This window comes from Chitinophaga japonensis (genome assembly GCF_007830125.1).
GTDB classification, from domain to species: Bacteria; Bacteroidota; Bacteroidia; order Chitinophagales; family Chitinophagaceae; genus Chitinophaga; species Chitinophaga japonensis.
On record NZ_VLLG01000008.1, the window covers coordinates 1 to 57,671 of the forward strand.

General features: G+C 53.6%; 48 protein-coding genes (1 of these 48 running past the window's edge). 26 read left to right on the top strand and 22 right to left on the bottom strand.

The genetic code is table 11. The features are described from left to right. From LX66_RS27010 to LX66_RS27020, 3 genes are all read left to right on the top strand, one after another. The coding region (locus LX66_RS27010) for an RHS repeat-associated core domain-containing protein (RefSeq protein ID WP_244620529.1) at positions 1 to 962 on the top strand (962 nt) is incomplete at its 5' end. 5 nt (positions 963 to 967) lie between these two features. After that, positions 968 to 1,411 (top strand): hypothetical protein, encoded by a 444-nt coding sequence (locus tag LX66_RS27015; protein WP_145719360.1) that lies wholly within the window; start codon positions 968 to 970, stop codon positions 1,409 to 1,411. A gap of 177 nt (positions 1,412 to 1,588) precedes the next feature. Beyond that, the gene (locus LX66_RS27020; RefSeq protein WP_145719362.1) at positions 1,589 to 2,212 is read left to right on the top strand and encodes a hypothetical protein; all 624 of its coding nucleotides are present in this window, start codon (positions 1,589 to 1,591) and stop codon (positions 2,210 to 2,212) included. 620 nt (positions 2,213 to 2,832) lie between these two features. Here the strand turns inward: LX66_RS27020 and LX66_RS27025 are convergent. From LX66_RS27025 to guaA, 8 genes are all read right to left on the bottom strand, one after another. Next, on the bottom strand, positions 2,833 to 3,225 hold the full coding sequence (locus LX66_RS27025; RefSeq protein WP_145719363.1) for an ester cyclase: 393 nt from the start codon (positions 3,223 to 3,225) through the stop codon (positions 2,833 to 2,835). Between the two features lie 10 nt (positions 3,226 to 3,235). Beyond that, on the bottom strand, positions 3,236 to 4,087 hold the full coding sequence (locus LX66_RS27030) for an SMP-30/gluconolactonase/LRE family protein (protein WP_145719365.1): 852 nt from the start codon (positions 4,085 to 4,087) through the stop codon (positions 3,236 to 3,238). 73 nt (positions 4,088 to 4,160) lie between these two features. After that, positions 4,161 to 5,024 carry a helix-turn-helix domain-containing protein gene (locus tag LX66_RS27035; RefSeq protein WP_145719367.1) on the bottom strand — a complete coding sequence of 288 codons (864 nt, stop codon included), beginning with the start codon at positions 5,022 to 5,024 and terminating at the stop codon, positions 4,161 to 4,163. Positions 5,025 to 5,042: 18 nt separating this feature from the next. Beyond that, the gene (locus LX66_RS27040; RefSeq protein WP_145719369.1) at positions 5,043 to 5,513 is read right to left on the bottom strand and encodes an Lrp/AsnC family transcriptional regulator; all 471 of its coding nucleotides are present in this window, start codon (positions 5,511 to 5,513) and stop codon (positions 5,043 to 5,045) included. A gap of 49 nt (positions 5,514 to 5,562) precedes the next feature. Continuing rightward, positions 5,563 to 7,158, bottom strand: a complete 1,596-nt coding sequence (locus LX66_RS27045; protein ID WP_145719371.1) for an ATP-dependent DNA ligase — start codon at positions 7,156 to 7,158, stop codon at positions 5,563 to 5,565. A gap of 75 nt (positions 7,159 to 7,233) precedes the next feature. After that, positions 7,234 to 8,229: a ligase-associated DNA damage response exonuclease gene (locus LX66_RS27050; protein WP_145719373.1), complete on the bottom strand. Its 996-nt coding sequence runs from the start codon at positions 8,227 to 8,229 to the stop codon at positions 7,234 to 7,236. A gap of 86 nt (positions 8,230 to 8,315) precedes the next feature. Further along, positions 8,316 to 9,677 (bottom strand): ABC transporter substrate-binding protein, encoded by a 1,362-nt coding sequence (locus tag LX66_RS27055; protein WP_145719375.1) that lies wholly within the window; start codon positions 9,675 to 9,677, stop codon positions 8,316 to 8,318. 22 nt (positions 9,678 to 9,699) lie between these two features. Continuing rightward, positions 9,700 to 11,238, bottom strand: a complete 1,539-nt coding sequence (gene guaA, locus LX66_RS27060; protein ID WP_145719377.1) for a glutamine-hydrolyzing GMP synthase — start codon at positions 11,236 to 11,238, stop codon at positions 9,700 to 9,702. A 61-nt stretch (positions 11,239 to 11,299) separates the two neighbouring features. Here guaA and LX66_RS27065 point away from each other — a divergent pair, with 61 nt between their 5' ends. The 10 genes from LX66_RS27065 (at position 11,300) to LX66_RS27110 (ending at position 20,752) form a co-directional block, all read left to right on the top strand. Then, positions 11,300 to 12,025 carry a head GIN domain-containing protein gene (locus tag LX66_RS27065; protein WP_158642779.1) on the top strand — a complete coding sequence of 242 codons (726 nt, stop codon included), beginning with the start codon at positions 11,300 to 11,302 and terminating at the stop codon, positions 12,023 to 12,025. 254 nt (positions 12,026 to 12,279) lie between these two features. Then, on the top strand, positions 12,280 to 13,209 hold the full coding sequence (locus tag LX66_RS27070; protein ID WP_145719381.1) for a dialkylrecorsinol condensing enzyme: 930 nt from the start codon (positions 12,280 to 12,282) through the stop codon (positions 13,207 to 13,209). Between the two features lie 152 nt (positions 13,210 to 13,361). Continuing rightward, entirely contained in the window at positions 13,362 to 14,498 is a 1,137-nt protein-coding gene (locus tag LX66_RS27075) for a beta-ketoacyl-ACP synthase III (protein WP_145719383.1), read from the top strand. A gap of 25 nt (positions 14,499 to 14,523) precedes the next feature. Further along, positions 14,524 to 14,922, top strand: a complete 399-nt coding sequence (locus LX66_RS27080) for a hypothetical protein (RefSeq protein ID WP_145719385.1) — start codon at positions 14,524 to 14,526, stop codon at positions 14,920 to 14,922. 147 nt (positions 14,923 to 15,069) lie between these two features. After that, positions 15,070 to 16,068 carry a BtrH N-terminal domain-containing protein gene (locus LX66_RS27085; RefSeq protein ID WP_145719387.1) on the top strand — a complete coding sequence of 333 codons (999 nt, stop codon included), beginning with the start codon at positions 15,070 to 15,072 and terminating at the stop codon, positions 16,066 to 16,068. Beyond that, a complete protein-coding gene (locus LX66_RS27090) occupies positions 16,068 to 16,808 on the top strand; it encodes an ABC transporter ATP-binding protein (RefSeq protein ID WP_170232433.1) in 741 nt (246 codons plus the stop codon). Before LX66_RS27085 ends, LX66_RS27090 begins: the two co-directional genes overlap by 1 nt. 7 nt (positions 16,809 to 16,815) lie before the next feature. Next, positions 16,816 to 18,108, top strand: coding sequence for an ABC transporter permease (locus LX66_RS27095; RefSeq protein ID WP_145719389.1), 1,293 nt, complete (start codon positions 16,816 to 16,818; stop codon positions 18,106 to 18,108). 63 nt (positions 18,109 to 18,171) lie between these two features. Continuing rightward, positions 18,172 to 18,453: a phosphopantetheine-binding protein gene (locus LX66_RS27100; RefSeq protein WP_262713231.1), complete on the top strand. Its 282-nt coding sequence runs from the start codon at positions 18,172 to 18,174 to the stop codon at positions 18,451 to 18,453. A 15-nt stretch (positions 18,454 to 18,468) separates the two neighbouring features. Beyond that, positions 18,469 to 19,683 (top strand): beta-ketoacyl-[acyl-carrier-protein] synthase family protein, encoded by a 1,215-nt coding sequence (locus tag LX66_RS27105; protein ID WP_145719393.1) that lies wholly within the window; start codon positions 18,469 to 18,471, stop codon positions 19,681 to 19,683. Further along, positions 19,673 to 20,752 carry a beta-ketoacyl synthase chain length factor gene (locus LX66_RS27110; protein ID WP_145719395.1) on the top strand — a complete coding sequence of 360 codons (1,080 nt, stop codon included), beginning with the start codon at positions 19,673 to 19,675 and terminating at the stop codon, positions 20,750 to 20,752. The genes LX66_RS27105 and LX66_RS27110 overlap by 11 nt, the downstream gene beginning before the upstream one ends. Here the strand turns inward: LX66_RS27110 and LX66_RS27115 are convergent. From LX66_RS27115 to rpsT, 3 genes are all read right to left on the bottom strand, one after another. After that, positions 20,715 to 21,848, bottom strand: a complete 1,134-nt coding sequence (locus tag LX66_RS27115; RefSeq protein ID WP_145719397.1) for a PDDEXK nuclease domain-containing protein — start codon at positions 21,846 to 21,848, stop codon at positions 20,715 to 20,717. The genes LX66_RS27110 and LX66_RS27115 overlap by 38 nt on opposite strands. Positions 21,849 to 21,981: 133 nt before the next feature. After that, positions 21,982 to 23,709 (bottom strand): M14 family metallopeptidase, encoded by a 1,728-nt coding sequence (locus LX66_RS27120; protein ID WP_145719399.1) that lies wholly within the window; start codon positions 23,707 to 23,709, stop codon positions 21,982 to 21,984. Positions 23,710 to 23,812: 103 nt separating this feature from the next. Continuing rightward, positions 23,813 to 24,067: a 30S ribosomal protein S20 gene (gene rpsT, locus LX66_RS27125; protein ID WP_145719401.1), complete on the bottom strand. Its 255-nt coding sequence runs from the start codon at positions 24,065 to 24,067 to the stop codon at positions 23,813 to 23,815. A 405-nt stretch (positions 24,068 to 24,472) separates the two neighbouring features. Here rpsT and LX66_RS27130 point away from each other — a divergent pair, with 405 nt between their 5' ends. The 3 genes from LX66_RS27130 (at position 24,473) to LX66_RS27140 (ending at position 30,110) form a co-directional block, all read left to right on the top strand. Then, complete coding sequence (locus LX66_RS27130) at positions 24,473 to 27,226, top strand: 2-oxoglutarate dehydrogenase E1 component (RefSeq protein WP_145719402.1); 2,754 nt, start codon at positions 24,473 to 24,475, stop codon at positions 27,224 to 27,226. Between the two features lie 34 nt (positions 27,227 to 27,260). Then, positions 27,261 to 28,823, top strand: coding sequence for a 2-oxoglutarate dehydrogenase complex dihydrolipoyllysine-residue succinyltransferase (odhB, locus tag LX66_RS27135; RefSeq protein ID WP_145719404.1), 1,563 nt, complete (start codon positions 27,261 to 27,263; stop codon positions 28,821 to 28,823). A 114-nt stretch (positions 28,824 to 28,937) separates the two neighbouring features. Continuing rightward, a complete protein-coding gene (locus tag LX66_RS27140) occupies positions 28,938 to 30,110 on the top strand; it encodes an RsmB/NOP family class I SAM-dependent RNA methyltransferase (protein WP_145719407.1) in 1,173 nt (390 codons plus the stop codon). Here the strand turns inward: LX66_RS27140 and LX66_RS27145 are convergent. The 4 genes from LX66_RS27145 to LX66_RS27160 form a co-directional block, all read right to left on the bottom strand. After that, entirely contained in the window at positions 30,107 to 31,789 is a 1,683-nt protein-coding gene (locus tag LX66_RS27145) for a S8 family serine peptidase (protein WP_145719409.1), read from the bottom strand. The two genes, LX66_RS27140 and LX66_RS27145, sit on opposite strands and share 4 nt — an antisense overlap. An 85-nt stretch (positions 31,790 to 31,874) precedes the next feature. Next, complete coding sequence (locus LX66_RS27150; RefSeq protein ID WP_145719411.1) at positions 31,875 to 35,216, bottom strand: glycosyl hydrolase family 18 protein; 3,342 nt, start codon at positions 35,214 to 35,216, stop codon at positions 31,875 to 31,877. A gap of 146 nt (positions 35,217 to 35,362) precedes the next feature. Next, positions 35,363 to 36,457, bottom strand: a complete 1,095-nt coding sequence (gene mnmA, locus LX66_RS27155) for a tRNA 2-thiouridine(34) synthase MnmA (RefSeq protein ID WP_145719412.1) — start codon at positions 36,455 to 36,457, stop codon at positions 35,363 to 35,365. Positions 36,458 to 36,505: 48 nt separating this feature from the next. After that, the gene (locus LX66_RS27160; RefSeq protein WP_145719415.1) at positions 36,506 to 37,654 is read right to left on the bottom strand and encodes a geranylgeranyl reductase family protein; all 1,149 of its coding nucleotides are present in this window, start codon (positions 37,652 to 37,654) and stop codon (positions 36,506 to 36,508) included. 149 nt (positions 37,655 to 37,803) lie between these two features. Between LX66_RS27160 and LX66_RS27165 the strand changes: the two genes are divergently transcribed. From LX66_RS27165 to LX66_RS27185, 5 genes are all read left to right on the top strand, one after another. Next, the gene (locus LX66_RS27165) at positions 37,804 to 39,315 is read left to right on the top strand and encodes a tagaturonate reductase (RefSeq protein ID WP_145719417.1); all 1,512 of its coding nucleotides are present in this window, start codon (positions 37,804 to 37,806) and stop codon (positions 39,313 to 39,315) included. A 6-nt stretch (positions 39,316 to 39,321) separates the two neighbouring features. Then, positions 39,322 to 40,716 carry a glucuronate isomerase gene (gene uxaC / locus LX66_RS27170; protein ID WP_145719419.1) on the top strand — a complete coding sequence of 465 codons (1,395 nt, stop codon included), beginning with the start codon at positions 39,322 to 39,324 and terminating at the stop codon, positions 40,714 to 40,716. A gap of 86 nt (positions 40,717 to 40,802) precedes the next feature. Continuing rightward, the gene (locus LX66_RS27175) at positions 40,803 to 41,798 is read left to right on the top strand and encodes a sugar kinase (protein WP_145719421.1); all 996 of its coding nucleotides are present in this window, start codon (positions 40,803 to 40,805) and stop codon (positions 41,796 to 41,798) included. Between the two features lie 26 nt (positions 41,799 to 41,824). Next, a complete protein-coding gene (locus tag LX66_RS27180; protein ID WP_145719423.1) occupies positions 41,825 to 42,487 on the top strand; it encodes a beta/alpha barrel domain-containing protein in 663 nt (220 codons plus the stop codon). A 32-nt stretch (positions 42,488 to 42,519) separates the two neighbouring features. After that, positions 42,520 to 43,863 carry an MFS transporter gene (locus LX66_RS27185; protein ID WP_145719425.1) on the top strand — a complete coding sequence of 448 codons (1,344 nt, stop codon included), beginning with the start codon at positions 42,520 to 42,522 and terminating at the stop codon, positions 43,861 to 43,863. A gap of 74 nt (positions 43,864 to 43,937) precedes the next feature. Here the strand turns inward: LX66_RS27185 and LX66_RS27190 are convergent, their stop codons facing one another. Further along, positions 43,938 to 45,584, bottom strand: coding sequence for a UxaA family hydrolase (locus LX66_RS27190; RefSeq protein ID WP_145719427.1), 1,647 nt, complete (start codon positions 45,582 to 45,584; stop codon positions 43,938 to 43,940). A 184-nt stretch (positions 45,585 to 45,768) separates the two neighbouring features. Between LX66_RS27190 and kduI the strand changes: the two genes are divergently transcribed. From kduI to LX66_RS27215, 5 genes are all read left to right on the top strand, one after another. Then, positions 45,769 to 46,611 carry a 5-dehydro-4-deoxy-D-glucuronate isomerase gene (kduI, locus tag LX66_RS27195; protein WP_145719429.1) on the top strand — a complete coding sequence of 281 codons (843 nt, stop codon included), beginning with the start codon at positions 45,769 to 45,771 and terminating at the stop codon, positions 46,609 to 46,611. Positions 46,612 to 46,692: 81 nt separating this feature from the next. After that, entirely contained in the window at positions 46,693 to 47,460 is a 768-nt protein-coding gene (locus LX66_RS27200) for an SDR family oxidoreductase (protein ID WP_145719431.1), read from the top strand. 93 nt (positions 47,461 to 47,553) lie between these two features. Continuing rightward, positions 47,554 to 48,627: a LacI family DNA-binding transcriptional regulator gene (locus tag LX66_RS27205; RefSeq protein ID WP_145719432.1), complete on the top strand. Its 1,074-nt coding sequence runs from the start codon at positions 47,554 to 47,556 to the stop codon at positions 48,625 to 48,627. A gap of 10 nt (positions 48,628 to 48,637) precedes the next feature. After that, positions 48,638 to 49,837, top strand: a complete 1,200-nt coding sequence (locus LX66_RS27210; protein ID WP_211366597.1) for a glycoside hydrolase family protein — start codon at positions 48,638 to 48,640, stop codon at positions 49,835 to 49,837. Continuing rightward, positions 49,834 to 51,087 carry a DUF2264 domain-containing protein gene (locus LX66_RS27215; protein WP_145719433.1) on the top strand — a complete coding sequence of 418 codons (1,254 nt, stop codon included), beginning with the start codon at positions 49,834 to 49,836 and terminating at the stop codon, positions 51,085 to 51,087. The genes LX66_RS27210 and LX66_RS27215 overlap by 4 nt, the downstream gene beginning before the upstream one ends. 67 nt (positions 51,088 to 51,154) lie before the next feature. Here the strand turns inward: LX66_RS27215 and LX66_RS27220 are convergent, their stop codons facing one another. From LX66_RS27220 to LX66_RS27245, 6 genes are all read right to left on the bottom strand, one after another. Then, entirely contained in the window at positions 51,155 to 51,829 is a 675-nt protein-coding gene (locus LX66_RS27220) for a response regulator transcription factor (protein ID WP_145719434.1), read from the bottom strand. After that, entirely contained in the window at positions 51,801 to 52,634 is an 834-nt protein-coding gene (locus tag LX66_RS27225; protein WP_145719435.1) for a sensor histidine kinase, read from the bottom strand. Before LX66_RS27225 ends, LX66_RS27220 begins: the two co-directional genes overlap by 29 nt. Next, on the bottom strand, positions 52,601 to 53,143 hold the full coding sequence (locus tag LX66_RS27230; RefSeq protein WP_145719437.1) for a hypothetical protein: 543 nt from the start codon (positions 53,141 to 53,143) through the stop codon (positions 52,601 to 52,603). The genes LX66_RS27225 and LX66_RS27230 overlap by 34 nt, the downstream gene beginning before the upstream one ends. A 259-nt stretch (positions 53,144 to 53,402) precedes the next feature. Beyond that, positions 53,403 to 53,864: a hypothetical protein gene (locus LX66_RS27235; protein ID WP_145719438.1), complete on the bottom strand. Its 462-nt coding sequence runs from the start codon at positions 53,862 to 53,864 to the stop codon at positions 53,403 to 53,405. A gap of 829 nt (positions 53,865 to 54,693) precedes the next feature. Next, the gene (locus tag LX66_RS27240) at positions 54,694 to 55,212 is read right to left on the bottom strand and encodes a hypothetical protein (RefSeq protein WP_145719439.1); all 519 of its coding nucleotides are present in this window, start codon (positions 55,210 to 55,212) and stop codon (positions 54,694 to 54,696) included. Positions 55,213 to 55,337: 125 nt separating this feature from the next. Further along, positions 55,338 to 57,671 carry the 3' portion of a GH92 family glycosyl hydrolase gene (locus tag LX66_RS27245; RefSeq protein WP_145719441.1) on the bottom strand. It continues 18 nt past the right edge of the window, so the window shows 2,334 of its 2,352 coding nt (coding positions 19-2,352); the start codon falls outside the window, past its right edge; it ends in the stop codon at positions 55,338 to 55,340.

A 57,671-nucleotide genomic window follows, 5' to 3' on the forward strand; every position in this document is an offset into this window, starting at 1 on the left:
GTACGAATGCTTTGGTGGGGACGAATTATCCGGAAAATAGGTTGAAGTATAATGGGAAGGAATTGCAGAGTAAGGAGTTTGGGGATGGTAGTGGATTGGAGTGGTATGATTATGGGGCGAGGATGTATGATCAACAGATTGGAAGGTGGCATGTACAAGATCCAATGTCGGATAAATATATTGGTTATACTCCTTACGGTTACGCCAATAATAGCCCCATACTTTTTGTCGACCCTAATGGGAAGGAAATTTGGATATACTACGGCGATAATCAAAAAGTTCGTTATAATAATGGGAGATTGTATAACGAAGATGGGAGTAAATTTAAAAGCAAAGATAAGTTTGTGTCAACGGTAGTAAAGGCTTTGAACCAAATGAGTTCGACAGAGATAGGTAAAGAGGTTTTAACCACACTTTCCAAATCAGAAAACAAATTTGATTTTATTAATCAAACTCCCATAGTAGATGGAAAAGAAGCAAGTGCACTTCAATTTAAGGAAGGTTCGTCAGGAGGGGGCAAAATCCTTGCAGGGGCACTAATGAAGAGTTCTTCTCCCGAGATACAGAAATTGGAAAATGTAGCTCACGAATTATTCCATGGTTATCAGGCGGAGTATAATCAAGGTGGAGGCTCTATTAATAATGAAGTTGGAGCATATCTATATGGTCAAGCTGTAGCTTTCACTGCTGCAATAAATGGAAGTGTATTTGGTGGAATTATGTCTCCTTCAAGGACGGATAATCAAGCCGGATTGATGTATGGCAAAGCGTTTAATTATTTGTTAAATCAGGCTACAGGGGTTAATTATAATACGTATATTAATTATGTAGATGCCATTCTGAATTTCAAAAATGGGAGTTCATCCAATGTACCCGGACTTTATAATGATGTCAAAATCTTTAGGCCAAATCAAGAAGGAGCTGTCATATTTAAGTTTTTTCCATTAATAAGGGTAAAATAGATTTTATGAAAGTATTAATCACATTGATAATGTTCTTTATTGCTTTGGGTTGTGTTCAATCGGGCAAAGATGCCAAAGTTGCAACTAGTTCTGATACTAAAGTTGAAGATTCTATTGTTGACCCTATTGCGCCTTCTCATTTTGAAATAGATTATAATCGGATAGTTAAACTTGGTACAGATTTTTTTCCGGAAGGGTCTACAGGTATCGGATCATTACGTATTTATATAGATACGGCATCACGGATAGAGCGCTTCGAAATAGTTTTTGCCAGAATTGAGAATAAAGGAAACATTATTTATAATTACCTATCTGATAAGGACGACCCTAAGACAGAACAGCTAATTAATGCATTTAAGGGAGTAGTAAATGGCATTAAAGTTAAGAAGCTAGGTAATCCGAAATTACATGGGTTAGAGGCTTATGATCTAGCTATCAAATTTGAGTAGTTAATTATTTAAGTCAATAAACAAAATCCGCAGGTGACACCTGTTGATTTTGTTTATTGACCACTGGTGCGAGGATGGGGAGCGGGCTATGTGGATTTGCCCCCTCGTGCCAAATGAATTCAAGGAAATGCATAGTATGGCAATATCAATAATTCAGAAAGAAGTACGAAGCCGTGTATGGCACGAGGAGGTTTTCACTATGGCCCACGCGCCAATGGGATGGGAAAAATTGAGATGACAATAATGTATAATGGAAAAACAGCAATCTTGAAATCCCTTTTGCCTCTCTTAACCTTGGTAGGTTGCGGCATTAGAACCAAACTATCTCAGGAAGAATTGAAATGGATTAACCCTTACAATGAGGGTGATACAATTATCTTTAGATCAGATAAGGGAAACTTGGATACAAGTATTATTGTGAAAAAGGAGCTGTTTTATCCGCCATATAATCCTATAGAGGTACACGATAAGTATCTACCTCAATGGGGAGTGATTTATTATGTGAATAAACACCTAAAATACCATCCTTCTGGTTATAGAATGGTAACTATTGAGAAAAAACATCCTAATAATGAAACCTCTTTATCAATTGATTACCAATATGGGGGAGACCTTTTTTTGAACATCACAACAGGAAGTATAGAGAAGTACAAACAAGGGAAAGTCTATGAATTTGATACTTATTCTTCTAAAGCGCCTCCGAACCAGCCTAGAACAATTTTCTGGCATGAGGATTATGGTATAATTAAGTATGTGACTCACGGAGGAGCCGTTTGGGAACGGATAAATTCTCAAAGGTAGAGTATGGTTACTTAAAATCGAAGTATTAAAATTGCCATCCTGCCACCTCTTTCGCGAAATTCCTGGCCTACTCCGAGCCTACGAACAGGGCACGGAAAAAAATCTCCACACGCCGCATCCGCCTACCGGCGGATCAAGGTGCCCCTTCGGGGCGGCGCTATTGCGGTCGTATTTTTTCTGCGTACCCTGTTCTCCGGCCTCCGCAGTCCTAGGGCTGGTCGCTAGAGGTGATTGACGGCGCGGTACGGCAGTTTGATATTGAAATTCAACACATATATTGATTTTGGCACTAACTCTAATTTCAATGTAGCCTTTGTAACACAATTCAGCGGCCTGGTTGTTCCGAACAAAATATGCTGTAATCTGCTAGGGACGTGTATTTTGTGTTGTAAAATGTCTAATAAAGTTGTACTTTTGTATTGATAGTCAATCTTGCGTAAAGTTCTTAGCGATAAATGGACCTTATCTGTTTTCGATAGACTAAAAAATAGACTTCCTCTTTAAAATCCGCTACAGTGGCCGATTTTTCTCTCCGTGGTAATTTTAAAAAGTAAAAGTTGGTGGCACTGTATAATGAATACATTCATATTACAGACAGCAGATCCACCAACTTTTACATCTCACTCCACGCTCCGCTGCGCCCAGTGATCGCTATACTGCCCGTTCTTGATCTTCACAATATCTATAATATGCAGTTGGGTGAGCTGTCCCTTGCCCGGCCGGCCCATCATATCCCCGGTTTGCGTACCACTGATGGTTTTGCGGGTCACTACGGTATCGCCTTCTGCGATCTGTTCATGGATATCCACTTTAATATCCGTCATGGCGGCATGCAGTACGTTGACGATAAAATCACGCACGCCTTCGCGGCCGCCGGGCAGGCCCAGGTTGGCGGCGGTATGGTTGATGAAGTCCGGCGCTACCAGCGCTTCAAAAGCCTGCAGATCGCCTTTTTCAATAAACTCCTGGTTGAAGCGGAGCACAATTGCTTTGTTCTGTTCTAATTGGTTCATTGCTTGTTGTTTAAAGATCCTTAATCAATACTTTGCTTTCCAGCATCACAGGGATGTACAGTCGCTTGCGTGCCGCATCATAATAAAAATCCGCCGGGCCGGCTATTACCGGCATCTCCAGTTGGGTAACGGTTTTACTGGGGATATCTATTTTTTGCAGTAAACCGGCCGGGTGGTCCAGCGCGCCCCAGTCGGACACCAGCAAGGTATGATCATCTGTCATCACCAGGCCGTCGAAGCCGCCGTGCGCATCGCTTAACTTTTCGTATACCGCTTGTTGCTGTTCCCAGTGTACTACGCCTATTTCACCGCCCTGGATGTTGTCGAAATGAAAATTACAGGTGTACAGGCGATGGCCTTTCTGATCATAATAAATGCCGTTGGCGCCCGGCAGGTCAGTAACGGCTTTTACCTGCAGGCTTTTCACGTCCGCTTCCAGTATCTTACCGGCATCCGTCAGGGAAACAAAGAGGGTATGATCATCCTTTACCGTAAGATCGTTGGCAAAGGAAGTGTGAAAGTCTGCCAGGCTTATTTCCGCTACTTTCTTCCCGGAGGAGAGCCGGATGCCTACAATACGGTCCAGGTCCGCAACGTACAGCACGCCTTTGATGATGGCCGTGCCTTTGGGGGCGTTCAGCTTTTCGGTAGTGATGCTGGGGGTGATCATATTCCCTCCAAGAGATAGCTTGCTGATGAAGCCGTCGCCATCCCGTGCAGTCGGATCGCCGCTTGTACCGATGTTGGTGGCATACAGGAAATGTCCATCGGAGATCAGGCTTTCAGGATGCACCAGGCCGTCCTGGGCAAAGGAATGGCTGGCCAGCAAAAGGCCGGCAAGGCATAATAGTACTTTTTGCATTGTTTGAAATTTGATGGTCAGGTCTTAATGCAAAGGTACTTTGCCCGGGAGGGGCGATGGTAACGCTAAAAGCTCAAACAATTGCTTTTTTGGCTCGGTCGGCATTGGGAGTAATGCCGTATTCCTGTTTGAAGATGCGGATAAAGTGGGGAATGTTCTCAAATCCGCATTCCAGCGCTATTTCAGCCACCTGCTTGTCCGTATGCTGCAGCAGCATGCGGGCATGGGCCAGGCGCTGCTCGTTGATCCACTTCTTGGGCGGGCACCGGAACTGCTGCTGGAAATCGCGTTTGAAAGAGGCCAGGCTGCGGCCGGATAGTTTCGCCAGTTCTTCCAATGTAAGCGGCTGGAACAGGTGGGTCTTTACAATATAGCCTACATCCAGCGGCTGCCCGAAAACAATACCCTGCAGGAACGCCAGCACTTCCTGCCGCTGTGGGCCGGACAGCAGCAGCAACAACAGCTCCTGCTGCTTCAACTGAAGAATGCTTTCCAGCCCGTCTATCCGCTTCCCGAAATATTCCATGAACTGCGTTTTAAAACTGTCCAGCAGCTCATTGGATGGCAGCACCAGGTGGGTAGCTGCCGTCACGGTTTTCGTAGTGGCAAAGCCATAGTTGTGCAGGAATTTTTTCAGGAGATCGTCTGTAAAGAACAGCAGCAGCACCTGGTAGTCCAGCCCGCCCGGCACAAATTCAGAGAGGGTGTAAATGCCGCGTTTCATGAATAGCAGGTGTCCGGCTTCCGCCGTGTAGGTCTGGTCGCCGATGTGCAGCAACTTGTGCCCCTGCAGTACAAACAGCAGCGTATGCTCCGTAATAAAGCTGGTGCGCCGGCCTGCCGCGGTGGCCTGCCGGTAGCGGGCAATGGGCACGGTGGCGGACTGCAGCACATCTTCGTCACATTTGTCTATGGATTGCGGGAACCTTAATAGCATACTGCAAAGTAAAGACGATTACACGATTTTATGCGTGGCCTTGATCACGGACATGACGAACACGCTTTCCATATGGCCGATGTTGTCCAGCTCTCCCAGCTTGTTCACGTTAAACTCCGAATAGGCGTTCATGTCCTTTACCTGCACCTTCAGCATAAAATCAAACTGCCCGGAAATATTCAGGCATTCCGTTACTTCCGGGAAGCCGGTCACCTCGCGGATAAAGCGGCCGCCGGCCTTTTTGCCGTGCTCTTTCAGGGAGATGTAACATAGCACGGTCAGGCCCTTGTCTATTTTCTGCGGGTCGATGATGGCGGCATACTGGCGGATCACGCCGGCCTGCTCCATTTTGCGGATGCGCTCGTACACCGGTGTGGCGCTCAGGTTCATGCGGGAAGCAATATCGCGGATGGTCATTTTGGCATCCTCCTGCAGGAGCTTCAGGATACCGAGGTCTTTTTCATCCAATACTATATCGTTGGCGTCCATTAGAATATTATACTGTTTTAGGGATGATATACTGGTACAATATACTGAATTATCCCTTGTATTGCTGCAGCAGTTGCTGCAGGTCCGCCAGGGTGTTGATCTCCTGCGCGGTTTTGTCCCTGCGCCAGCGGTGCATGCGGGGAAAGCGGAGCGCCACGCCGGATTTGTGGCGCTTGCTGGCGGCAATGCCTTCAAAAGCGATCTCGAACACCAGCCCGGGCTTAACGGTCCTGACCGGGCCGAATTTTTCCAGGGAGTTCCTTTTCACCCAGGCGTCCACCTCGCTGATCTCCTTGTCCGTAAGGCCGGAGTAGGCTTTGGTGAAGGGCACCAACTGCTCGCCGTCCCGCACGGCAAAGGTATAGTCCGTATACAGGTCGGCGCGGCGGCCGTGGCCTTTCTGGGCGTAGATCATCACGGCGTCTATGGTAAAGGGATCTATTTTCCATTTCCACCAGTCGCCGCGTTTGCGGCCCACCTGGTAGGCGGAGCTTCGTTTCTTCAGCATCAGCCCTTCGCTGCCTTTTTCGCGGGACTGCTGCCGCAGTTGGGCAAGCTGCTCCCAGTTGTCGAAAGTAACGAGGGGCGACAGGCGCAGGGCGGGGTTTTGCGCCTGCTCCACCAGTTGTTCCAGCAGTTGCCGGCGCTGCTCCAGGGGCGTATCGCGGATGTCCCTGCCCTGCCACTCCAGCAGGTCATAGGATAGGAACACCACCGGAGCTTCCTGCAACTGCTTGCGGGTAACGTTCTTGCGGCCGATGCGGGTTTGCAGGGCCTGGAAGGGCAGGGGGAAATCATTGGCCCAGGTCAGTATCTCCCCGTCTATCACGGTGCCGTCCGGCAGCGCGTCGCGCAGGGGCGCATATTCCGGGAACTTTTCGGTGATCAGCTCCTCCCCGCGTGACCATACAAAGAGCTGTCCTTCGCGCTTCACCAGTTGTCCGCGGATGCCGTCCCATTTCCATTCCGCCGCCCAGTCCCCCGGCGGGCCCAGGGTGGCGGGCTCCCCTTCCAGGGCATAGGCCAGGTAAAAAGGGTAGGGTTTGGAGATGTCGGCGCTGCCGTGGTTTTCATGCAGCAGGGTTTCCAGGCTGGTGTGGCGCGGGTCCCAATTGCCGCTGATCATATGGGAGAGGGTGGCCGGGGGAATGCCATAGGCCTGGGCCAGGGCGTTCACCATCATCTGCTGGGATACGCCGATGCGGAAGCCGCCGGTGATCAGCTTGTTGAATACAAAGCGCTCGCCGGTGTCCAGCTCCTGCCAGGCCGCCTGTATGAACTGCTGTTTCTCCGCTTCGGTGGCCTTTTCCAGCGCCATAAGCTTTTCCAGCCAGTAGTGCAGGGGATGGGAGGAGAGGCGGGCAGGCGTTTCCGGCAGCAGCAGGGCAATGGTCTCTGCCAGGTCGCCTACGGTATGGTAACATTCCTCAAACAGCCATTCGGGCAGGCCGGCCGCCTGTATGCACCAGCTTTTGAGCTGGGCGCTGTTCACGGTGCGGCGGGGCCGCCGTCCGCTGAACAGCGCCAGCACCCAGGGCTTGTCCCGCTCGGCGGCAGTGGCAAAGTACTGCCGCAGCGCCTCCAGCTTCTCGTTGGTCTTGGTGCTGTTGCTTAATATTTTTACCAGTTGTGTAAACTGTTGCATAGTGATGATATGAAGTGGGAAGTAAGATGTATGAAGTATGATGCCTGCCCTATTTCCTATTTCTGATTTCTTTCTTCATACTTCTTCCTCCTCTTGTCCGAACGCTGTCCTGACCTCCTCCGCGGCTATCCCGTTTTCCTGCAGGTAACGGGCAAATGCACTGCTGAAACCGTGCGTGGTATATACCTGTTCCGCACCGGTGGCCTTAACAGCCTGCAATAACCCCGGCCAGTCCGCATGGTCCGAAAGGGCAAAGCCTGCGTCGGCGTTGCGGCGGCGCATGTGGCCGCGCACCTGCATCCACCCGCTGCATACGCCCAGCGCATAGGGCAGGAAGCGCCGCATCCAGGCCGTGCCGGCGGCCGAGGGCGGCGCTATGATCAGGCCGTCCTTCAGGTCTGCTTTCGGCGTGTCCGGCGTAATGTAGTGCACCGGCGGCAGGGGGTGGCCGTTGGCCAGCAGCACCTGGTGGGCGGCATTAATGGCCCCGTGCACATAAAAGCGCGGCACGGCATCCGCCAGGTTGTACAGCAGGCGCTGGGCCTTGCCCAGGCTGTAGGCCAGCAGTATGCTGTGCTTGCCGGCCCGCTGGTTCTCCTGTATCCATTCCCGTATGCTGCTGAAAATAATACCCTGGGGCTGCCAGTTGTAAATGGGCAGGCCAAAGGTGCATTCCGTTATAAATACCTGGCAGGGCAGGGGCTCAAACTGGCCGGAGAGGCCGTCGTTTTCCACCTTGTAGTCGCCGCTCACCACCCATATTTCGCTGCCTTGCTGCACGCGCACCTGCGCGCTGCCGACCATGTGCCCGGCCGGGTGCAGGGAAATGCGCACGCCATTGTAATACACCGCTTCGCCAAACGGGATGCCCTGTACGCTGATGTCTGCGCCTAAGCGCAACTGCAGCAAAGGCACGCTGTCCTGCTGGCAGAGATAATGCCGGTGGCCCCAGCGTGCATGGTCGGAGTGCGCATGGGTGACCACGGCGCGCTGCACCGGCTGCCAGGGATCAATGTAAAAATCCCCGGCCGCGCAGTAAATGCCTTTGTCGGTGAACTGGAGTACGGGCATATGGCTAAGCTACGAATAAGCTGCCCAAAAAAAATGCCGGAAGATCAGGGCATCTTCCGGCATCATCAGCTACACAGCTAACGAAACTAACGGCTAAGCGCTGAAGTTACCGCGCTCATCTTTATGTCAGTAGTGTCGCTGCTGCCTTTCTGTATAATGTAGATATTCTTGTTCTCGAAATAGTCCGGCTGTTGTTCGCCATCGCCCAGGTATACCGGCTGGTAGTTGAAGTCGGTAAATACTTTCTTGGCGGTAGTATCGTTTACGGCCGTATTAAAATACACCCCGTTATCCTTCAGTTGCTTTACAAAGTAGTAGGTCAGCTCAAAACCTTTGAAGGCCATGTCGGAGGGGCGCATCTTGTATACCCGCTTGAAATAATCCGTGATATAGCGGCTGAACGCATTGGTTTTGTCATTGAAGTAAGGAGAGGAGTAGTACACCTGCACACCCTGCAGTTCCGGATCATCAAACTTCATCACGTCCCAGGTGGGCATGCCGAATACGTGCACGGGATAGTTGGCCGCCTGTACGCTCAGCTTCTGGAGAATGGCTTTGGCGCCGGCTTCGTCCAGGGCCGTTACAATGCATACATTGGGCCGGTCCGCCAGCAGGTGGGTAGACAGTTCCATGTCGCTGGTGGCGTTGCTCCATATCACTTCATGTATGATCGATTTCTTCGGGCTTTGCATCTGCTCGTAAGACGCCTTGATATCGGCGGCTATACGGGCTTCTACCGGCGTATTGCGGCGCAGCAGCACAATGTTCTTGGTGGCGAAGGCTTCCTGTACATAACGTTGCAGGGCGTCGCAGTGTGTTTTCAGCGTGCTGTTGGTGATAAGCAGGAAAGGATTGTCGCTCACGCCGCCGCTGTTAGGATAGGTGGCGGATACCAGGTTCACCTCTTTTTCCCGGGCAAAGTTGCTCAGCTCCCGCAGCTCCGGGTTGCTCACGGCGCCTATGATCAGGTCCACGGCATCCAGGTTGCGGTTGCGGATCAGCGTGGGGATGCTGTTCAGGCGGGACTTGCTGTCGTACACGATCACGTTCAGGTTGTAGCCCTGCTGCCGCAGCGTGTCCAGCGCCAGTTGTGCGCCTTCGTAAAAATCCAGGCCGGGCAGCACATAGCGAGGCATGGTGCGGCCGGGAATTTCCAGTGAATTGGCGAATACGGAGTCCAGGTATAAAGGGGAGAATAATGCCAGGTTGTAAGATTCCCTTTTAACTTCACGGCCAAAAGCAGGCACATTGAATGGTGCTGCCTTTACCTCTTCTTTTTTCTTTTCTTCTTCTTCCTTCTTCTTTTCTTCCTCCGTTTTAGGCTTGGTAACTACCGGTGGAGGCGTGCCCGGGCTGCTGGTGCCGGGCTTGAACAGCGAGCAGGCAGACAGGGTGACAGATAATACGACTACTGGTAACAGTTGCTTGTTGATAGTGGATCGGCTCATAGCGTTCTTTGGATTACAAAAATCATTCCCATTCAATCGTGGCGGGCGGTTTGGAACTGATATCGTACACAACGCGGTTGATACCTTTCACCCTGTTAATGATCTCGTTGGACATTTTTGCCAGGAATTCGTAAGGCAGGTGCGCCCAGTCGGCGGTCATGCCGTCTGTAGAAGTTACGGCGCGCAGGGCCACCGTAAATTCGTAGGTCCTTTCATCACCCATCACGCCTACGCTCTGCACCGGCAGCAGGATGGTGCCTGCCTGCCATACCTTGTCATACAGGCCGGCTTCGCGCAGTCCTTCTATGTAGATGGCGTCTGCTTCCTGCAGCATGGTCACTTTTTCGGGCGTAATGTCGCCCAGTATACGGATGGCCAACCCGGGGCCCGGGAAAGGATGCCGGCCCAGGAACAGCTCACTGATGCCTATTTCGCGGCCCACGCGGCGCACTTCGTCCTTAAAAAGGAAGCGCAGGGGCTCCACGAGCGACATGTTCATTTTTTCCGGCAGGCCGCCCACGTTGTGGTGCGATTTAATGGTAACGGAAGGGCCGTTGACGGATACAGATTCTATCACATCCGGGTAAATGGTGCCCTGGCCCAGGAAAGCAATGTCGGTCAGTTGCTCGGCTTCGTGCTGGAACACTTCAATGAACAGGCGACCGATGATCTTGCGCTTCTTTTCCGGGTCGCTGACGCCCTGCAGCTCGTTGTAGAACAATTGCCGGGCATTTACGCCTTTTACGTTCAGGCCCATATGCTTGTAGGAGTCCAGCACTGTCTCGAATTCATCCTTGCGCAGCAGGCCGTTGTCTACAAACACGCAGTAGAGGTTTTGCCCGATGGCCTTGTGGATGAGCTCTGCTGCTACAGTAGAGTCCACGCCGCCGCTCAGCGCCATCACCACTCTTTTATTGCCTACCTGCTCTTTGATGCGGGCTACCGTTTCCTGCACAAAGGCGGCCGGGGTCCAGTCCTGCTGGCAGCCGCAGATGTGCACCAGGAAATTGCGCAATATCAGCTTGCCTTCCAGGGAGTGGGTCACTTCCGGGTGGAACTGCAGGCCCAACAGGGGGCGGGCCGTCCTGGAATGGCTTTTGAAGGCCGCCACGGGGATGTTTTCCGTGCGGGCAATGATCTCGAAGCCTTCCGGCATCCGGACGATGGTGTCGGAATGGCTCATCCATACCTGGCTTTTGCCGGAGATATCGTACAGTAAGGTTTCTTCTTTGTTCTCATGCTCCATGAAGGCGCGCCCGTATTCCCGGATATTGCTTTTGGCCACTTCGCCCCCGAAGTTTTTGGCCATCAGTTGCGCCCCGTAGCAGATGCCCAGCACCGGCACCTTCTCCGCCATAGCGGCAATGTCTACGCTGGGTGCGCCGGCATCGTTCACGGAGAAGGGGCTGCCGGACAGAATAATACCTTTAATGGAAGGTTCCCAGGCAATGGGCTGTAAGCAAGGCTTTATCTCACAGTAAACATTCAGCTCCCGTATGCTGCGTGCAATTAATTGTGTATATTGGGAGCCGAAATCAAGAATAAGGATCTTTTCAGTCATGGTGGTGCAAAGATAAAGTCCAAATCCCAAAATCATTACCTTCATGCAAACATTCCTCTATATGCAACCAACTTACCAACTTTTAGTACTGTTAGTTTTCTCTCTTTTTACCGCCAGTTGTGATGTTACCGGGCAAAATCATGTGCGTGGCAGCGGCAACGTACAAAAGGAAGAGCGCTCCGTAGGAGCGTTCACAAAGCTGTCCGTCCGGGGCAGCATGGACGTGTTCCTGACCCAGGGGCCGGCCAAAGCGGCGGTGATTGAAGCGGATGACAATATCCTGCCCCTGATCGAGCTGGAAAAAGAAGGCGATGAGCTGGTGGTGCGACTGAGAAGGCATACCTCCATCAACACCCGCAAGGCCATGAAAGTATACCTGACCACCCCGGAAATAGAAGGCCTGTACCTGGCCGGCTCCGGTAATATAAAGCTGGAAAACAAGTTCAGCAATAACAGGGAAATGAAGCTGAAAGTGAGCGGCAGCGGGAACATTGACGGGGAGCTGAATGCACCGCAGGTAGATGCGGATATCAGCGGCTCCGGCGATATCACCCTGCGGGGCGAGACCAAAGAGCTGGACATCGACATTGCCGGCAGCGGCGATTTTAAAGGATCGGACCTCCTGTCCGAAAATGCCGATATCAAGATCGCCGGCAGCGGGGATGCCCTGGTGCATGCCAGCATGACCCTGGATGCGAGGATTGCCGGTTCCGGTGATGTGCGTTATAAAGGCACGCCGCAGGTGTCTTCCAAAGTGGCCGGTTCCGGCTCCGTAAAAAAGGATTGAACTCTAACGTTTTTTTAACATTTCAGTTATCATATTTTTCTGCATCTTAGCGCTTAATTATTACAACTTATTAAGTCCTTTAGCCTGGGTACTGCTGTAACGTTTATCGTGTTACTCCAGTACCTGGCTAAGGCACAAATCAGCCGCATAACCTCCCATAGCTTCACCCAATAACATATAGTAAAAATTTATCTCCTACTGTGAAGGTTTATTTGTATGTTTACAGTTTATATTGTTGAACGCCTGTTCCTTATATGACTAAACAGCAAAAGATCCTGGTTATCTATTATACCCAGACCGGGCAGTTAAAACGGATCATAGACAAGGTGGTAGCGCCTTTGCAGGAGTACGCCGCTATTGATTATGAAGAAATTGTACCGGTACAGCCGTTTCCTTTTCCCTGGAACAAGCAGCAGTTTTACGATACGATGCCGGAAACGGTGCTGGGCCGCCCCAGGGGGGTACAGCCCCTGAAAACGGACCCCGATGCGCATTATGACCTGGTGATACTGGCCTACCAGCCCTGGTTTCTGTCGCCTTCGCAGCCAACGGCCGCTTTCCTGCAGAGTCCCGATGCCGCCCGCCTGCTCAGGAGCAAAAAGGTGCTAACGCTGATCGGTGCGCGCAATATGTGGCTGAATGCACAGGAAACTGTAAAACAGCATTTATATAACGCTGGTGCAGACCTGGTGGGCAATATCGCCCTAGTGGATACTTCGCCCAACCTGGTATCGGTAATGACGGTGCTGCGCTGGCAGTTCAAAGGGAAGAAAGAAGCTACCCGTTTTTTGCCGCCGGCCGGCGTGCAGGAAAAGGAGATTGAGGCCGCCGGCCGCTTTGCCGCCCCCATAGCGCAGGCATTGCAGCAGGGCCGGTGGGAGCAACTGCACCCGCAATTGCTGGAGCTGGAAGCCGTTACGCTTAAGCCCAACCTGGTAGTGCTGGAGGACAGGGGCATACGGGCATTCCGTTACTGGTCAAAATTCATCAGCGCCAAAGGCGGCCCCGGCGCAGCCGCCCGCCAGGCGCGCGTAAGCATGTATCGCGCGCTATTGCTGGCCGGCATTTTTGTGCTGACACCTGTTACCAAAATATCTTCCCTGATCACCTTAAGATTGCAGCGGGATAAATTGCTGGAAGAAGTGGCGTACTATAAGGGAATACGCCTGCGTTCCGGAAAATAACTGTTTAACCAGGCCGCAATCATGTAGTTTTGTACCGTCAGCCATGAGGGGGATTCAATTATAATTATATATTTACGCGCTGATCCGGCATGGTTATGGGATAAACCTATGTCGCTCCTGTGTAGTGTATTATTAAAGAGTATTAATTTCAGATGAAGGACGTTTTTATTACAAGGCTATCCAAATTTTTACCCAACGAGCCTGTGGGAAATGATGAAATGGAAAGTATTCTTGGCATGGTGGATGGCAAGCCATCCCGCGCCCGGTCCATGATCCTGGGTAATAACAAGATCCAGACCCGCTACTATGCCCTGGATAAAGATGGCAACAGCACCCATACCAATGCACAGATGACCGCTGCCGCCGTACAGGCCCTGTTTGACGACGCCTTCCCCATCAACCGGATGCAATTGCTGGCATGCGGCACCACTTCCCCGGACCAGTTGCTGCCCAACCATGCCGCCATGGTGCACGGCCTGCTCAAATGCCAGCCGGTAGAGCTGATAGCCGCCACCGGCGCCTGTGCAGCCGGTATGCAGGCATTTAAATATGCTTATATGTCCGTTAAGTGCGGCAACACCGCCAACGGCGTAAGCACCGGTTCTGAAAAATTCTCCGCCTGGATGCTGGCCAAGAAATTTGAGCCGGAGGCGGAAAACCTCAAGGCATTGAGCGAGAATCCCATCATTGCATTTGAAAAGGACTTCCTCCGCTGGATGCTGTCCGACGGCGCCAGCGCCGCCCTGTTCCAGGACAAGCCCAACGAGAACGGGCTTTCCCTGCGGGTGGACTGGGTGGAGATCGCCTCCTATGCCCATGAGCTGGAAACCTGCATGTACGCAGGCGCGGTGAAGGACGGCAATGGCGGCACCACCGGCTGGATAGATATGACGCCGGAAGAGTGGGCGCAACACAGCGTTTTCTCCTTCAAGCAGGACACGCGCCTGCTGGGTAAGAACATTGTGCCCTCCGGCGCTAAAATGTGGAAAGAGCTGGTAGAGCGTTACAATATCGATATAGACAAACTGGATTATTTCCTGCCGCACCTTTCTTCAGAATTCTTCCGCTTTAAGATAGACGAAGAGATCACCCGGCTGGGCGTGCCCATTCCCCAGGAAAAATGGTTCACCAACCTGACCCGTGTGGGCAATGTAGGTACGGCCTCCCCCTATTTTATGCTGGAAGAGCTGATGAATACCGGCCAGTTGAAAAAGGGGCAGACCATCGTGATGATGGTGCCTGAAAGCGCGCGTTTCTCTTATGCATATGCGCACCTGACCGTAGTGTGATGCCCCGTCTTAAATTTTGTATAAAATGAAGAAAGACGAAGTTCCGCAAGACGGCGATAACCTTCACGAAGGCTCCTTCCGGCAGCTCTTCTATGCTGTAGACGACAAGGGTTCCTACACCCCGGTATCCAGCGTGGGCTGGGAGCCGGAGAACGTAGCCATGGCGCAGGCCTGGGAGGAGGTGCATGACCGGGTGGAAAGAGCCCGGCAGCGGGTGCTGGCCGGCCAGCTAAGCCCGGTGGGCTACTACATGGAAAAGCACCTGATGGACCTGGCGCTGTTGGCCAGCTATGTAGGCAGGTTCCAGTGGCAGGTAAAACGGCACATGCGTCCCCGGGTCTTCAATAAACTCAGTGACAAAATGCTGCAGCGTTATGCAGCCGCCTTTCGGATCACCGTGCAGGAGTTGAAAAAAGTAATATGAAATTCCAAATCCCAAATACCAAATCCCGAAAATGGAGGCAGGCCACCAACAATAATACTAAACTGTTAATAGTAGCTGGACATTGCCACCAGCTTGGAATTTGGAATTTGGGATTTGGATTTTGTTCAGGATTTGGAATTTTAAACTATGATACAGTTCGATCACGTGCAAACGGCCCATTGTGAGAGTGGGGTAATATCCAATATGTTCCGGCATTATGGCCTGTCCATCAGCGAGCCGATGGCCTTTGGCATTGGCGCCGGCATATTCTTTGGCCACCTGCCGTTTGTAAAGGTGAACGGGGTGCCGGGCACCACTTACCGCATCTGGCCCGGCGCTATTTTCCAGCGGGTATGCAGCCGGCTGGGGGTGAAAATGCAGTCGCAGAAATTTTCCGCCCCCGCCAAAGCCATGGAGGCGCTGGATACCGTGCTGGCAAAGGGCATTCCCGTGGGTGTATTGTCCAGCGTGTACTACCTGCCTTACTTTCCGCCGGCCTACCGTTTTCATTTCAATGCGCACAACCTGGTGATCTATGGTAAGAACGGCGCCAATTACCAGGTAAGCGATCCTATTATGGACACCGTTACCGAAATTGATCCGCAAAGCCTGGCGGAAGCGCGCTTTGCCAAAGGCTTCCCGGAGCCTAGGGGTAAGATGTATTACCCGGTGAAGGTGCCAAAGGACGTATCACTGGAAAAACCGGTACGGCAGGGTATCGCACAGGCCTGCCATTATATGCTGAAGGTGCCTGTGCCTATGTTTGGCGTAAAGGGCATCCGCTTCCTGGCCAAACGCATGCGGCATTACCCGGAAAAGGTAGGCGACCGCAGATCGGTGCTGTACCTGGGCAACGTGATCCGTATGCAGGAGGAGATCGGCACCGGCGGAGCGGGTTTCCGCTTCATGTACGCCGCCTTCCTGCAGGAGGCCGCCATGCTGCTGAGCAAGCCGGAGCTGGGCGTGCTGTCAAAAGAGCTGACCGGCATCGGGGACCTCTGGCGGAACTTTGCCTTCCAGGCCGGCCGCGTGTGTAAAAGCCGCGCCGCCGACGATGTATCCTACCGGGAGTTGAGTGAAATGCTGCTGCAATGCGCGGCAGCGGAAGAAGGATTTTTTAAACGGCTGGCAAACGTCAAATTGTAATGATCCATGTTCACAACCTGCATAAAACTTACCGCGGCGCGCTGGAGCCATCGCTCAGCGGGCTGTCCTTCCGCTTTCCCAAAGGCAGCATAGCCGGGTTGCTGGGGCCGAACGGCGCCGGCAAGACCACAACCATCTCCATTCTTTGCGGGCTGGTAAAGGCCGATACCGGGCATGCGGAGGTCTTTGGCCTGCGCCAGGACCTGGCCCACCGCGAAAGCATCAAGCGCCTGATCGGTATCGTGCCGCAGCAGATCGCCCTGTTCCCGCAGCTTACGGCAATGGAGAACCTCGAGTACTTTGGCCACCTGTACGGCCTGAAAGGCAGGCCCCTGCGTGCTAAAATAGATGCCTACCTGCAGCGCTTCGGCCTGGAGAAGAACAGCAATAAGGAGATATACAAATTTTCCGGCGGCATGAAACGCCGCACCAATATTATTGCGGCCCTCCTGCATGATCCGCAGTTGCTGGTGCTGGACGAGCCTACTGCCGGCGTGGATGTGCAGTCGCGCAGCATGATCCTGCAATTCCTGCGGGAGTACAACCAGCAGGGCGTGAGCATACTATACACTTCCCACCTGCTGGAAGAGGCGCAAAGCCTGTGCAGCGAAGTAGCGGTGATAGACCAGGGCCGGCTGGTGCTGCAGGGACAGCCGCATGCACTGATCCAACAACATCCTGAATGCCGCAACCTGGAGGACGTGTTCCTGCACTACACCGGGCACGCGCTAAGAGACTAAGCACGATATGTTAAGATTACTGGCTACGATACGGAAAGAATGGCTGCTGCTGAAACGGGACCGCGCAGGGCTGGCCCTGTTGTTCCTGATGCCGGTGGTGCTCATCACCGTAATGGCGCTGATAGAGGATGCGCCCTTCCGGGATTACCAGGAGCTGAAGTTTGACGTGCTTACCGTGGACAATGATCACGGGCGGCTGGCCCGTTATATCAAAGAAGGGCTGGAAAGCAGCGGGCAGTTTACGCTGGTAGACTCCGTGGACGGCCAGCCCCTTACCACGGAAAAGGCCCGGCAACTGGTGAATGAAGGCGATTACCGCATCTGCATCGTCATTCCCCGGGGCGCTACAGCCGCTATTGTCAGCAATGCCAACCGCATTGTGAACGACCTGTCCAAACGCATGGGCCTGCCGGCCGTGCAGCCGGTAAAGCAGCGGGACGATTCGCTCAATGTGGTGATCTATTTTGACCCGGCGGCCAAGAAGGCGTTCAAGAGCGCCATTCACAACGCCCTGGACAATTTTTTAACCCAGGTGCAGACCAACCTGCTGCTGGAGCGCATTCAACTGCAATTGCGCAGGAAGAATGCCGGTGCGGCGGATACGGACACCCTGGATATACAGCTAAAGGCCATCGGGCTGCAGGAGCAGGCCACCGGCCCGGTGAAGCAGATCGATGTGATCTACAATTCCGTGCAGCACAACGTGCCGGCCTGGAGCATCTTCGCCATGTTCTTCATCGTGATACCCATTGCCGGCAACATGATCCGGGAAAGGGGTGATGGCAGCCTGCTGCGTATACAACTGATACCCGGCTCTTACCTGGAGGTGCTGGCCGGTAAAATGCTGTTCTACGTGGGCATCTGCGTGGTGCAGTTCTACCTGATGATACTGGTAGGCATCTACCTGATGCCGCAATTGGGCCTGCCCCGGCTGACCCTGGGCCATAGCTACCTGGCAGCTTTTATAATCGCGCTGGGCATAGCCCTGGCAGCCACAGCGTATGGCATACTTATTGGCACCGTATTTAAAACGCCCAACCAGGCGCTGAACTTCGGAGCCATCTCCGTGGTGATCCTGTCGGCCGTGGGGGGCATATGGGTGCCGCTGGAAGTGATGCCCCCCGGCATGCAGTTCCTGGGGCGCTTAACGCCCATGAACTGGGGCCTGGAAGCCATTAACGATATTTACCTGCGCCATGCAGGTACCGGTCATATATGGGGCAATGCCGGCAAACTGCTGGCCTTATGCGTGGTGATGCTCTGGATAGCAGCCAGGATAGAGAAGCGGAGGATCAGTTAAAAGGAGCGCCGGTACGGATGGAAATATTTTCTAATCAATTGTAAAACTGTATTTTTACCGGTCTTGGGTAAACCTACAACATCATTTATGGAAGAGTTAAAAAAGCAGTTGAAAGCGCAGATCATTGAGGCTTTGAATTTACAGGATATCAAACCGGAGGATATTGAAGACAACGCGCCTTTGTTCGGCGAAGGGCTGGGACTGGACAGTATCGACTCCCTGGAGCTGATGGTGCTGCTGGAAAGGCATTACCAGATCCGGGTGGAGGACCCCCGCGAAGGGCGTAAGATATTACAGTCCGTACAATCCATGGCGGAATTCATCCAATCCAAACAACCGGCGTAGGCAAAACGGTACGGCATGGCGGAACGTGTGTTTATAACAGGAATGGGAATGATCACCGCCATTGGTGATACGGTAGCAGCCAACCTGCACAGCCTCCGGCAGCAGCAAAGCGGCCTTGGCTATACCCGCTACCTGGACACCATTTACAGGGAGGTGCTGCCGGTAGCGGAAGTAAAGCACGATGATGAAGCGCTCAGGGAAATGGCCGGCGTGCCGGGGCAGCCGCAATACACCCGTACCACCCTGCTGGGGCTGATCGCCATGCAGGAAGCCTGGCAACAGGCGGGCATCAATGATCCGCTCCGGGAGCCTGCGGGCTTTATCAATGCCTCTACCGTGGGCGGCATGTGCGATACGGAAAGAGTATATTTTGACCTCATCGATCCCTCGAAAGACGGGCCTTTCCTGCAATACATCGATACCCTGGACTGTGCGGACAGCACCCAGCGCATAGCCGACCGGATGGGCTTTACCGGCTACATCACCACCATCAGCACCGCTTGCTCCTCCTCCGCCAATGCCATTATGTACGGCGCCCGCCTGATCAAACAGGGCCTGCAGCGACGCGTGGTATGCGGGGGCACGGAAGCGCTCACGGCTTTTACCCTCAATGGTTTCAACTCCCTTAAAAATATTGACAAGCAACCCTGCCGCCCCTTTGACCAGCAGCGCAACGGCCTGAACCTGGGCGAAGGCGCCGCCTACCTGGTGCTGGAAAGCGAGACCCTGGCCCGGGAAAACGGCAGCACCATACTGGCGGAACTAAGCGGGTATTGCAACAGCAACGAGGCTTTTCACCCTACGGCCCCTTCGCCGGAGGGCGATGGCGCTTTTGCCGCCATGCAGCAGGCGCTGGCCATGAGCGGCCGCAGCATAGCAGATGTGCAGTATGTGAATGTGCACGGCACGGCCACGCTGAACAACGACGTGTCCGAAGGCAAGGCATTGCAGCGCCTCTTTGGCCGGGAAGTGCCGCCTTTCAGCTCTACCAAGCCCTTTACCGGGCATGCGCTGGCGGCGGCCGGCGCTATTGAAGCGATTTATTCCGTACTGGCCATCCGGCAGGGGATCATCTTTCCCAACCTTCATTTCTCGGAGCAGATGGAGGAGCTGCAGATTGTGCCGGAGACCCGGCTGCTGGAGCAACAGCCTGTACGCACTGTTATTTCAAACTCTTTCGGATTTGGCGGCAATAATGCCTCCCTGGTGATCAGCAAATATGAAGGTTAAGTGTTACATACAAGGTATAGCAGCCATCACTCCGCAGCATACGTTTGAGGGAGACATTTTTGCGCAGCCGCTGGAAAGCTGCAGCAGCAATCTGCTCAGCGTGCGGGAGCCGGACTACAAGGCTTACATCCCGGCCAACAGCCTGCGCCGTATGAGCCGCATGCTGAAGATGGGGCTGACCACCGCCATCAAATGCCTGCAGGACAGCGGTTTGGGCGCGCCCGGCGCTATTGTGACCGGCACGGGCAAAGGCAGCCTGCAGGATACGGAGCGCTTCCTGAAAGACATTCGCCAATACAACGAGCGGGCGCTCAATCCCACGCCCTTCATACAATCCACCTACAATGCCGTGAACGGCATGATAGCCGTACAACAGCAATGCACTACCTATAACAACACCTTTGTGCACCGGGGCTTTTCCTTTGAGCATGCCCTGCTGGACAGTATGCTGCTGCTGCAGGAAGGTACGCCTCATACGCTTACCGGCGCCTTTGATGAAATGACGGAAGAGCATTGCTACATCAAGTCCCGCATCGGTATGTGGAAGACGGAAAAGGTGAACAGCGCGCAGCTCTACGAGCATCCGTCCCCCGGCACCATAGCAGGGGAGGGGGCAGTTTTCTTCGCGTTGTCGGCCCGGGCTACAGCGCAAAGCTATGCCCGCATTGCCGGGCTGCAGCTATTTTACAAGCCGCAGCCGGGTTTCCTGGCGGCCGCCCTCCCCGCCTTTTTACAGCAGCAGGGCCTTAGTCCCCGGGATATAGACTTGGTACTGACGGGGCGCAATGCAGACAGCAACTACGCGCATTTTTACCAGCAACTGGAGGCCCCCCTTCCCGGCGCCTGCCAGCTACCCTTCAAACACCTTTGCGGGGAGTATGAAACGGCCGGCGCTTTTGCCACCTGGCTGGCCGCGCATATCTTAAAGGCGCAGCAGGCGCCGCGGCAATGGTTCCCCATGGTGCCCGCATTCCCGGAGCGCGTGGAGCGCATTTTATTGTACAATCATTTTTTTGGAGAGCAGCACGTGCTTATGTTGCTGGAGCGAGCCGGAGCTCACGGCGGATGAAGCGCTCCAGCGTTTCTTTGGACGGTAGCTTAACAGCGTACCGGGATACGAACACCGCCTGATCCATACCCGCTGTAGCATATTCCACCAGCGCATCGTTCTTATTGGTGACCATAAGGATACCAACGGGAGGATTATCATCGGGTTGCATCATCTCCGCTTTATAAAAGTTAAGATAAGTATTCAACTGCCCGGCATTGATATGATTGAAGGCGTCCACCTTTAATTCAACCAGCACATGGCATTTTAAAATACGGTGGTAAAACACCAGGTCAATGAAAAAATGTTCGTCCCCGATCAGTATACGTTTTTGCCTTCCCTCCAGGCAGAATCCATGACCCATTTCCAGCAGGAAGTCCTGCAAGTGGTTTAACAGCGCCAGCTCCAGGCTGGTTTCAGTAACCAGCGCCTGCTGTGGTAATTCCAGGAACTCAAATGTGTATACGTTCTTGATGAAGTCGGCCGGTTGTAAAGGGTTATCTGTGATGTCCCGGATCATGCGCTGCAGTTTCTCTTTATCCTTTGAAAGCCCCATGCGCTCAAAGTAAAGGCTGTTGATCTGCCGCTTCAGCTCCCGCACGGTCCAGTTGCATTTTATGGTTTCCAGTTCGTAGAAGGTACGCTGGAGCGGGTCCGGGATGGTGAGTAGTTGCACGATATGGGTGAAGGAGAGTTTGGATACCAACTTATCCGGCGGAACTGCTAAATAGTTGGAGTCCAATTCATCAGTCACTGGCTGACGAATTGCAAGTAATTGATTTTCAGTTAGTGACAATTTCGCAATCAATGATTGCCAAATCTGAGTAGGTATATATTGCTGTATTACCTCTCCGATGTGAGTATAAGTAAGATAAAACTGACGATATAAGTGTAGGTTGCGGTGCGAAAAGCTGGACTTATTCAATCGCCCGGCGATTTTTTCCAACAGCCGCTCCCCATACTTCGCCCTGTCTTCTCCTTTTTGTTCATACTCTACGATATAATAACCGATCATCCAGTTGCGGATTGTCAATAGACGGTTCACGGCCTTGGCGGCTGTTTCCTGTAAATGCTGGTGCGTGTGCTCAATGCTGTGCAATAAGAGGTCAAAATTCATAAGATATGATTTGGCGTCAACGAATACGTATGGTTTTGGAAAGCCTTGGGGAGGGCGTATTACATGGGTGTAACAAACCAGTTCGTTAGTAATCGTTTCAAATATAAGGGGTTTTGGGGGTACAAACAAAGGCTCACCTCACCACCCTGTACACCGGGTACCTCAAATACCCCGGCTCCGCATAGGGCGAGTGCCTGTACACAAACCGCAGTTGCGCTGCAGCGCTATTGGCAAAAGCGCTGTCCGCCGCCTTACGTTTTTCCAGCTCCGCTTTTATTACCGGGTGGCGGCGCAGGTATTCCGCGGCCGTGTCCTCAAACACATAGCTGGAATAGCCTTCTTTCTGTCCCAGTATGCTGTCAAAGAAGTTCCAGGCAAAGAAGGAGTCGCCGCCGGTGGGCTCCAGGGTCTCTACCAGGTAGCGGTTGGCCACCTGGTTCAGGGGAATGTAGTAGTCGCCTTTCCGGAAAGTGATGGAATCTTTGCCGGCCCTTACTTTTACCTGGCTGTGCAGGTAGTGTCCTTCATAGGGCCGGGAGGCTGTTTTGTAGTCTTCAATATGGTATACCTCTACTACCAGGGTAGTGTCTTTGGGCAGGCGTTGCATCATCACTTTGTTGTTTTGCAGCAGGTCCAGCACGGGCCACCAGCCCTGTGGAATGATGTAGGCCTCCGGTTTCTGCACAAAATTGCCCGGCTCCGCATGGTTGTAGAAGCGTATCTGCCGCTCATAAGGCCGGTTGCGGTCGTAATACAGGCGGGGCAGGCCGGATACTTCGCTGGGCTTGTACCCTGCCGCATATCCTTTAAAGGTGATGTTACTGTAGCGGTGCATATCCGGCGTCCATTCCAGGGGGAAGGCGGCCTGTGTTTTTACGGCTGCCCTGGCTTGTTCCCGCAGGGCTTTTATCTGTTCGCTGTGCTGGCTTACAAAGCTGATAAAGCTCTGCATTAATGCGTAAGTGGCCTGCACCCGTTGGGGGTATGGCTTCAGCATATGGGTTTCCGGCACAAAGCCAAAGGTATGGAACAGGGCGGCGTACCCGCTGGAGTAGCGGGGACCGTCGGCAAACTCCACCCAGCCGCTGTCCGGTGTCTCGCCAAAATGGTTCACGTAGGGCACCAGGTCAAAGCCGTGGGTTTTCATCAGCCGGTAAATGCCCGGTTCAAATGTTTTGTTGAGGTATTCGCCCATCGGGCCGCCCAGCTTGTTGTGCTGGGTGGATAGCAGGGTCATCACGTGCTGGTAATCAGCGCCGTTGCTCACATGGTTGTCAATGAACACATCCGGGTCGGTCAGTTGAAAGATCTGCTGGAAGGAGCGGGCGTTCCGGGAGTCGGCCTTGATGAAATCCCGGTTCAGGTCCAGGTTGCGGCTATTGCCGCGGGAGCCGAAGGCGGCGGGGCCGTTCTGGTCCACGCGGTAGTAGGGACTACGGTTCAGGGCGCCGCCAATATTGTAGAGGGGGATCACGGCCAGCACGATATTTTCCGGCAGTTGTTCCCTGCCCTGGGCCAGGTTGCGCAGCAGCATCATGCTGGCGTCAATGCCGTCCGGCTCCCCGGGATGGATGCCATTGTTGATCAGGATAATACGTTTGTCCTTTTTTCTCAGGCTGTTAAAGTCAAAATCCCCCTGGGCGGAGTAAATGGCCAGGTGCAGGGGAAAGCCGGCGTCGGTAGGGCCCATTTCCAGCAGCTTGATCTGCGAAAAGCGCTGGTCCAGCAGTTGGTAATAGGCAATGCATTCCTGGTAAGTGGCGGTTTCCTTTCCCTGGCTGCGCTCAAAGCGGGTGCGCAGGTCCTGAGAAGCAGCCCAAAGCGGCAGCAGTAAGGCGGCGGCGATCAGTAATGGCTTCATCCGTTCCTTGTTGGTTTAGTTTTGGTTGCGTATGGTAAAACAAAAAGCCCTTCCCGTATTACAGGAAGAGCCGTATATGTTAATAATGTAGTGGTGGCGTGTACTAGGCCAGGGCATTCACCTTCTTAGCCAGCTTGCTCTTCAGGTTGGAAGCCTTGTTCTTATGGATCACGTTACGTTTAGCCAGCTTGTCGATCATAGCGATCACTTCTGAAAGATCCTTCTGGGCAGCGGCCTTGTCAGTTACCGCCTTCAGGTCACGGATGGCATTACGGGTGGTTTTACCGTAGTAACGGTTACGCTCGTTACGCTTTCTGCTCTGACGTACGTCTTTTTTCGTTGCTTTATGGTTTGCCATTTTTCTATTTTCAGTTTCAGGAGGGCAAAGGTACGGATAAGTTTTTTACAAACAAAACAAAATTAATGCGCGGATGGATGGACAGGCGCAGATGCGCGTCCACATATTTGCACATTTTTATTCATTAATTTACTACCGCTTTAACAAAAAACAAGCGATATTTGCAATCCAATATTACTACGGAAAATCAAATTTCAACAGAAACGACCATGCAAGAGCCTGGGTTTAGCGTATCAGAGGGGGGATGTAGGTCCACACTGTGGCTGGGTCAGGTGAATCCGTGTGTAAGAATATTTCTTATGCATGGGCACATGCATGCGAGGGTCCATGAGGCTGTTGAAAAAGTAAAAAAACAGGTATTACCGAATGTAATTTGAACCGAAGACCAAGCAAAACTCGTTGTAAATGAAGGACTTCTCTTTTGTCACTAACTCGCATCCGGCCTACATTGAATCTTTATACCAGGATTACAGAAAAGACCCGCATTCCGTTGATCCTGACTGGGCGAAATTTTTTGAGGGGTTTGATTTTGCGGTGTCTAATCTGAATGGAAAGGCGGGAGGAGCAGCAGTGGCGGGAAGTACCGCTTTACCGGTTACCGGCGACCAGCTCACCAGGGAACTGGGCGTATATAAGCTCATCCAGGCATACCGCAAAAAAGGGCACCTGATCTCCAAAACCAACCCCATCCGGGAAAGAAAAGACCGGCAGGCCAACCTGGATATTTCCTTCTTTGGCCTGGGCGAAGCCGACCTTAAGACGGAATTTCACGCCGGCCAGGTGATCGGCCTGGGCAAAACGTCCCTGGAAAAGATCGTTGACCGGCTGAAACAGGTGTATGCCGGCTCCGTAGGACTGGAATTCACCTATATCAACGATGCCAAAAAAGTGGAATGGCTGCAGCGGGAAATGGAAAACACCCTGCACCAGCCCATGCCCCTGGAAAAGAGAAAGCGCGTCCTGCAAAAGCTCAACCAGGGCGTGATCTTCGAAAAATTCCTTCATACCAAGTATATCGGGCAAAAACGCTTTTCCCTGGAAGGCGGCGAAAATACCATCCCCGCCCTGGATGCCATGATCAATACCGCATCCGAGCATGGCGTGCAGGAGGCCGTGATAGGTATGGCCCACCGCGGGCGCCTGAACGTACTGGCCAATATCCTGGGTAAAACCTACGAGCAGATCTTTACGGAATTTGAAGGGATCGCTACCCCCGATATTACAATGGGCAGCGGGGACGTGAAATACCACCTCGGCTTCCGCGCCATGATAGATACGCCTGCCGGTAAAAAGATCAACCTGCAGCTCATACCCAACCCTTCCCACCTGGAAGTGGTAGACCCGCTGGTAACCGGCTTTGCGCGCAGCAAGGCGGATGTGATCTACAACAGCGATTACGACCGCATACTGCCCATCCTGATACATGGCGATGCCGCCATTGCCGGGCAGGGCGTAGTGTACGAGCTGGTGCAGATGAGCAACCTGAAAGGATACTATACCGGCGGCACCATGCACTTTGTGATCAATAACCAGATCGGCTTTACCACCGATTTTGACGATGCCCGTTCCTCCGATTACTGTACCAGCGTAGCGGCCATCGTGCAGGCGCCGGTGTTCCATGTAAACGGCGACGATGCCGAGGCCGTGGTAAAAGTAGCCGAGATCGCCACCCGCTACCGCCAGGAATTCAATTCCGATATTTTTATTGACCTGCTCTGCTACCGCAGGCATGGTCATAACGAAGGCGATGAGCCCAAGTTCACACAACCCAGCCTGTATGCCCTGATCGACAAGCACCCCGATCCGCGCGAAGTATACACCCAGTACCTGCTGAAGAACGGCGAAACCGATGCGCAAACGCTGGCCAAAGACATGCAGCAGCGCTTCTGGGCCGACCTGCAGGAAAGGCTGGATGAGGTAAAACAACGCCCGCTGCCTTACAGCTACCAGACACCGGAGCAATGGTGGGCGGAGCTGCGGAAATCCACCCCGCAGGACTTTGAGCAGTCGCCGGTAACCGCCATCAGGCAGGAGGATTTTACCCGCCTGTTCAACAACCTGATGCAATGGCCGGAAAATTTTGTGCCGCTGCGCAAGGTGGATAAGCTGCTGAAGGACAAAGTGAAGCTGTATGAAAAAGAAGGCAAGGTAGACTGGGCTACCGGCGAGCTGCTGGCCTACGCCAGCCTGCTGATAGAAGGCAAGGACGTGCGTATGAGCGGCGAGGACGTACAGCGCGGCACCTTCTCCCACCGGCACGCCATTTTATTTGACGAGAACACCAATGCTACCTATAACCGCCTGGCCCACCTGCAGGATAAGCAGGGCAAGTTCAGGATCTATAACTCCCTGCTGAGCGAATTTGCTGTAATGGGCTTTGAATATGGTTATGCCCTGGCCAATCCCAATACGCTGGTACTGTGGGAAGCCCAGTACGGCGACTTTGTGAATGGCGCCCAGACCGTGATAGACCAGTACCTGACCAGCGCCGAGCAGAAGTGGACCACCCAGAACGGGCTGGTGCTGCTGCTGCCGCACGGGTATGAAGGCGGCGGCCCGGACCACTCCAACGCCCGGCCGGAACGCTTTTTGCAGGCATGTGCGGAATACAATATCGTAGTGACCAACATCACTACTTCCGCTAACTTCTTCCATGCGCTGCGCCGCCAGCTCACCTGGCCGTTCCGTAAACCGCTGGTGAACTTCTCGCCCAAGGCCAACCTGCGCCACCAGGGCTCTTACTCCAGCATGGAGGAGTTTACCAATGGCGGATTTAAGGAAGTGCTGGACGATCCGTTCATTGATGATCCGGCCCAGGTGAAGAAAGTACTGTTCTGCACCGGCAAGATCTACTTTGACCTGAGCGAAAAGCAAATGAAGGAAGGCCGCAAGGATGTAGCCATTGTAAGGATGGAGCAACTGTACCCGCTGCCGGTAGCCCAGTTGGAAGCCATTGCCCAGCGCTACAAGGGAGCCACCTGGTTCTGGGTACAGGAAGAGCCGCTGAATATGGGCGCTGCTTCCTACCTGCAAATGAACCTGAAACAGTTGAACTACGGCGTGATCAGCCGCAACCCGAGCGCCGCCACCGCCACCGGTTATGCCAAAGTGCATACCCGCGAGCAGCAGGAGATCATTGATACAGCATTCAACATATAGTTGAAAAAAATATTGCAAACAGAAAACTGAAATAATGGTTGTCGAAATCAAAGTTCCTACGGTAGGAGAATCTATAAGCGAGGTAACAATTGCGAAGTGGTTGAAAAAAGACGGAGACTATGTGCAGCAGGATGAAGTGTTATGCGAAATGGAATCGGAGAAGGCCACCTTTGAATTGAATGCAGAAAAAGCGGGGGTATTGAAAATTGCCGCTCCTGAAGGCGCTACGTTAAACATCGGTGATGTAGCCTGCTCAATTGATACCGATGCGGCAGCGCCCGCACAGGCGGCGCCTGAAGCCAAAACAGTGGCTGCCGCGGAAACGCTGCCTGATAAAGCGGAAACGGCTGTGCCCGGCCCGCCTCCCGCCGGTAAAGGAATTATTGATGTGAAAGTACCCACTGTAGGGGAGTCCATCAGCGAGGTCACCCTGGTGAAATGGCTGAAACAGGACGGCGACTACGTAGAGCGCGATGAAATGGTGTGCGAGATGGAATCCGAAAAAGCCACCTTTGAGCTGAACGCGGAAGAAGCCGGCATCCTGAAGATCGTAGCCAAAGAAGGAGACACCCTGCAGATAGGCGATATTGCCTGCAAAATAGATACCGACGCGCCGCGCCCCGCCGGTAAGGCGCCGGCTGCTCCTGCGCAGCCTGCCAAAGCCGCCGCCGCTCCGCAGCCGCAACAGGCGCCGGTAACCAGCATCCCCGGCAACATAAAGGCTACCCCGGTGGCCGCCGCCGTAATAGCAGACAAGCATGTGGACCCTGCCTCCATCAAAGGCAGCGGCGCACATGGCAAAATATTAAAGGACGATGTATGGGCCGCCCTGCAGAACCCGGGCGTGGCCATCGGCCAGGAGCTGTTTACCCGCAACGAGCGCCGGGAAAGAATGAGCAACCTGCGCAAAACGGTGTCCCGCCGCCTGGTGGAAGCCAAGAACACCACCGCCATGCTCACCACTTTCAACGAAGTGGATATGACCCGTATCATGGAGATACGCGCCAAGTACAAAGAGGTGTTCAAAAAGCAGTTCGAGGTAAACCTGGGCTTCATGAGCTTCTTTACCAAAGCCTGCTGCTTTGCCCTGCAGGAGTTCCCGTCCGTAAACGCGTATATTGACGGGGAAGAGCTGGTGTTCCATGACTTTTGCGATATTTCCATCGCGGTGTCTGCTCCCAAAGGCCTGGTAGTGCCGGTGATCCGCAACGCCGAGAGCCTGGGCATGGCAGACATCGAGAAGAAAGTGGTGGAACTGGCTACCAAAGCCCGCGACAACAAGCTCACCATGGAGGAAATGACCGGCGGTACCTTTACCATCACCAATGGCGGCGTATTCGGCTCCCTCATGAGCACGCCCATCATTAACATACCGCAGTCCGCTATCCTCGGCATGCACAAGATACAGGAGCGCCCCATGGCAGTGAACGGCCAGGTCGTGATACGCCCCATGATGTACGTAGCCCTCAGCTACGACCACCGTATCATTGACGGCCGCGAATCCGTAAGCTTCCTGGTAAGGGTGAAGGAAATGCTGGAAAATCCCGAGCAACTGCTGTTTGGCAAAGACCCGGTAAAGGCCCTTTTGAAATTATAAGTAAAAAAGAAAAAATAAAAATCTTAAGGCAGTGCTTTTTATGAAGGCGCTGCCTTTTTGTTTTCGTTGTCATTTTATTTTTACTTTTTACTTTTTTACTTTTTCCTTTGCAACATGACCCGCTGGGAAAATTACCTGTTGTCTGCAGAACATATAGTGCACGCCTACGACGGCGCCCTGCCCCTGCACCATTTCCTGAAAACATTCTTCAGGGAGCGTCCCAAAATGGGCAGCCGCGACCGACGCTGGGTGTCGCAACTGGTATATGCTTTTTACCGTCTCGGGCATTTATGGAAAGCGGGAATGCCCGTGCCGGAAAGAATACTGCTGGGGCAGTTCCTGTGCGCCACGCAGGAGGATGAGCTGCTGGCTTTTTTCCGGCCGGAGTGGAATGAAAAAGCAGGCCTGCCTGTAACGGAAAAGTTGGCCCTGGTTTCCCGGAACGGGCAGCCTCCCACGATGGAAGGCATCTTCCCGTTTGTAAGCGAGCTCTCCGAAGGCATTGCCCCACAGGAATTTGTACCATCTTTTTTTACGCAACCCCGCCTGTTCATCCGTGTGCGGAAGAATAAGCAGGATGCCATAGCCGCCCTCTTGCAGCAGACTGGCGTAGCATTTGAGTGGCAGGCGCCCGATGTGCTGTCCCTGCCCAACGGCACTAAAACGGAAACGATCATTCCCCAACGGGATTGGTACGAAGTGCAGGACGCCTCTTCGCGGCAAACCGGCCGGTTGTTTCAGCCCGGGCCGGGGCAGCGCTGGTGGGACTGTTGTGCGGCCAGCGGTGGTAAATCCCTGCTGTTGCTGGACCAGGAGCCTGGCGTGCAGCTAACGGTAAGCGATATACGCCCTTCTATCCTCCATAACCTGCAGCAGCGTTTTGCAGCCGCAGGCATACATCGCTATGAAAGCAGGGTGCTGGACCTGGCGCAGCCGGTGCCGCCTTCCATATTCGGCCGGCAGTTGTTTGACGGTATTATCCTGGATGCGCCCTGCAGCGGCTCCGGTACCTGGGGCCGCACCCCGGAGAATCTGTATTTTTTCAGGCAGGAGCAGATTGCCGTGTTCCAGGCATTGCAAAGGCGGATAGCCGCTAACGTGATACCGCTGCTAAAGCCGGGTGGCACGCTGATCTACATTACCTGCTCGGTTTTCCGGCAGGAGAATGAAGCTGTGGTGCAGCATCTTTGTGAATCCACCGGCTTGCAACGGCAGGCAGGCGGCATAATACCGGGCTATATGCATGGCGCAGATACCATGTTTGCCAATGTGCTGGTGAAACCTTAGTACTTCACCATCTTCACCACTTCCTGTTCTTTCCCCTGCACCATTCTCAGGTAATAAAACCCGGCGGGCAGTGACGCCAGCCCGGTTTGCTGCGTGATGTAGCTGTAAGTGCCCTGGGGCGTTGCCTGCCAATGGCGGGTAAGCCGGCCGCTTGCGTCTATAAGCTGGAAGTGTACCATTGCCTGGCTGGCAGACCGGTAATAGATGTGCAACTGGTTGCTGAAGGGGTTGGGAAATACTTTGATGGACTGGTTATTTAACTGTGTGCGGATGTAGGCCGTGTCCTGCAGGTCCATTTTCAGGAGCGAGTCGTAGGCGGCGCGGAAATTGGGGATGCCGTACCCGATGCGGTTGTCCGGTGTAGCATGCTGGCTGGAGGAGGCCTTTACGGCCTGCAGAATTTCCATATTGGTACGCCGGGGAAAAGCCTGCCACAGGCAGGCTACCAGCCCTGCTATCACGGGGCAGGCATAGGAGGTGCCATTGCCGCTGCTAACGGCGCCGTTTACATTTACAAAGGCAGTACCCACGCCCAGGGCCGCCACATCGGGCTTGATGCGCCCGTCCGCAGCGGGCCCGTAGCTGCTGAAGGCCGCCACCTGTCCCTGGCTGTTCACCGCGGCTACGGCCAGCACGCTGTCCGCATCCGCCGGGGTTAGCAGGTAGCGCCAATCCAGGTTGCCTTCATTGCCGGCGGAGTTCACCACGATCATGCCCTTACGCGCCGCCATGGCAGCGGCCCGGGCGGCGGTGGTGCTGCGCCCGTCCAGTTGGGCATAGGTGTGGTCAAAGGCCGGGTTGTCGAAGGTATTATAGCCCACGGAAGAGGAGATCACATCCACGCCCAGGCTGTCTGCCAGTTCTGCTGCGGCGGCCCAGTTCATTTCTTCTACAGGCTGTTCCGCGCCTGCTTCTTCGGTACGGAGCAGTATATATGCGGCTTCCGGCGCAGTGCCGGTCATTTCGCCGGGCAGGTTGGCAGCCAGTATGGACAGCACCTGCGTGCCATGTTCGCCGTAACCGTATACGTTGGTGCTGTTGTCCGTAAAGTTGCGGGTAGCCGTGATCTTTTGCTGTTCGCGTAGCCAGGCAAAGGCCCGGTTATAGTCCACGGATGGGAAACCGGCATCCAGCACGGCTATCAGCATACCCTCGCCCCGCAGGTGCCTGTCATGCAGATATTCCCCTTCATGCAGGTGTACCTGCGTATAGGCGTTGCCATAATCAAGACCGCTGGTTCCGTTGATGCGGGCATTTGTAGTAATGATGTAGGGCTGTTCGCCTGCTGCCGGCGCTGCGCGCCGGGCGCTTGCCTCCAGCGATCTTACAAAGGGCAGGCTTTGTATTTTGCCCAGGGCTGCGGTATCGCTGGTTCGGATAACGACCCCGTTCTGCCAGCGCAGGGCGTATAGTAGTTGTACGCTGCCGGTTTGCAGCACGCTGTCGATATAAGCCGGGTTTACCGGCAGGTCTGTACTGTCAATGGCAATGTTTTGCCTGTCCCGCCGCTGCAGGGCGCGTGGCGACAGGTAAGCCGCCGGCTCCTCCAGCCGGTAAGGGGTTCCCTGCCTGCCGGTAAAGGAGATCACGTAGCGGGGCGCCTGGGCCCTTGCAGGTAAACCAGCCACCAGTAATAAAAAGGAGAAAATAAGGTAAGCCGGGAGTAAAGTTGTTTTCACACTACGTGCTGTCTTTTGTATTTAAATATAAAGAAAAGGGCCGGATAAAATCATCCGGCCCTGCTTTGCTTTTTTGGTGTTATGATTACTGGATCACAATTTTTTTAGTGTAAGTATGCCGGCCGTTGGTAACGGTCACTATATAGAACCCGCTGGCAATGTTGCCCGTGGGAATGGTGAGCACCCCGGCATTCGCCTTGTGGCAGGCTACCACTCTTTTGTTGATATCCACGATCACTACCAGCACCGGCGCGCTGGCGTCGTATTTATCCAGCCTCAGGGTGAAGGTGCCGCCCTGCACTAACGGATTGGGATATACGAGTATGTTGCCGCTTGCCGTGCAGTCCGCTTTTTTCCCGGGTACAGCCGCTGCAGCCAGGGTAGTGCGCGCTGCCGCGCCCGCAACGCCGTAGTTGAACTGCTCCCAGCCCTGTATGGCGGTACGGTTGCAGGTCATGGCGGCTGCCCCGTTCTCGGAAGAAACATACAGGCCGTTATTGCCCCGCAGGGAAATGCTCCCGTCCGCATTCACGATCCAGTCAAATTTCTCCCAGTCCTGTATAGACGGGCGGTTGCAGTTCATGGGCTGTTCGCCGTTCTCGGACGAAACGTATTTATCCAGGTTGCGCAGCGCTATTTTGCCGCTGCCCGCGTCCACTACCAGGAACTGGTTCCATCCCTGTACCAGGGTGGCATTGCACCACATGGGGCCTTCGCCGTTCTTGGAGCTTACATACTGGCCATTGTTGCCCTGCAGCCAGATGGTTTGCCCGATAGGGGCATCGCCCGGCGGGGGAGGATTGCCGCCGCCCCGTTCCAGCACCACTTCATGAATGGCGGAGAGCAGGGAATTGGCGCCGGTGGCATCCTGGGAAAGCTCCCATATCATAATGCCGCCGCCCTGGTCAAAGGCCAGGTTGGTTTTACGCTTGATAGTGGTGATGCCGTTGTAGCCTACGTTGTCAAACACGTCGGCATAGGGATTGGCGCCCCTGTTTACCAGTTGCGCGTAGGATTCCCAGGTAGGCCTTCCGTAAAATGGCGCGCCCAGTATGGCTTTCTCTGCGGGGAGGCCCCGGCCTCTCCAGTAGTTCAGCGACTGTACGGCGTAATTGTAAGTAGAATGCTGGAAATTGTTCTGATCATAGGCCATCAGCATCAGGTAATCCACCAGCGGGAATACGCTGCTTAATATGCTGCCGCCATTGGCGCCTATTACGGCTGCGGTGAGCAACTTGCCACGGCTGTGCATGGCGCTGGAGAGCTGCCGCATCAGGGCCACATAGTTGTTGGCGGAGGCCCCGGCATCCGGGTACTCCCAGTCAATGTCCACACCGTCCAGCCCGTACTGGTTCACAAAATTGATCATGTTGTTCACAAAGTTGTTGCGGTAGGTGCTGTTGGCTGCCAGGCTTTCAAAGCCACTGTCGTTGCCATCGTTCCAGCCGCCCACGGAGATCAGCACCTTCACGCCGTTGGCATGGGCAGTGCTCACCAGGCTTTGCAGCTTGGATGGATTGTCAATTGATTGCAGTCCGCCGGTAGCAGTAGGCAGCAGGAAGGCGTAGTTAATGTGCGTGAGCTTGCTGTATTGCACGGCGTTTACACTGCCGGACCAGGAAGGCATGTAGCCGATCACTTTAAAGTCTTCAGCAGCAATGGCAGGCGCCACTTCGCTGGTTGCAGCAGCGCTTACTTCGCCCCAGGCAAATGCTTCCCAGCCGGAAATGGAGGGCCGGTTGCAGTTCATAGGCTGTTCGCCGTTCTCGGAGCAAACGTACATGCCGTTATTGCCTTTCAGGGAGATCTTGCCGTCCGCATTTACGATCCAGTCAAATTTCTCCCAGTCCTGTATAGACGGGCGGTTGCAGTTCATGGGCTGTTCGCCGTTCTCTGAGCTTACATACAAGCCGTTGTTGCCCCGCAGTGCGATCTTGCCGCCGCCGGCATCCACCACTACAAACTGTTCCCATCCCTGTACGCTGGCGCGGTTGCAGTTCATAGGTTGTTCGCCGTTCTCGGAGCTTACGTACTGGTTGTTAAAGCCCTGCAGCCAGATGGTTTTACCGATGGGCGCATTGGCCGGGGGAGGGGTGGAACCGGGCGCCACTGCGGCAATAGTGCCATTGTTGGCCACGCAGTTGGCGAATCTGATGTTGTTCAGCACCGCAGCCATATTCGCCGCGCCGTCCATGAGGTAGGGCGGGTTAATGCGCATCAGCGCCGCGTTCTCCTGGCTGTCAAAACGCTTGTAGGTCCAGTGGCACCAGCCGATGCCTTTGGAGTTCAGCGCCTGAATGTTCTCGCTCAGCCAGGCATTATTGTTCTCGCCGGTTTCTCCCACCCATACCGGCACGTTGTGTGTGCTGCGGAAGTTCACCATGTTGGCGATCAGGTTGATCTGGTTGGGATTGGGATCGGTTTGCGTGGTGGAGTTGGTGATCCAGTAGCGGTGTGCGTTGTACACCAGGTTGGAACGGTTGCTGAACGTAAACGGCTCCATATAGTCGTAATTGTTACCCCAGCCGTTGCCTTCAATCATCAGCAGGTGGGTATCGCCCAGCCCGCGAATGGTGTTGATCAGCCTTTCGTACAGGTCATGTATCCAGCGGTTGTCCGGTACGTTGTTCGGCTCATTGACCAGGTCATAAAATGCAATGCCGGAATGGTTCATATACCGGCTGGCCAGGCGCTGCCACAGGCGAACGGTTATGTCCTGGTAAATGCTCCTGTTCCAGAGGTCATTGCCTGCAAGGGCGTCTGAAATGTTGGCGTCCGTGCCCTGTGCGCCCGGTGCGGCGTGCAGGTCCAGCACCACGTACATGTTGTTGGCCCCTGTCCAGCGCAGCAGGCTGTCAATGGTACGGAAACCTTCCAGGTTGGCATCGTTGAACAACTGGTTGCTGTTGTACCAACTGGTCAGGGAATTCACATAGTTATTGTAATTCCCGGAGTTGCGGGCCACGCTGTTGCGCACGGCTCTTTGCGCGCTGGTCAGGAACAGCTCATAGTGCATAGGCAAACGTATGCAGTTGAAGCCCAGCGAAGCCAGGTAGTCAATGTCCGCTTTGGTAATGAAGTTGTCGCGCCAGCTTTGGTAAAACGCTTCTACGGCGGCATCGGACTGTCCCTGGTCGTACAATCTTTTTTTGATGGACCACTGGGTGCCGCCGCCGGAAAAGGAGGGCTTAATCATGTAGCCTTCCTGCAGCAGCCAGCCGCCCAGCCCTACGGCCTTCAGGATCACTTCCTGGTTACTGGCGTTCACAATGCGCTGGCCGTCTGCCCGCAACCGCGACAGTTGCGCCCGGGCAGGGAGGAGGCCCATGCAGAGCATCAGCAGCAGCAGGGAAATTCTGTAAAAAGGGGATAGATAACATGCGTGGCGTGGCCGCCCGCGAAAGCGGATAGTAGAACGGTCTTTCATAGAGGGTGCTTGGTTTTAGTTAAAATTTGAATAATGGTTATTTCGTACCCGGCACGCATAGTGCCGGGCATAGGGGGTCGCACAAGATGAAGAGAAGTACTATCCGTTCAGGGGAAATTCATCAAATATCATATCCATGTATGATGTTACAGGCGCTGGATGATGCCGCCGCCTATCACGTCGTCGCCTTCGTAGAATACGGCAGACTGCCCGGGCGCAATGCCTTTTACCTGTTCGTAGAAGCGCACGTGCACCTGCCCGTTATCGCCATGATACAGGTTGCTCAGCGCGCCTTTATCCTTGTAGCGGATCTTGGTAACCACTTCCAGCCCTTCGGGAATGTGGTCGTATTTAACCAGGTTGATGCCGGCCACCCGCATTTCGCTGCGCTGCAGGTCGTCTTCTTCGCCCAGCACCACGGTATTGGTTTCGGGGATAATGCTGGTCACGTACACGGGCCTGCCCAGGGCAATGTCCAGCCCCTTGCGCTGGCCGATGGTATAGAAGGGGTAGCCTTTGTGCTGGCCTACAATGGTGCCGTCCTTCAGCACAAAATTGCCCCCGCTCACCTTTTCCTCCAGGCCGGATACCCGGCGCTTCAGGAAGCCGCGGTAGTCATTGTCCGGCACAAAGCAGATCTCGTAGCTTTCCGCTTTTTTGGCCAGTTCGGGATAGCCGAAGTCGTGGGCCATTTGCCGGATCTCGGTCTTGCGGTACTGCCCCAGCGGCAGCAGGGTACGGGCCAGCACGTCCTGCTGCAGGCCCCAGAGCACATAGCTCTGGTCTTTCAGCTCGTCCACGCCTTTGCTGATCACATAGCGGCCGTTCAGCTCGCGTATCTGCCCGTAGTGGCCGGTGGCGATAAAAGCGCAGTCCATGGCGTCGGCCCTTTTGAGGAGCGCCCGCCATTTGATATGGGTGTTGCACAGCACGCAGGGGTTGGGGGTGCGGCCGGCCAGGTATTCGTCTACAAAGTTATTGATCACAAAATCCCCGAATTCGTCCCGGATGTCCAGTACGAAATGCGGAAACCCGTGCTGCACGGCGGCTGCCCGGGCATCGTTGAAAGAGTCCAGGTTACAGCAGCCCGTTTCCTTTTTGCTGGAACCGGCGGATGCGTAATCCCAGGTCTTCATGGTGATGCCCACCACTTCATATCCTTGCTCATGCAGCATCAGCGCCGTTACAGTACTGTCTATACCGCCGCTCATTGCTACCAGCACTTTGCCATGTCTGCTCATATCTTAACCATTGAAGCTGCAAAGTTAGGGTAAAATGCAGAAAGGGGTCTATTTCAGGAAATTTTTGACGATCCTGTGTTTTCCGATGGTAAAAACAGTGTCAAACAGGAAGGGCATCCGGGCCAGGGTCTTCAGCACCCGGGCTTTTCGCTGCAGGTCTGCCCCCGCCGCTTTATAGAGGGCCTGCTCATAGGTTTTCAGGTATGCCGCGCTGAAATTGCCGGCTGCGAAGCAGCGGATCGCCTGTTCCGCCGCCAGTTTGCCGCTCAATACCGCGTTGCCGATACCGTCCCCGCTTACCGGGTCTATCAGGCAGGCTGCATCGCCGGCCAGCAGGAAATGGTCGCCGCTCATGGTCACCCACCTGGAGCCCAGGGGCAGGCCGCAGCCCTGCAGCGGCCCTGCCGGCTGTGCATCCCGGAATTTGCTGCGCAGGATGGCGGAGCGTTCAATAAAATCGTAAAAAGCCTGCTTTACGTTGATCTGCTTTTTTACCACATCATCGGACAGCACGCCCATGCCGGCATTTACCAGCCCGCCGTGGATGGGGAACACCCAGAAATATCCCGGCAGGTATTTCCGGTCAAAATATACTTCCGTACAGGTATCCTCCATGCCGCCCACCTGGCGGTAGTAGCGCCGTACAGCGGCTACATGGTGCCTCCGGTCCATTTGTTGCCAGGTCAGTTGTTTGGCCGTTACCCCATTGGTGCCGTCCGCGCCTACCAGCAGGGTGGCATGGAAAGCCTCTTGCCCGTTCCGGGTGGTAACGGTAAAACCGCTCCCGGAGTGCATGATCTCGCTGATCTCCCTGCCTTCCAGCACCTCCACGGCGCCGCGTTCTTTCACGAGGGAGAGCAGGAAATTGTCAAAGCTCATGCGGGTGGCGGTATAGGCTTCCAGGGCCCAGGAAAAATCCAGCTTTTTATTGTTGAAGTAACAGGCCGTTTGCCGGGTAGGCAGTTTTTCCGTGAAAGCGGCCAACGCAGCGGCAAACTGCGGGTCCATCTCGTGCAGGCATTTAATGGCGCGCCCGGGTATGGCATCGCCGCAAACTTTATCCCGGGGAAAGGTGTGCCTGTCTGCAAGGGCTACGCGCAGCCCGGCATGACCAAGCGCCAGGGCGCAGGAAGAGCCGGCCGGTCCGGCGCCAATGATAAGCACATCGTAGTGATTGTTATGGTCCTGGAAGGCCATGCGCGAAGTGATTGCTACAACTTATACAAATTTCTCCTTTGCTGCAAATAATTTCTCAGCCGCTCCCTTTTTCCCATTTTTATTATAAATTCTTAAAAGGTAACCTTATATTTATTGGGTAAAGAATTTAGATATTATAAATGAGTTCCATGTTATCTGCATTAAACAAGGATTACGTAGCCCGGCATCCTGCGCTGGGAATTAGCAAAGATTATTTCAGTTTTCCCGAGAAAGTGCTGCAGTTCGGCACCGGCGTGCTGTTAAGGGGGCTGGTGGACTACCTGGTAGACAAGGCCAACAAGCAGGGGATATTCAGGGGCAGGGTAGTGGTGGTAAAGTCCACGGACGGCCCCGTAACGGAATTTTCTGCACAGGATGGCCTGTACACCACGCATATCAAAGGCGTGTCGCAGGGAGAGCTGGTGAATCAAATGCTGGTGAACGCTTCTATTAGCCGTGTTTTGCAATCGAATGCAGACTGGGGGAAGGTGTTGGAAGCCGTGCATCAGCCTGAACTGCAGGTAATTGTGTCCAACACTACGGAAGTCGGGATACAATATATGGAGGAAAATATCAGCACCGGCGTGCCGGCTTCTTTCCCCGGCAAGCTGCTGGCCGTGCTGTGGGAAAGGTACCGTTATTTTAAAGGCAGCGCCCATACCGGCTTTGTGATCGTGCCTACGGAACTGGTGGTGGACAACGGGCGGCAACTGCAGGAAATAGTGCTGCGGTTAGCGGCGTTTAACCGGTTGCCGGAGGAATTCATCACCTGGATACGAACGGACAATCATTTCTGTAATTCGCTGGTAGACCGGATTGTGCCGGGTAAGCCCCGCAACCTGGAGGAGCTGCAGCAGCAGGCCGGGTATACGGACGACCTGTGGATAGATGTAGAGCCTTTCCTGCTGTGGGCCGTAGAAGGTGGGGAAAATATTCAACAGGTGCTGTCTTTCCAGCAGGCCGATCCGCGCATGCTGATAGCGCCCAGCATCACGCCCTACCGGGAGCAGAAGCTACGCATCCTGAACGGCAGCCATACCGTATCCGTACCGCTGGCTTTCCTGGGCGGGCTCAATACCGTGTACGAATGCATGGAGCATGCTTATATGCGCTCCTTTTTCCGCACCGTGATCGTGGAAGAAATATTACCTACCATAACGGATATTTGCCCGCAGGCCAATACTTTTGCACAGGATGTGCTGGATCGCTTCGCCAATCCTTATATTGCGCATAAGCTCATCAGCATCACTTTCCAGGAAAGCTCCAAAATGAACGCCCGTAATGTGCGCACCCTGCTGCGTTATTACGAGCGGCAGCAGGCCCTGCCCCCGGCCATGTGCCTGGGCTTTGCCGCCATGCTGCTGTTCCTGCGCCCGGTAAAGGAGGAGAACGGCAAATATTACGGCGCCCGCGGCGGAGAGCAATACCTGATCACAGACGATAACGCCGCCCTGTTTGCCAGTTACTGGCAGGAGGTGGATACCTCCCGCAGCGCCACTGTAGCCCGTTTTGTAGAGCAGGTATGTGCGGACAGCCGCCTCTGGGAAAGCGATCTTACCCGGCTGCCCGGCTTTACGGAGCTGTTAACCGGCCACCTGCTGGGCATGTTGCAGGAAGGCGCTATTGCTTATGCGGAAGGGCATCATTTTTCACGTATATGATCAACTATGAAGCAATTCTTATCAGACGACTTTTTGTTACAAACGGAAACGGCTAAACGCTTATATCATGAGTATGCCAGCGGCATGCCCATCATCGATTATCATAACCACCTGCCGCCGGAAGACATTGCGGGCAACCGGCAGTTTGAGCACATGAGCGCCATGTGGCTGCAGGGCGACCATTACAAGTGGCGCGCCATGCGGGCCAATGGCGTGGCGGAGGAATATATTACCGGCAACGCAGATCATGTGACCAGGTTCAGGCATTGGGCGGCCACCGTACCTTATACCATGCGCAACCCGTTGTATCACTGGACGCATATGGAGCTGCTGAACCCATTTGGCGTAAAGCAGCAGTTGAACCCGGATACGGCAGATGCCATCTACGAGCATTGCAATGCTCAATTGCCGCAGTGGACCGCTCCAGCCTTGCTGGAGCATTTTAAAGTGGAAGCGCTCTGCACCACGGACGACCCGGCCGACAGCCTGGAGCATCATAAAGCGCTGCAGCAACAAAATTTTCCCATCAAGGTGCTGCCCACGTTCCGGCCCGACAGGTCCGTGGCGGTGGAAGATGCGGCCGCTTTTAACAGCTATATGGACAAGCTGGGCGCTGCTGCCAATGCAGACATCTACAGTTACCAGGCCCTGCTGGACGCCCTGCGCAGCCGGCATGATTATTTTCATGCGGCAGGCGGGCGCCTGTCTGACCACGGGATCAGCACCTTCTATGCTGTGAATTTTAAGCAGGGGAAGCTGGACGATATTTTTGCCAAATTACGTGCAGGCAAGAACGTGAGCCCGGAGGAAGCGCAGCAGTTCAGATCCGCCACCCTGCATACCATCTGCGAGTGGAACCATGAAAAAGGCTGGACCCAGCAATTCCACGTGGGCGCTATCCGTAACAATAACAGCCGCCTGGTGGGGCTGCTGGGAGCAGATGCCGGCGTGGATTCCATCGGCGACTGGCAGGTAGCGGAAGGCATGTCTGCTTTCCTGGATGGGCTGGACAAGCAGGATAAGCTGGCCAGGACCATAGTGTATAACCTGAACCCGGCTTATAACGAAGTATTTGCCACCATGGTGGGCAATTTCCAGGATGGCAGCATCCCCGGCAAAATGCAGTTTGGCTCCGGCTGGTGGTTCCTGGATCAGAAGGATGGCATGGAAAAACAGATGAACGCACTCAGCAATATGGGGCTGCTGAGCCGGTTTGTCGGCATGCTCACGGATTCCAGGAGCTTTCTTTCCTACTCCCGGCATGAATATTTCCGTCGTATTTTGTGTAACCTGATCGGTAATGATGTGGAAAACGGGGAATTACCCGCTGATATTAAATGGCTGGGTAAAATGGTGCAGGATATTTGCTACTATAATGCCAAGGCATATTTTAAGTTTTAAAAAGCCGGACGCTTAACGCCAACTGTTCAACACATAAGAGCAGCACGCGTTTGGCATTAAGCATTCAGCGTTAAGCATATTTTAGGATGAAGGCAGTAAAAGTTATATCGTACGGAGAAATATTGTTCCGGTTCTCACCGGAATGGGACCAGCAGCAGGCGGCCATGTACATAGGCGGCGCAGAGGCCAATGTAGCAGCCTCGCTGGCAGGCTGGGGCACGCCGGTAGCTTACATCAGCCGGGTGCCGGACAATGGGCTGTCCAGGCAGGCCCTGCAGCAACTGGAAAAGGCAGGTATTGTTACGGACCGTATGCTGTTGGGAGGCGACCGCATTGGCACCTACTACCTGGCGCAGGGCAGCGACCTCAAGCATGCGGAAGTGGTGTATGACCGCAGCTATTCCGCTTTCTGCGAGCTGAAGCCAGGCGCTACGGACTGGGATGCGCTGCTGGAAAACGCCACCTGGTTCCACTGGAGCGCTATTACGCCCGCATTGAGCGAGCAGGCGGCCAGGGTATGCCAGGAGGCCCTGGAAGCCGCATCCCGCAAGGGGCTTACCATTTCCACGGACCTGAATTACCGCAGCAAGCTCTGGCAGTACGCCAAGCCTTTTGCCGTTATGCCCGAGCTGGTGTCTTACTGCGATGTGGTGATGGGCAACATCTGGGCCGCGCACGATATGCTGGATACCAACCTGGACACCGTAGCATTGGAACAGAATAAGAAAGAGGTATACCTGGAGCAGGCCGAAAAGGTAGCCCGCGAAATAACGGAAAAGTATACACGCTGTAAGCACGTGGCGTTCACCTTTCGTTTTTCCGGCGCGCCCACGCATAACCTGTACTATGCCACCTATTACCATAACGGCCGGCAAACCGTGTCCCGGCAATATGAGACGGATGCCGTGGTGGACCGCGTGGGCAGTGGCGACAGCTTCATGGCCGGCCTGGTACACGGGCTGCTGGAAGGGTTTGATGCGCAGCAGGTGATCTCCTTCGCTGCCGCTGCCGCCTATTCCAAACTGTTTGTAAAAGGAGATTTTAATAAAACATCAAAAGCTGATATCTTAAAGCTCATTTAACAGCTTGTAAACCAGCGTAAAGAACTATGACGCCACAACCAGCAACTATCATAGCTGCTTTTGAACGCAGCCGCATGATACCGGTATTTTACAATGACGATGAGGCTACCTGCCTGCAGGTGCTGCAAACCTGCTATGATGCCGGTATAAGGGTATTTGAGTTTACCAACCGCGGAGAGCATGCGCGGCGCAATTTTGCCGCCATGCGCGACAAAAAGCTGGTGGACATGCCGGACCTGTACCTGGGTATCGGCACCATCAAGAATGCGGCAGATGCGGAAGTATATACCGGCATGGGCGCCGATTTTATTGTAAGCCCCATCATGGAAGAAGGCACCGCCGCGTATTGCCGTTCCGCCAACATCCTCTGGATACCCGGCTGCATGTCGCCTTCGGAAATAGCCGTGGCGGAAAAGCTGGAGGCCCCGCTGGTAAAGCTGTTCCCGGGTAATGTGCTGGGCCCCGGTTTTGTGAAGGCCGTAAAGCCGCTGTTCCCGCAGATCAGGTTTATGCCCACCGGCGGGGTAGAGCCCACGCAGGAAAGCATGCAGTCCTGGTTTGATGCCGGCGTGGTATGCGTAGGTATGGGCTCCAATTTGCTGTCCAAACAATTGATAGAAAGCCAGGATTGGGCGGCGCTGCAGACAAAAATTAAGCAAACGTTTGCATTACTGGCGAATGTGAAGTAAATTGAGCTAAATACTTTTTATAAATACCCGTTATGACTTCACCTCCCACTCAAGAAAAGACATTATCAGGCTTACAGCAGGCTGCGGGAAAGGTAGGCAAATACCGTTGGCGTATTCTCGCGCTGTTGTTTGTAGCCACCACCATTAACTATGTGGACCGCAGCATTATCGGCGTATTGGGCCCAACCCTGCAGAACCACGTTTTCCACTGGACCAATACAGAATATAGCAATATCAATTTTGCGTTCATGATCGCCTATGGCCTGGGCATGCTGCTGATGGGCGGCCTGGTAGACAGGGTAGGCACCAAGATCGGTTATGCGCTGTCCATCGGCATCTGGAGCATATTCAGCCTGTCACATGCACTGGTAACCAGGAGCATGGGCTGGATAGGATTTGCCGTAGCGCGCTTTGGCCTGGGCATTGGCGAGGCGGGCAACTTCCCTTCCTGTATCAAGACCGTGGCGGAATGGTTTCCCAAGAAAGAAAGGGCATTTGCTACCGGCATCTTTAATGCCGGCACCAATATAGGCGCCATACTGGCCCCGCTCATCATACCCCTGGTGGTGATGAATGACGGCACCAACTGGCAGTTCGCTTTTTGCATCACCTTTGTATTCAGCGCTATCTGGCTGGTGCTGTGGCTTACCACTTACCGCAAGCCGGAGGTGCACCCGAGGGTGGGCAAGGCCGAACTGGATCATATCCTCAGCGATACCACCGCCGAGAACAGCGAGCGCCTGCCCTGGAGGCGCGTGTTTGGCCTGAAAGAGACCTGGGCCTTCGCTATCCTGAAAACCACGGATGCCGTATGGTGGTTCTACCTGTTCTGGGGCGGTTTCTTCCTGCACGCGCAGTTTGGGCTGGAGCTGAAAGGGCTGGCGCTGCCCATGATCACCATTTACGTGATCTCCGATGTAGGCAGTATTGTAGGCGGCTGGCTGTCTTCCGCTTTTATTAAGAGAGGATGGTCTATCAATAAATCCCGTAAGGTAACCCTGCTGCTCTGCGCATTGCTGATACTGCCGGTGGCCTTTGCTACGCAAACGGACAACCAGTGGGTAGCGGTAGTATTAATAGGACTGGCTGCCGGCGGGCACCAGGCCTGGTCTGCCAATATCTTCACGGTGGTATCGGATGTGTTCCCGAAAAAAGCCACTGCCTCCGTAGTAGGCATTGGCGGCATGGTAGGCGCACTGGCCAGTGCAATGGCCAACCTGGGCCTGGGCCGGGTGCTGGACAGCAGCGGCAAGTCCGGTTATTTCTTTGCCTTCCTCATTGCCGGCTCGCTGTACCTGACCGTACTGCTGATCATCCACCTGATGATACCTAAAATGACGCCGCGGGACGAGCACCTGCGTTACGTGCACAAGTAACACATACATGTATAGATAGGAAACGAAAAATGCCGGAGCAGTTCCGGCATTTTTTTTATCTGTTAGCTTTTCAGTTACAAACTTACGCCCCGCTTCCAGGGAATGAAGTCGTCCTGGTGCAGTTGCTCGGCTTTGGTGGTGATCTCCCCGCTGGCCGTTTTGATCACGAATTCCAGTATGGCTTCTCCCATTTCCGCGATGCTTTTCTCCCCGCTGATAATGGGGCCGGTATTAATGTCAATGATGTCGGGCATGCGCTCTGCCAGGCGGGTATTGGTGGCCAGCTTTACTACCGGTGCTATCGGGTTGCCGGTGGGGGTGCCCAGCCCGGTGGTGAACAGCACGATGTTGGCGCCGGAACCTACTTCCGCGGATGTGGACTCCACGTCGTTGCCTGGTGTGCACAGCAGGTTCAGCCCGGTTTTGGTCACATACTCGGTATAGTCCAGCACATCCACTACCGGGGAAGTGCCCCCCTTTTTGGCTGCGCCGGCAGACTTGATGGCGTCCGTGATCAGGCCGTCCTTGATATTGCCGGGAGAAGGGTTCATGTAAAAACCGGACCCTACGGATTCCGCCCTGTTTTCGTAGGCGCGCATGATGCGGATGAATTTTTCCGCCGTGTTCTCTGATACGCAGCGGTTGATGATTTCCTGCTCTACCCCGCACAGCTCCGGGAATTCGGAGAGAATGGAGGTGCCGCCCAGCGCTACCAGCAGGTCGGAAGTGTGGCCCACGGCCGGGTTGGCGGAAATACCGGAGAACCCGTCGGAACCGCCGCACTCCAGCCCTATTACCAGCCTGGACAGGGGGGCGGGGCTGCGCTCCATTTTATTGGCTTCCACCAGCGCCAGGAAGGTTTCCTTAATGGCGGTGGACAGCATGTCGAATTCCGATTTGCTTTTCTGCTGCTCAAATACCAGCACCGGTTTGTCAAAAGCCGGGTTCAACTTCCGGAGCGCCGTCTGCAGGATGGACACCTGTGCATGCTGGCAGCCCAGGCTCAGTATGGTAGCGCCTGCCACGTTGGGATGGTGGATGTAGCCGGCCAGCAGCGCGCAGAGCGCTTCCGCATCCTGGCGGGTGCCGCCGCATCCTCCTTCGTGGGTCAGGAATTTGATGCCGTCTATATTGGTAAATACATTGTTACGTTTAGCCGTTTCTGTTACAGAAGGCGGCTGGTAGGTTTTGATCGCCTCCAGGTTGCCCTCCTTGTACAGGTTCACCAGGTCGCTTACCTGCTCGTTGTACATTTCCGGCGGGGCAAAGCCCAGTCCTTTTTCAAAGGCGGTTTTGATCACGCCTACGTTCCTGTTCTCGCAGAATACCATTGGTATCACCAGCCAGTAGTTGCGGGTGCCTACCTGCCCGTCCCTGCGGGCATAGCCCATAAAGGTGCGGTCTTTCCAGCGGCTTACGTCCGGTTTGTTCCATTGTTCGGACTTGTCTTTTTCATGGAAAGCGCTGGAATCGTGGCGTACATTGCCGGTGGTAATGATCTCTCCTTTAAAGATGGGCTCCGTTGCCTTGCCTACCAGTACGCCATACATCACAATCGGGTCACCGGTTTGCAGGTCGGTGAGCATGAATTTATGTTTAGCGGGAACGTCTTTTACCAGTGAAAGGGAAGTACCGTTGAACTGTACAGGCGTGCCCCCCGGAAGGTCCTGCAGGGCTACCAATACATTATCGTCAGGATGAATTTGCAGATACTTATTCATGATACTAAAGTATGGAATATATGATTTTGTTTTTAATACTATAATGTTAATCCTTGATAAGATTTTGACAGTTGACCTGCAAAGAAAGCAATAACCTGTTAATCCCCTCCATCTATTTATGCAAACGTTTGCAATATTCATTATTTACCGCTATCTTTCCATATATTTCAAAAAACTTCAGGGAATGAATATCAACGCAGAAACAAGGTATGCCAGCAGTCCGGAGGAAATAAAAAGCTGGACCACGGAACAAACGCGACAGGCGCTGCTGATAGAAAAGTTATTTGAAGCAGATGCCGTAAAGCTGGTATACAGCCACTATGACCGTTTTATTACCGGCGGTATTATGCCGGTGGGCAGGGAAGTGCCCCTGCAGCCGGTAGACCAGTTAAAGGCCGCATACTTCCTGGAGCGCAGGGAACTGGGTATTATCAATGTAGGCGGCGCCGGTACTGTAAAAGTAGATGGGGAAGTATTGGATATTAATTTCAAGGAAGCGCTGTATATAGGCCGGGGGAAGCAGGAAGTGATCTTCAGCAGTAAGGATGCGGCTGCGCCGGCTAAATTCTACCTTAACTCCACACCGGCCCATACCGGCTACCCCACCCGCCGCATTACCAAAAAGGAAGCGGAAGTGGTGACCCTGGGCGCACAGGAAACTTCCAACCATCGTACTATCAACAAGCTGATCGTGAACAGCGTGCTGCCTACCTGCCAGTTGCAGATGGGCATGACGGAGCTGCAGCCCGGTAATGTATGGAACACCATGCCGGCCCACACGCATGACCGGCGCATGGAAGTATACTTTTACTTTGAAGTGCCGCAGGGCCAGGCCGTGAGCCATTTCTGGGGACAGCCACAGGAAACCCGCCATATCTGGATGCAGAACGAGCAGGCCGTGATATCCCCGCCCTGGAGCATACACGCCGGCGCCGGCACCAGCAACTACACCTTTATATGGGGCATGGCCGGTGAGAACCTGGACTATGGAGATATGGACGGCTGCGCTATTACAGAACTACGCTAAACGCCGAATGCATAACGCGTAACGCATAATAAAGGAAGCGTTCAGCGTTTGGCATTCAGCATTCGGCATAAAAAATAAAAAATGGTATTGGATCAATTTAACCTGCAGGGAAAGACCGCACTGGTCACTGGTTGTAAAAGAGGCATCGGCATGGCCATGGCCGTGGCGCTGGCAGAGGCCGGGGCGGATATCATCGGGGTTTCCGCCTCGCTGGAGCCGGCCGGCAGCCAGGTGGAAAAAGCCGTGACTGCACTGGGCCGCCCCTTCCGGGGCTACCAGTGCGACTTTGCGGACCGTACCGCCCTGTATGCTTTTATAAAGCAGGTGCAGCAGGACGTTCCTGTTATAGATATACTGGTGAACAATGCCGGCACTATCATGCGCAAGCCGGCTGCAGAGCACCCGGACGAGTACTGGGACAACGTGATCAACACTAATCTCAATGCGCAGTTTATACTTACCCGTGAGATAGGGAAGGGCATGCTGGCCCGGGGCAGCGGAAAGGTGATCTTTACCGCCTCCCTGCTTACCTTCCAGGGGGGTATTAATGTGCCGGGATATGCGGCCAGCAAGGGCGCGGTAGGCTCCCTGGTAAAAGCCTTTGCCAATGAATGGGCGGCAAAGGGCGTGAACGTGAACGCCATCGCCCCCGGGTACATTGCAACGGACAATACCGCTGCCCTGCGCGCGGACGAGCAACGCAGCCGGTCCATCCTGGAACGCATACCGGCCGGCCGCTGGGGCGAGCCGGATGACTTTAAAGGACCAACGGTGTTCCTCGCGTCGGCGGCTTCGGATTATGTGCATGGCACGATCCTGACCGTGGATGGCGGCTGGATGGGCAGGTAGCAGCGCCCCCGGGTAGTTGGCAGTATGTAACTACAAAGCTACTTTTGTAACTTACTGACTGTAAACTGCTACTACCCACTGCAAAACAATTATATGGGCAAACGATCAGAAAAAACAATCGTGGATATCGCGGAAGAGCTGCAGCTCTCCGTGTCTACGGTTTCCCGGGCACTGAATGACCATCCTAACATCAGCGCCGCTACGAAGGAGAAAGTGCGAAAGATGGCGCGCAAGCTGGGATACCGGCCCAATGCGCTGGCAGCGGGATTGCGCAATAACAAAAGCAAAACGATAGGGTTGATCATACCGCGTATTTCCATGTTCTTCCCGGCAGCCATCAGTACCGTCATACAGAACAAGCTGCAGGAGCACGGCTATCACCTGATCATCTGCCAGTCCAATGACTCTTATGAGCAGGAGGTGGCCCTGGTCAATACCCTGTACTCTGCCCGGGTAGACGGCCTGGCGGTATCCACCACGCTGTTTACAACGGACTTTTCGCATTTTGATATTTTCAAGAACCATCATATCCCCCTCGTGTTCTTTGACCGTGTGCCGCTGGAGCACAATATGAAAGTGATAAAGGGGGATGATTTCCGCGGCGGCTTTACCGCTACGGAGCACCTGATCCTGAAGGGCTGTAAAGACATTGTGCATATTTCAGGACCGCTTACCTGCAGCCTGTATATTGAGCGGGTGGCCGGTTACAAGAGCGCCCTGCAGCAGTACAAGCTGCCATTCAAGAAATCGCGCATCTTTTACCAGGAGCTGAGCCGGGAAAATGCGCTGCGGGCCTGCGAGCAGATCTTTGCCCGTCCGCCCTACCCGGATGGCGTTTTTGCCGCCAATGACACTACGGCCATTACCATAATGGAGTATTGCCGCCAGCTAAACCTGCGGGTGCCGGAGGACATTAAGATCGTAGGGTATTCCAATGATCCGAGAAGCCAGATCATTACGCCCTCCATCACCTCTGTGGACCAGTACCCGGAAATGATGGGAGAGCGGGTGGTAGCGGCTCTGACAGAGCTGTTGCACACACCGCCGGCCGCCCAGCACCGCTATTCGCAGGAGATCATACCAATACAGTTGATAGAGCGGGCTTCCTCTGCGGGAGAAGAGGTGGTAAAAGCCCGGCCGGTAAAAAAACAAAAAAAGACCAAGTAAATATTCACGGATGCAAAAACTGAAACTATTGACCAGCGGTATCATGCTGGTATGCCTTGCCTGGGGCGTACAGGCCTATGGCCAGTCGGCCAAACCGGAGCTGACAAAGGCGGCCAACCATGCGCTGGACCGGGCCGTAAAGCAATACAAGCTGATGGCGCAGCACCTGCCGGATACGCTGCTGCCCCGCTCCACCAATCCTAAAGACGGCAGCCTGGTGACCTCCGGTTCCGGCTGGTGGTGCAGCGGCTTTTACCCCGGCACCCTCTGGTACCTGTACGAATATACGAAGGATGAAGCGCTGAAAGCAGAAGCGGAAAAGCGGCTGGCGCTGGTGAAGAAAGAGCAGCACAACACCGGCACCCACGACCTGGGCTTCATGATGTACAGCAGCTTTGGCAACGCGTACCGCCTCACCAAAGATCCCGCCTACAGGGAGGTGCTGCTGACCAGCGCCCGCTCCCTGTCCACCCGTTTCAATCCCACGGTGGGCTGCATCAAATCCTGGGACCACGGGAAGTGGCAATTCCCGGTGATCATTGACAACATGATGAACCTGGAGCTGCTGACCTGGGCCACTAAAACCAGCGGCGACCGCTCCTTTAAAAAGATCGCGGAAACGCATGCCAACACCACCATCAAAAATCATTTCCGGGAAGACTACAGCTCCTACCACGTAGTGGACTATGATCCCGCTAACGGCGCCGTGCTGGAAAAGGTGACCCACCAGGGCGCGGCCGACAACTCCGCCTGGGCGCGCGGGCAGGTATGGGGCCTGTACGGCTATACCATGATGTACCGGGAAACCAGGAACAAAGCTTACCTGGACCAGGCGAAACATATAGCGGACTTTGTGCTGAACCATCCCAACCTGCCAAAGGACATGGTGCCTTACTGGGACTTTAACGCTCCCGGCATTCCCGATGCGCCGCGCGACGCTTCTGCCGCTGCTGTTGCCGCATCGGCCCTGCTGGAGCTGAGCCGCTACGCTTCCGGCAAGGATGCCGCCCGATACTGGCAGGCAGCCGAGCAGATGCTGACCAGCCTTTGCAGCCCGGCCTACCTGGCGGCAGCGGGCACGAATAATGATTTTATCCTGATGCACAGCGTTGGTTCCTTCCCGCATCATTCCGAGGTGGACGTGCCGCTTACCTATGCGGATTATTATTTTGTGGAAGCGCTGTTGCGGTATAAGCAGTGGGCGAAATGAACAGGAGAGACTTTGTAAAAATAGCCGGCCTGGCCGGCGCCATACGGCCAGGCGATGTGGTGCTGCCGGCCGCCGCTGCCGCGCAGTATACGCCCGGCGAAACGGACCGTGCGTACTGGACCGCCCTGCTATCCCGCATTGCCACACCGGTATTGCTGCATTTGAGCAGGGGGCAGTTGAAACAGCACATGCCGACGGAAGTAGCGCCGCATTATGGCAAGCCTGTAGAAAAGGTCACCTACCTGGAAGCCTTTGGCCGCACCCTGGCCGGTATTGCACCCTGGCTGGAGCTGGGTGCGGATAGCACGGCAGAAGGGCAGGAGCGGCAGCGGCTGATACAGTACGCCCGGTCCGCCACGGCAAAGGCGGTGGACCCGGCCTCCCCGGATTACATGAACTTTACCGGGCAGCACGACGCGCAGCCCCTGGTGGACGGCGCTTTCCTGGCACATGCCTTTCTCCGTGCGCCGGAGCAGCTCTGGGCGCCCCTGCCGGTTACTGTGAAAGCACAGGTGGTGGCTGCGTTTAAAAGCCTGCGGAGCATTAAACCGTACTTCAGTAACTGGCTGCTGTTTGCCGCCATCATAGAGGCGGCGCTGCTGCAGTTTGGCGAAGAGTGGGACCCTATGCGGGTGGACTATGCTGTAAGGATGCACCAGGAATGGTATAAGGGAGATGGCGTGTACGGCGATGGCCCGCATTTTCATTTCGACTATTATAATGCATTTGTTATCCATCCCATGCTGGCGGATGTGCTGAAGGTGCTGGCCACCTATGGCAAGGCGCCGCAAAGGGAATACGAGCGGGAGCTGAAGCGTATGCAGCGCTATGGGGCGATACTGGAAAGGCTGATATCGCCGGAAGGCACTTTCCCGGTGGTGGGGCGTTCCATGCCTTACCGCAACGCCGTGTTCCAGCCCCTGGGACAACTGGCCCTGGAAGGCCGCCTGCCGGAGGAGTTGCAGCCGGCGCAGGTGCGTTGCGCCTTAACTGCGGTGATGAAGAACATTTTTGAAACACCCGGTACTTTTGATGGGCAGGGCTGGCTGCAGATCGGTTTCTGCGGTCATCAGCCGGAGATAGCAGACACCTATACTTCTACCGGCAGCCTGTACCTGTGCACTACCGGTTTCCTGGCGCTGGGCTTGCCTGCGGCGCATTCCTTCTGGACTGCCGCCCCGCAGGAATGGACCGCGCAGAAAGTATGGAAAGGCCAGCGGGTAGCAGGAGATCACGCCATGGATGAATAGGAGGTAGGAAGTAAGATATAGGAAGTAGGAAAATAAGGCCGGTATCATACCTCATACATCGTACTTCCTAATTCGTAATATCAATCAGCCCGTATTTAATTCCAAAAATGACCAGACCTACCCTTGTTTTCACTTTCAGCTTTTCGCAAAGGCTGCTTTTGTAATCGTCAATGGTGCGCGGGCTTACGTACATTTTCTGTGCGATCTCCTTATAGGAAAGCTCCGTGCACAGCAGTTGCAGGAAATATTTTTCCTTGGGCGTAAGGTCTATTTTCTCACTTACGGACAGCACATCTCTCTGCAGGCCGGAGATCACTTTGCCGGAAATATAGTCGGGCAGGTAAAAATCCTTTTTAATGATGGAATCAAAAGCGTCCCGCAGGTCGTCCGGTTCTACATTTTTCATGATGTAACCTTTAGCCCCGGATTTCAGCATTTTAATGATCACGGATTCATCGTTGAGCATGGACAGTGCCAGCACTTTGATCTGCGGGAAGTGGTTGTTGATCCAGGTAGCCGTCTCATAGCCGTTCATACCGGGCATGTTCACATCCAGTATCAGAATATCAGGTAATTGTATTTCACGGCTGTTGATGATCTTTATCACCTCTTCGCCGTTGCTGGCTTCAAACAGCATGAAATAATCACTGAACGTATTAATCAGCCGGCCAAGCGCTTTACGTACCAGCACATGGTCATCGGCAATCGCCACACTATATTTGGCTTTCTTCGTGGTGCTCATGGAACGAGTGTTTATTTACGGGTATGGTTATACGAATAGTGGTTCCGCCATTCTTTATACTATTGATGATACAGGTACCTCCGATAAGGGTGGCTCGTTTACGGATATTTCTGAGCCCTAAGCCCTTGGACTGTTCTTTCCCGAGCAGGGCGCCGGGGTCGAACCCGATCCCGTTATCCCTGATCTCCAGGACAATGGTCTCGTAGTCATGGGTTAAAGATACTTCCAGTTCACTGGCCCGGGCATGCTTCACAATATTGTTCAGCATTTCCTGTACGATCCTGAACAGGATGGTTTCCGTCTGGTGGTCCATCAGGTTCCGGACATCCGTAAAATTAAAGGAAGTTTTGTACAAATTGGTCCTTTCCAGCCGCTGCAGCTCAAATTCAATTGATTTTGCCAGCCCGATTTCCGTAATACGTTCCGTTTGCAGGCCTTTGGAAAGGTCCCGCAGCTCGGCAATGGCCTTCTGCAGCATTTTGCGGCTCTCCTCGATATACAGGTGCGCCTCGCTGCCATTGTCTACCGGTACGGTCAGCAGGGAGAGGGACACAAAGGTGAGCGATTGGCCAATGTTGTCATGGATCTCCTGGGAGAGGTTGCCGAATATGTTTTCCTGTATTTCCAGTTGTGTCCTTAACAGTTCCTGCTCATATTTTTCTTTCATCAAACGCAACTCCTGCACCTGTGCCAGGCGGCTTTTCTGGTTCAGGATCAGCATGATGATGATGAACCCTACCAGGAAAAGCAGCAGGATGGTGGTGGTGATGATTACGATGGCAACTTCCGGAAATTCAGACTGCATAGCGATGATATACAATACAATGAATAAAGAATGATATTGATGATGGCATTTATATTAAAGAACGTTTTATAGGCATATTGCGGGATATTGGAGATAAAATTTACGATCCCCAGGTACGGCACGCTGATGGAGTTAAAGAAAAGCAGTCCGGTGGCGATCCAGAAGGACGGGTCCCTGAGCAGGTTCTGCCTGCCGGGGTATTTAATGCGCTGGTAAAAATAACAGATACAGCATATCACTACCATAACGGCCCCTACAATATAGCTATAAGTGGCGAAATGCTGCAGGCTCTTTTGTATAAAACCGATATTGATCAGCGCGATGAAGGGGTAGGCCAGCATCAGCCAGCCGAACACCTGTTTGGCCTTTCCTTCTAGCAGGAAGGAGCGTAAGAGGTAAATGGAGTACGTAATATTAATGATGCCATACAGGTTATAGAACGTCAGGTTATTCCTCCCGTGAATGGTGTACCACCACCCGATGGATTCCACTACCAGGGTCAGGATCATATAAAGTGTGAAAAGTTTCAGATAGGCGGGGGGCTGTTTTTTTGCGAGGGATACCAGGCTGATAACAACACAGAGCGAGATGACGATAATATAAAAGGGAACTGGGTAAGAGAGATCTAGTAATAAAAGCGGGCGCATATCAATAGTTAAATACGGGGTCAAATTAGGAAACTCGGCGGAATTACCGGCATGCCTCAAAAAAAACTGCCAGACAAGCGCTTTGTCTGGCAGTTCAGGCGTAGAAATAAGTTGCGATTGTTCACGATTGTTTTGCGATGATGAATGTCGGCGTATCTTTCGTCGTACCGCCGCCACCAGGGCAGGTTGGAGGGCATATGCTGCCAAAGTTGAAAGCTACCACTTCCGGTCCTTTGGGTGTGGAAACATACAGGTCTTTATTTTCGGTTTTGCCCGTTTGGCTCTGCTTTTGCTGCGTAGCTACGAACACAATGGTCTGACGGCCCTCCAGCAGTATATTATCAGGGTATGTGGACGGATAAGCGCCAAAGTACACGCGCACGCCATCGGCGCCGGCTTCTGCAGCGGTTTCCAGGTATTGCTTCAGTTCATCCAGGCTGTACCAAACACTTAATGAGTCGGGTTTACCGAGATGTTTTGAGTTCTCAATCCATCTTTCCTGACGATAATTCTCGCGGAGTTCATTCACGTGACGAGCATCCACGAACTTGCCCGCTTTATTGATTTGTTTAGTAGAGGACATAATCGGAAAATTTTAGGTTTAATGATCAAATAACTCCCTAAAGCTAGCTTCAAATTTTATATTAGGTTATTTATAAATTATTTATTTACATTAGATAATAAATTACCTAAATTTATAATATTGCTATAATCATGTCATATTGAATTTTTATTAATATAAAAACCGTCTTTTTCGGCAAAATTTATGAATAATCACGCAGCAAAAACTGCGTAAATCCCGGTATGTTTTAACCGTTATTTGTACATTACTTTTTTATGCAGGCCTGCAAAAAAAGAAATTTACAGAGGGAAAGCTGCTTGTCCATACCCCTGGTTCCCGTATATATAAAAGCACATTATAAAGTCCGGCAAATCACGGGGGTTATTGCACCGTGATTTACGAAGTTGTTATCTGCGTACTTATACGTTTTAAACTCAGCGCATTACCGGTTTTTTTCTCACAGATTACTTCCAAATATATGCTCGTTGCCGTTAGTACAGACCTTGTAAAATACCGGCTAACATCGGCTGGTAAACGGTTTGAGCCATACAGTCCATTCCCCGTTATTTACCCGTACCCATTCTCAAGATAACTTTTTTACGGCAGGTAAAGTTTCCGTTTAGAAGGGATTAACCCTTTTTTATTGAATTGATTTCGATAATTTGAACCTGCAATTGAAACACAAATGCAACCTTCAATATCCATTGTAAATATACCCTGATAAGTTTTTGTACTCTTGTGAAAACCCAATTGTATTGTCCCCCCCAAAGTACCATAATTGGCCTGTTGTTTAGCAGGCCTTTTCTTTTTTCCGCCCACTCGTCCCGGGATATACTATATGGTTTGATTTTCAATGATTTAATGCGATCGTGAAATGCTTTAGCGCATCCAGGTCATGAAAAAAGCGGAATACGATCACTGCCGTCTCCTTTGCTTTCCGTGCCGGGCCTACGTAGCAGATCTCCGTTTCACCCGCCGTCACCCAAAAGTGATGGGTGCTCACCGTTTTACCTTCCATACTGCCCAGTCCAATATTCGGCTCCCCGTAGAGCTGGCTTAAACGGCCCGCCATGTGATGGTCGGCCCGCAGGGGATAGAGGAATATGCTGTTGATGAAGCCCGCTTCATTAATGCTGGCCAGCAGGTAACGGATATCTATCGTTCCATGTTGATGCTCCAGCCGGCCTTTGAGCGGACCGTTGTAGATGTAGAACAATTTCCTGTCAGGCAGCACCATAAAGTGATGCCTGTCCGGGGAAGCGCCCAGCGGTACCAGGCCCGCAATATTTTGCGGCTGTTTTCCAAGCTGTATAGCGCCTATGCCCAGCATGTGAAAAAGATGATCCTGCTCAGTAGGAGGCACCTGCATACCATAAATGTAAGCAACTTATGCAGGCCATGCACAGCACGGGGGCGGAGAAGATGTGTAAGGGGTACGCAATAGAAAAGACCTGCCAGGGTTTAAAAAACCTGGCAGGTCTTTAATAATCATTTTTATTGATAGTTCTTTTTAGCCGGCTTCGGTCCCATGTAAAAAGTAAGCTCGCCACCGTTCATAATGTCCGCATGGGTGATAAACGGGTGCGCCAGGGCCTGCCCGTTCAGCAGCACTTTTTGTACATACACATTTTTGTCGCCCTGGTTTTTTACATCCACCGTAAAGGTCTTACCATTCTCCAGTTGCAGTTGCGCATGCTCAATGGCCGGGCTGCCCAGCGCATACTGGTCGGAGCCGGGGCATACCGGGTAAAATCCCAGCGTGGTAAAAATATACCAGGCGCTCATCTGGCCGCAGTCGTCATTCCCACCCAGGCCGTCCGGCGCCGGCTTGTACATTTTCTTCAGTATCATCCGCACCCGTTCCTGCGTTTTCCAGGGCGCCCGGGTCCAGTTATAGAGGTAGGCCACGTGGTGGGAAGGCTCATTGCCATGCACATAGTTGCCGATGATGCCATCGCGGGTAATGTCTTCCGTTTCCGCGAAGAACGCATCCGGCAGGTGCATGGTGAAGAGGGAGTCTAGGTGTTGTACAAACTGCTGCTGCCCGCCCATCATATTGATCATATCCGCAGGATACTGCGGCACATACAGGCTGTAGTTCCAGGCATTGCCCTCAATGAAGCCCTGCCCGTGGGTAGACAGCACGTCAAAGTCCTTGCGGAAGCTGCCGTCGCTCATTTTCGGACGCATGAAACCCGTGGACGCATCATACACATTTTTATAATAAAGGGAACGTTTGATGAACTCCCCGTAAATGTCGGGTCGGTTCAGCTTTTTGGCCATCTGCGCAATGCACCAGTCGTCATACGCATACTCCAGGGTTTTGGATACGGAAGAAGAATTTTTATCCTCCGGCACATAGCCGTACTGCATGTAATAGGCCAGCCCGTCATAAGGTTTGTAACGCGCCGTCTGTACGCAGGCCTCCAGTGCACGGTTGGCGTCAAAGGGCGCATTGCCCTTTATCACGGCATCCGCTATCACGGACACGCTGTGGTAGCCCGTCATGCACCAGTTTTCATTTGCATAATGCGACCATACCGGCAGCATTTTATGTACGCTCTGGTCGTAGTGCGCCAGCATGGACTGCACCATATCCGCATTGCGCTTCGGCTGTATAATATTAAATAAGGGATGCAGCGCGCGGTAGGTGTCCCACAGGGAGAAGGTGGTGTAGTTGGTAAAGCCCTTCGCCACATGGTTGTTCTGGTCCAGCCCGCGGTAAGCGCCGTCCACATCCATATAGGTAGTAGGACCGAGGAAAGCATGGTACATGGCTGTGTAGAAATTTACCCGCTCGTCGGCATCCGGTGTGGAGATGGCGATCTTCTGCAGTTCCCTGTTCCATAATTGTTGTCCCTGCTGCCTCACCGCATCAAAATCCCAGTGCGGTATTTCCGCGCGCAGGTTGCGCAGTGCGCCTTCCGTGCTGACGGACGACAGGGCGAATTTGATCTTGATCTTTTCGCCGGCCGTTGTCTTGAAATCAAACCAGGCCCTGATCTGCCGGCCGGCCATTTCCGGGAAATTGTGCTGCTGGTCGAACTTGCGCCAGAAGCCTTTGTACACGTCATTGGCATAATTCATATGCCCGTACTGTGTAAAGGGCTTGGAAAAGGCCATGGCAAAATATACCGTACGGGTACGCGCCCAGCCGTTGGTTTGCCGGTAGCCCGTGATCAGCGTATCATTCTCCACCCGTACAAAGGTCCACACGTTCTTGTTCGCATAATTATAAATACCTGCCATCAGGTCCAGGATGATGTGCGCCTGGTCAGTCTGCGGGAAAGTGTACTGGTGAAAGCCCACGCGGTTGGTGGCCGTCAGCTCCGCCAGTATATCATATTCATCCAGCTTTACTTTATAGTAATCCGGTTCCGCTACCTCGTTCTGGTGGGAGAAGGTGGACCGGTAGCCGCTTTCCGGGTGTGTAGCCGTACCGGGGTTGAGCTGCAGCGGCCCCGTGGTGGGCATAATGAGAAAATCGCCCAGGTCGGAGTGGCCGGTGCCGCTGAAATGCGTATGACTGAAGCCGGTGATGGTCTTGTCGTCATACTGGTAGCCGGCGCAATACTTATATACATCCGGGTTGTACCGCCCGTTCATTTCAGCCGTTGGCGTTTTATTTTTATCTGTCGGCTGGAACTGCGTTTCATAGGGGATCGTATCTGTGTCCGGGCTTAGCTGCACCATGCCAAAGGGAACGGTGGCGCCGGGATAGGTATGCCCCATTTTCTGTGTACCGATAATGGGCTTTACATATTGTGTAAGATCTGTAGCCGGCCCTGTTTGCCCGAATACCGGCAGGCAGGCGCCGCAGAGAACATA

What these genes read in the sequence shown, in the direction of transcription:
- LX66_RS27015 (WP_145719360.1), top strand. Translation starts at nt 968, where the DNA reads ATGAAAGTATTAATCACATTGATAATGTTCTTTATTGCTTTGGGTTGT.
- LX66_RS27020 (WP_145719362.1), top strand. Translation starts at nt 1,589, where the DNA reads ATGGCACGAGGAGGTTTTCACTATGGCCCACGCGCCAATGGGATGGGA.
- LX66_RS27025 (WP_145719363.1), bottom strand. Translation starts at nt 3,225, where the DNA reads ATGAACCAATTAGAACAGAACAAAGCAATTGTGCTCCGCTTCAACCAG.
- LX66_RS27030 (WP_145719365.1), bottom strand. Translation starts at nt 4,087, where the DNA reads ATGCAAAAAGTACTATTATGCCTTGCCGGCCTTTTGCTGGCCAGCCAT.
- LX66_RS27035 (WP_145719367.1), bottom strand. Translation starts at nt 5,024, where the DNA reads ATGCTATTAAGGTTCCCGCAATCCATAGACAAATGTGACGAAGATGTG.
- LX66_RS27040 (WP_145719369.1), bottom strand. Translation starts at nt 5,513, where the DNA reads ATGGACGCCAACGATATAGTATTGGATGAAAAAGACCTCGGTATCCTG.
- LX66_RS27045 (WP_145719371.1), bottom strand. Translation starts at nt 7,158, where the DNA reads ATGCAACAGTTTACACAACTGGTAAAAATATTAAGCAACAGCACCAAG.
- LX66_RS27050 (WP_145719373.1), bottom strand. Translation starts at nt 8,229, where the DNA reads ATGCCCGTACTCCAGTTCACCGACAAAGGCATTTACTGCGCGGCCGGG.
- LX66_RS27055 (WP_145719375.1), bottom strand. Translation starts at nt 9,677, where the DNA reads ATGAGCCGATCCACTATCAACAAGCAACTGTTACCAGTAGTCGTATTA.
- guaA (WP_145719377.1), bottom strand. Translation starts at nt 11,238, where the DNA reads ATGACTGAAAAGATCCTTATTCTTGATTTCGGCTCCCAATATACACAA.
- LX66_RS27065 (WP_158642779.1), top strand. Translation starts at nt 11,300, where the DNA reads ATGCAACCAACTTACCAACTTTTAGTACTGTTAGTTTTCTCTCTTTTT.
- LX66_RS27070 (WP_145719381.1), top strand. Translation starts at nt 12,280, where the DNA reads ATGACTAAACAGCAAAAGATCCTGGTTATCTATTATACCCAGACCGGG.
- LX66_RS27075 (WP_145719383.1), top strand. Translation starts at nt 13,362, where the DNA reads ATGAAGGACGTTTTTATTACAAGGCTATCCAAATTTTTACCCAACGAG.
- LX66_RS27080 (WP_145719385.1), top strand. Translation starts at nt 14,524, where the DNA reads ATGAAGAAAGACGAAGTTCCGCAAGACGGCGATAACCTTCACGAAGGC.
- LX66_RS27085 (WP_145719387.1), top strand. Translation starts at nt 15,070, where the DNA reads ATGATACAGTTCGATCACGTGCAAACGGCCCATTGTGAGAGTGGGGTA.
- LX66_RS27090 (WP_170232433.1), top strand. Translation starts at nt 16,068, where the DNA reads ATGATCCATGTTCACAACCTGCATAAAACTTACCGCGGCGCGCTGGAG.
- LX66_RS27095 (WP_145719389.1), top strand. Translation starts at nt 16,816, where the DNA reads ATGTTAAGATTACTGGCTACGATACGGAAAGAATGGCTGCTGCTGAAA.
- LX66_RS27105 (WP_145719393.1), top strand. Translation starts at nt 18,469, where the DNA reads ATGGCGGAACGTGTGTTTATAACAGGAATGGGAATGATCACCGCCATT.
- LX66_RS27110 (WP_145719395.1), top strand. Translation starts at nt 19,673, where the DNA reads ATGAAGGTTAAGTGTTACATACAAGGTATAGCAGCCATCACTCCGCAG.
- LX66_RS27115 (WP_145719397.1), bottom strand. Translation starts at nt 21,848, where the DNA reads ATGAATTTTGACCTCTTATTGCACAGCATTGAGCACACGCACCAGCAT.
- LX66_RS27120 (WP_145719399.1), bottom strand. Translation starts at nt 23,709, where the DNA reads ATGAAGCCATTACTGATCGCCGCCGCCTTACTGCTGCCGCTTTGGGCT.
- rpsT (WP_145719401.1), bottom strand. Translation starts at nt 24,067, where the DNA reads ATGGCAAACCATAAAGCAACGAAAAAAGACGTACGTCAGAGCAGAAAG.
- LX66_RS27130 (WP_145719402.1), top strand. Translation starts at nt 24,473, where the DNA reads ATGAAGGACTTCTCTTTTGTCACTAACTCGCATCCGGCCTACATTGAA.
- odhB (WP_145719404.1), top strand. Translation starts at nt 27,261, where the DNA reads ATGGTTGTCGAAATCAAAGTTCCTACGGTAGGAGAATCTATAAGCGAG.
- LX66_RS27140 (WP_145719407.1), top strand. Translation starts at nt 28,938, where the DNA reads ATGACCCGCTGGGAAAATTACCTGTTGTCTGCAGAACATATAGTGCAC.
- LX66_RS27150 (WP_145719411.1), bottom strand. Translation starts at nt 35,216, where the DNA reads ATGAAAGACCGTTCTACTATCCGCTTTCGCGGGCGGCCACGCCACGCA.
- mnmA (WP_145719412.1), bottom strand. Translation starts at nt 36,457, where the DNA reads ATGAGCAGACATGGCAAAGTGCTGGTAGCAATGAGCGGCGGTATAGAC.
- LX66_RS27160 (WP_145719415.1), bottom strand. Translation starts at nt 37,654, where the DNA reads ATGGCCTTCCAGGACCATAACAATCACTACGATGTGCTTATCATTGGC.
- LX66_RS27165 (WP_145719417.1), top strand. Translation starts at nt 37,804, where the DNA reads ATGTTATCTGCATTAAACAAGGATTACGTAGCCCGGCATCCTGCGCTG.
- uxaC (WP_145719419.1), top strand. Translation starts at nt 39,322, where the DNA reads ATGAAGCAATTCTTATCAGACGACTTTTTGTTACAAACGGAAACGGCT.
- LX66_RS27175 (WP_145719421.1), top strand. Translation starts at nt 40,803, where the DNA reads ATGAAGGCAGTAAAAGTTATATCGTACGGAGAAATATTGTTCCGGTTC.
- LX66_RS27180 (WP_145719423.1), top strand. Translation starts at nt 41,825, where the DNA reads ATGACGCCACAACCAGCAACTATCATAGCTGCTTTTGAACGCAGCCGC.
- LX66_RS27185 (WP_145719425.1), top strand. Translation starts at nt 42,520, where the DNA reads ATGACTTCACCTCCCACTCAAGAAAAGACATTATCAGGCTTACAGCAG.
- LX66_RS27190 (WP_145719427.1), bottom strand. Translation starts at nt 45,584, where the DNA reads ATGAATAAGTATCTGCAAATTCATCCTGACGATAATGTATTGGTAGCC.
- kduI (WP_145719429.1), top strand. Translation starts at nt 45,769, where the DNA reads ATGAATATCAACGCAGAAACAAGGTATGCCAGCAGTCCGGAGGAAATA.
- LX66_RS27200 (WP_145719431.1), top strand. Translation starts at nt 46,693, where the DNA reads ATGGTATTGGATCAATTTAACCTGCAGGGAAAGACCGCACTGGTCACT.
- LX66_RS27205 (WP_145719432.1), top strand. Translation starts at nt 47,554, where the DNA reads ATGGGCAAACGATCAGAAAAAACAATCGTGGATATCGCGGAAGAGCTG.
- LX66_RS27210 (WP_211366597.1), top strand. Translation starts at nt 48,638, where the DNA reads ATGCAAAAACTGAAACTATTGACCAGCGGTATCATGCTGGTATGCCTT.
- LX66_RS27215 (WP_145719433.1), top strand. Translation starts at nt 49,834, where the DNA reads ATGAACAGGAGAGACTTTGTAAAAATAGCCGGCCTGGCCGGCGCCATA.
- LX66_RS27220 (WP_145719434.1), bottom strand. Translation starts at nt 51,829, where the DNA reads ATGAGCACCACGAAGAAAGCCAAATATAGTGTGGCGATTGCCGATGAC.
- LX66_RS27225 (WP_145719435.1), bottom strand. Translation starts at nt 52,634, where the DNA reads ATGCAGTCTGAATTTCCGGAAGTTGCCATCGTAATCATCACCACCACC.
- LX66_RS27230 (WP_145719437.1), bottom strand. Translation starts at nt 53,143, where the DNA reads ATGATCCTGACCCTGGTAGTGGAATCCATCGGGTGGTGGTACACCATT.
- LX66_RS27235 (WP_145719438.1), bottom strand. Translation starts at nt 53,864, where the DNA reads ATGTCCTCTACTAAACAAATCAATAAAGCGGGCAAGTTCGTGGATGCT.
- LX66_RS27240 (WP_145719439.1), bottom strand. Translation starts at nt 55,212, where the DNA reads ATGCAGGTGCCTCCTACTGAGCAGGATCATCTTTTTCACATGCTGGGC.